Genomic DNA, 57,671 nt, shown 5'->3' on the forward strand with positions numbered 1-57,671 from the left:
TTTGGGCTCTTGCGAGCGCGTTTTCTGGAAAATTCAACTTCAGGTTGAAATCGCGCTGCGCAAAACCGCGCAAAACAGACGCATTTGTGCAAAAAACATGCGGTTTTCGACAAAAAACACGCGATTTTCGCGCTTGCAGCTCGCGGGTTGTGGAAGCGGCGCCCTTGTGGGAACCGGGATCGCCGCGGTTCCGTTTGGCGGGCGGGGACGTATTGTCTACTTAAATCAAAGGGTTACGTTGAATGCAGGTTCGCCTCGATGTTTCACGTGAAAACAAAACGTGAACATCGTTTCGACACATTGACGAATTCAGCGCTTTTTGCCGTTTTCACTTTTCGAAACAAAAGGTTTATTCCGTCTCGACCGTCGCCTCGATCGGCGCGCGAAGAGTCCAGCACAGGCCGGTCTCGCGATAGTCGATCGCCACCGCGCCGCGCACCGCGCGTTCGACCATCTCGACCATCACCTTTTGCCCAAACCCCCTTCGAGACGGCGGCTCCACCCTGGGGCCGCCGGATTCCAGCCATTGCATGTGGAAGAACGCCCCGTCGTCGGCCGTCCTGGCGCTCCAGTCGATGTGAACACATCCGTCCTCGTTGCTGAGCGCGCCATATTTGGCCGCGTTGGTGGCGAGTTCGTGCAGCGCCATGCCGATGGCCTGCGCGGCGGCGGCGCCCAGCCGAAGTTTTGGGCCCGAAAACAGGATGCGGACGTCGAGCAGATCGCGAAACGGGTTGAGCTGGGCGCGGATCAGCCCCGCAATGTCCACGCCCTTCCATTCGCTGGTGATCAGCAGGTCCTGGCTGGCGGCGAGCCCGGCGATGCGGTGCGACAGGTTCGCGGCGAAATTTTTGGGGTCCGCGCCCTTGGCCGACATGACCGCGATCGATTGCACCACGCTGAGCAGGTTTTTCGAACGGTGGTTGACCTCGCCCATCAGGAAGCGGATGTGCTCCTCGGCCAGCTTCCGCGTGGTGATGTCGTTGCGGATGGCGATGTACTGGCGGGGTTTTCCGCGATCGTCGAGGAACGGGACGATGGTGGTGTCGACCCAATAAATCTCGCCGTCCTTGGCGCGGTTTCTGATCTCGCCGCGCCACGTCCTTCCGCTGGCGATGGTCGCCCAGAGGTCGTGGAAAAAGTCCGGCGGATGAAACCCGGAATTGATCAGCGCATGGGTGCGGCCCAAAAGTTCCTCGCGGGCATATTGGGAGACCGCGCAAAACCTGTCGTTGACATAGGTGATCACGCCGCGCGGATCCGTGGTGGCGACGATGGCGTGATGGTCGAGCGCGGCCTTGAGATCGGAAATTTCCTTCAAGGCGGCCCGCTCCGCGTCCAGCGCCGTGGAAAGATGGGCGGTCTTGGCGGCGACCTCGCGGTCGAGATGGGCGTTCGACACGGCCAGACGCCGATGCATGTCGCGCAATTCGGAGAAGCGGCGGCGCGCGTCCAGGAACAGGAAAGCGGCCAGCGCCGTCACGACGGCGATGGTGAGCAAGGTGGTGAACTGGAGCTGCGTCCCGCGCCGGTCGACGGCCGCGCGGCTCGCCTCGATGCGGGTGTCCTCCAGGTTTTGCAGGGCTGAGATGGCCTGGCGCAATTTTTCCATCGTGGACTTAACGCTGTTGGCGCGCACGACCGCCGTCGCGTTCTGGCCGCCTTGCTGCATCTCCATGTCCTGGCGCAGTTCGTCGAGCTTTTCGCCGGTGAAGGCCTGCACGCGGCGCACGTGTTCCGCGACCTCCGCATCGCCCGCGGTCCAGGCGTCCAGCCGCTCCGCGGCCTCGCGCAGGTCGCGCGCGGCGGCGCCATAGGGGTCGAGATAGGCGCGATCGCCGGTCAGCAGGAAGCGGCGCGATTGCGCGGTGACGTCCTCGAGCGAACTCAGCAGCCGCGCGAGGCCTCCCACCATGTTGGTGGCCCGGCGGCCGTCGTCGAGGTCGCGCTTCTGGGCCTCGACCGCGACCAGCGAGGCCGCGACCAGCGCCGCGAGCGCGACGACGCTGACGATCGGCGCGGCGATCGTCAGCACCCCGTTGGTTTCGGACCGCTTCGCGTCCGCCAGCATGATGCCGATCGACAGCAACAGCAGGGACAGGGCGGTGCTGAGCGCCAGACCGAACAGGGCGGTCCGCGCCGAGGCGTCGACCGGCGTGAGCAGAAAAAAACCGAGCGTGGCGGTCAGCGCCAGCGCGACGCCGCCCACCGCCAGCGTCACGCGCAGGGCCACGGCGAAGCGTTCCCGCGCGCCCATCAGCGCCAGCGCGACGGCGATGGCGACGAAGCTCAGGCTGGTCGCCGCCGAGGGACGTCCGGGGAAGAGGGACGCGGGATCGTGCAGCAGCAGGGTGTCGACGCCGAGATCGCGTCCCGTGGCGTATTCGAACAGGAACAGCGCGCCGAGCAGTCCCATGGCGACGCCGGGCGCCGCCTGCACGGGGCGAGGCGTGCCCTTGAAGGTCGCCAGCAGCAGCGACAGCGCGCCAAGCGACAGGCCGACGGCGGTGAAGGGTTTCATCTGCGCGCCGGGCGGCAGCGCCGACTTCAGCGGGTCCAGGCCGAACACCCAGCCGAGCAGCGCGGCGGCGGCGATGCCGAAGGCAAGGAGCGCGCAGGCGCGCGCGGCGAGACATTGCGGGCGCGCCGAGTCCGCGCGCGCCGCCGCCGGACGGGGCAGACCGTATTCATCTGGTCCAGCTTCCGTCGCCATCCCTCAGCTCTCTTTTACGAGGAGTCGCTCGCGCCAGAGCGCGAGCCTCTCAAGTTTGGCAAGACTCGCCAAGTTTTTCCAGAGAGTTATGTGTATGGCGGACATGAGCGCCCGACAGGGGCGGCGTCAAGCCGCCCAGCCGGCGATGCGGACCCCGGCTCCGCCTCACTCCCCCTTCAGCTTCTTGTTGCACTGGCTGTAATAGCCGCCGCCCTTTTGGATCCACTTCAGTTCGCCATTGCCGCCGGTCGCCTTGTTGGCGTTGTACTGGTCGAGGCAGGTTTTCTGGATGGCCTTACCGGGTTTTTCGTTGGCGTAGGCCGGGTTGACCGCCGCGGGAAACACCGCGCCGCCGGGCGCGGGCGCGGCGGGTTTGGGCGCGGCGGCGGGTTTGGGCGCGACCGGGGCGGCCGCCGGAGGCGGGGGCGGCGGCGGCGCGGCGGCGGCTGGGGCCGGAGCCGCGGCGGGCGGCGCGTTCTGCGCCTTGATCTGCGCCGCGCATTTTGAATAATATTGCAAATAGGTGTCGCCGCCGAGCTGGTTGGCGGCCTTGGCGGCCTGGTATCGGGCGGCGCATTCCTTGGTCACGTTCTCGGCGCTCGCGGGAACGGTGAGGGCGGCGAGGGCGACGGCGCCGGCAACAAGCGGATATCCAAAAGTTTTGCGGATGGACATGAAGGCGTCTCCGAAAACCGGGCCGCGCCACGCGACGCCGGGCGTTGCGCAGCTTTGCCATTTTTTCGCTTGCGTCAATTGCGGTAGGTCACAAGGCGCGGGGCTGAGCCGGCGGAGTTTCGGACGGGGACGCTGAACCGGGGCTGAACGCGGCTGCAAAAGGAAACCGGGGCGAAACGCCCCGGTAAAAATCTTCAGGAAATCTTGGCCGAAATGATCTTGTCGGGGTCGCGCACGGGCTCGCCGCGCTTGATCTTGTCGACATTCTCCATGCCTTCGATCACCTCGCCCCAGACGGTATATTGCTTGTCCAGGAAGCGGGCGTTGTCAAAGCAGATGAAAAACTGAGAGTTCGCCGAATCGGGATTTTGCGCGCGCGCCATCGAGCAGGTGCCGCGCACATGCGGCGCCGCGTTGAACTCCTGCTTCAGGTCGGGATATTTCGAGCCGCCCGTGCCCGTGCCCTTGGGGCAGCCGGTCTGCGCCATGAAACCGTCGATCACGCGATGGAAGACGATGCCGTCATAAAAACCCTCGCTCACCAGCTTTTTAATGTGAGCGACGTGATTGGGCGCCAGTTCGGGCTTCAGGCGGATCACCACCGTTCCCTTGGTGGTTTCCAGCGTCATCAGATTGCCTTCGTCGGACATATGCTTTCCTTTTCTACCCGAGGGGAATTCACTTAACGTCGGCCGCCACCTTCATGCTGACGATCTTGTCCGGGTTCGCCGGCGGCTCGCCGCGCTTGATCTTGTCGACGAACTCCATGCCGGAGATCACCTCGCCCCACACGGTGTACTGGCCATTGAGGAAGGGCGCCGCGGCGAAGCAGATGAAAAATTGGGAGTTCGCCGAGTTCGGCGAACTCGAACGGGCCATGCCCAGCGTGCCGCGCTTGAACGGCTCCTGGCTGAATTCGGCGGGGATGTTCGGCAGGTCGGAGCCGCCCGTGCCCGTGCCGGTGGGGTCGCCGGTCTGCGCCATGAAGCCGTCGATGACGCGATGGAACACGATGCCGTCGTAAAAACCTTTTCGCGCCAGCGCCTTGATCTGCGCGACGTGTTTCGGCGCGAGGTCCGGGCGCAGGCGGATCACCACGCGGCCGTCCTTGAGTTGCAGGTAAAGCAAGTTTTCCGGATCATCCGCCGCCCGCGCCGCGCCGGCGCCCGCCAGCGCGCCCGCAAAACCCAGGGCGATGCCGGAAAAACGGCGGCGGTCGAGTTTGTTGCTGAAATCCGTCATTTTTTCAGTCCTTTCGAGCGAAACAAGCGGCCTTGCGGCGCAGGGCCTCCACGACCGGCGGCGGCGCGAAGGCGGTGACGTCCCCGCCCATCAGCGCCACCTGACGCACCAAGGTGGCGGTGATGTGGCGCACGTTCAACCCGGCCGGAAGGAACACGGTCTGCACCTCCGGCGCCATCACGCCGTTCATGCCGGCCATGGACATTTCGTAATCGAGGTCCGTGCCGTCGCGCAGGCCGCGCACGATGACGCGCGCGCCATTTTTCCGCGCGGCGTCCACCGCGAGGCCGTCAAAACTCGTCACCGCCAGTTCGCATTTTTGTGCGCGCGCGTCCTTCGCGCAGACCTCTTCCAGCAACGCGGCGCGCTCCTCGACGGAAAACAGAGGTGTCTTGCCGGGATGCGCGCCAATGGCGACCACAAGCCGGTCGCACAGGCCCATGGCCGCGCGAATCACATCGATATGGCCGTTGGTGACGGGGTCGAACGAACCCGTGTAGAGGGCGACGCGGATCATGGCGCATCGTTAGCGGAGGCGGCGCGTCCGCGCAATGCCGCGATGCGCGCCGCCAGCCCCAAGTCTTGCGGAATTTACTGAAGCCTTCGCGCCGCCGCGCTCCCGGGGCGGCAGGAATCGGCTAAGAATCTGATGTGAAAAAATAATTGTCAGAAAAACCCAGAAATCGCGTGGGTTTTGCTTGTTACGAATCCATTTCGTTGCGCGAAGACTTGCGAGGTCGAACCGCGCGCACGTTTCACGCAAGTTTAGGCGTCCACGAAATTGAACCAGACCAAAATTTTCGCAATTCGCCGGCGTGGTGGAGATGTCGGCGCTGCCCTCGAAAAATTCTCCACGGACTGTATTGGAGATCGAACATGGCGTTGGCCAAGAAGCAGAACATGTCGGCGTCCCCCCGAACGGACGCCGCCGAGACGGGGGGCCACAACCTCGCCGCCGAAGCCCAGAAACGTCGCGCGCGCACCTTCGCCCGCCACCAGAAGGCGGCGGAGCGCATCGCCTCCGCGACCGGCGAACTTTCCGCCGGCATAGCCGAGGCGACCTCGGCGGTCGAGGAGCTGCGCAAGGCGGCTGAGCAGATCGCGCAGGGCGCGGAAGAAGCCGCCGGCGGCGCCCAAGAATCGCTCAAGGCGGTGGGCCACGGCCGCTCGCTCATCCAGGGCGCCAAGGACGCCTCGGAGGCCTCGATGAGGAAGACCGAGTCCCTGCAGGCGCTGGTCGCCGATGTCGGCGCGCAGATCAAGGGCTCGATCGAGGCTGTCTCCAGGGCTGCCGATCGGCAGACCGCCTCGGTCAAGCTGATCGAGGAGCTTGACCGCCAGGCCGCCACGGTGGGCGAGGTGGTCAAGGCCGTCGCGCGGATCGCGGACCAGACCAACCTGCTGGCGCTCAACGCCGCCATCGAGGCCGCCCGCGCCGGGCAGCACGGCAAGGGGTTCGCCGTTGTCGCCGACGAGGTGCGCACCCTGGCCGAGACCAGCGAGAAATCGGCGCGCGACATTCAGGATTTGATCGCGCAGATCCAGAACGACGTGAAGGTGATCGCTGACGGCATCAACGGCGCCGCCGGCGCGGCGCGCGGCGAGGCTGAAAAGGGCCGGCAGATCGTCGAGCGCCTGGGCCAGGTGCAGAGCGACATGCAAAGCATCGTCAAGGGCAGCAGGGAGATCACCACCGCCTGCGATCAGGCCTATGTCGCCGCCAACGAGGCGCAGAAGGGCTCGGAAGTCATCGCCGCCGCGGCGGAAGAGCAGGGCGCGGCCTCCGAGGAGGCGAACAAGACCATCGCCCAGCAGTCGGCCGCGCTGAACCAGAGCGAGCAGGCGGCGCAGGAGCTGGCCGAGCTGTCGGAGGAGCTGAAGAACAGCTCGAACATCTCCAAGAGCGCCGAGGAGGTCGCCGCTGCGGCGGAAGAGCTGTCGAGCGCCATCGAGGAGATCAACCGCGCCTCCTCGCAGATCATGACGGCGCTGGAGCAGATCAGCAAGGGTGCGCAGCAGCAGGGCGCGGCGACGCAGCAATCGGCGGCGGCCATCACCCAGATCGAGAAAAGCTCCCTGGACACGCAGACCCGCGCGCAGGACGCCCTGGGCCGGGCCGAGGCCACCGCCAAGCTGATCACCGAAACCATCGGCGGCGTCAACAATATGGTGCAGGGCGTGTTGAGCTCGGTCGAGGCGGGACGCGCCAACCGCGATCAGGTGGCGGCGCTGGAGCAGGTCAGCCGGCGCATCGACAAGATCGTGGACGCCATCAACAATGTGTCGATCCAGACCAACATGCTCGCCGTCAACGGCTCGGTCGAAGCCGCGCGCGCCGGCGAATTCGGCAAGGGGTTCGCTGTCGTCTCCACCGACATCCGCAACCTCGCCCGCGATTCCGCCGAGAACGCCGAGCGCATCAAGGACACGGTCAAGTCGATTCAGGACATGATCGGCACCGTGCGCGGCGATCTCACCGAAATCAGCGACTCCGCCGCGCTCGAGGTCGAGAAAAACCGCGCCATTTCCGCCAATCTGGAGACGATCGCGCGCGATGTCGAGGAGGTGCTGGCGGGCAACAGGGACGTGCTCGAAGGCTCCAGCGAAATCCTGCGCGTGGTGCGCGAGGTTCAGTCCGGCGTGGAGCGCATCGCCTCGGCGGCGCAACAGGCGACGAGGGCTTCCGGCGAGGCGTCCAACGCCGCGCGCGAACAGTCCAAGGGCGCCGAGCAACTCGCGGCGGCCGTGGAGGAAATCGCTTCGCTGGCCGACGAGCTTCAGGCGGCCTGACCTCCGTCCCAACCAAGGAGGTTATCATGTCCGCTGTCGCAGAGGCGCTCGAAACGCTCAAGGCGGAATTCGCCCCGGAGCAAGCCGCGCGCGAAAAGAATATGGAGAGCGGCGCCGACGCCCGGCAGTTCGTGATCTTTCACGTCCAGGGCGAGCGCTTCGGCGTCTCGCTCTCGGAGGTGCAGGAGATCATCCGTGTTCCCGACGTGGTGCGCATGCCGCTCAGTCCCGCTTCGCTGGAGGGGCTGGCCAACCTGCGCGGAAACGTCCTGCCGGTGCTCAGTCTCCGCCAGGTGTTCGGCTTCCCCGCCGCCATCAACGACGATTCCACCCGCGTCGTCGTTCTCAACCACGAACGTCCGGTCGGCCTGATCGTTGACCGCATGGCCAATGTCGTCACCGTCGAGCCCGAGCGGATAGAACAGGCGTCGACCATCCGTTCCTCGATCGACGTGGATTTTGTCTCCGGGATGATCAAGGAAATCGACGGGCGGTCGATGGTGATCATCCTGAATTCGCGAAAGATCGTCGGCAACGAGTTTTCCCGGCGGCTCGACCGCGCGGTCAACGCCGGCCAGGACGCCGCCCACCAAGCAGAACAGGGGGAGACCGCCGCCGCCGACGACGCGGAGGAGGACCAGCTCGTCAGTTTCGAGGTGGCGGGCCAGGAATACGCCTTCCCCATCGAAACGGTGAAGGAGATCGTGCAATTGCCCGATCACATCACCGAGGTTCCCAACACGGCGGGGCACATCCTCGGCGTGATCACGCTGCGCAACAAGCTGCTGCCGCTTGTGTCGCTGCGCGCCTTCTTCGGCATGCGCCAGGGCGAAATGACGGAGGCCAACAAGGTCGTCGTCATCGCCCTGGACGAGGCGGGCGACGCCTCGGTGGGCGTGGTGATGGACTCGATCCGCGCCGTTCTGCGCGTCAAGCGCGACGAGGTCGAGGAGGTGCCGGAGCTGTTGCGCGGACGGGGCGACAACATCTCCGGCATCTGCCGCCTCGACCAGGGGCGCCGGCTGGTGTCGGTGCTTTCCGCCGAGACCATGTTCGATCGCGCCGAAATCGAAAAGCTGCGCCATGCGGGAGACGCTGACATGAACGAGGCGGGTCAAAGCGCGACGGTCGCCTCGATCGACGCGGTGGATGAGGAGCAGTTCGTCGTGTTCCGGCTCAAGGGCGAGGAATATGGCGTGCGCATCGACGCGGTGCAGGAGATCGTGCGGGTGCCGTCGGAGCTGACGCGTATCCCCAGCACCCCCGATTTCATCGAGGGCGTGATCAACCTACGCGGCGCGGTGCTGCCGGTGGTCGACCAGCGCCGACGCTTCCGCATGGAAAGCGTCGAACGCAACGACCGCCAGCGGATCATGGTGTTCACGCTCAACGGCGTGAAGACCGGATTCATCGTCGACTTCGTCTCCGAGGTGCGGCGCATCCCCCTGAGCGCCATCGCCCCGGCGCCGCAGCTGTCGGAAGAACAGCGGCGCATCATCCGCAAGGTCGCCAATCTCGAAAATGAGAAACGGATGATCCTGCTGCTCGACGTGGTGCAATTGCTCAACGCCGAGGAAATCAGCGACATGCGCGCCAGCATGCACTGACAAAAAGGCCGGCCGTTCATTCAAGCGCGGCCGGCATCCCTCTTTTCGCCGGATGCTCCATGATCAAGGTTCTTGTCGTCGACGACTCCGCGCTGATGCGCAAACATCTGACGCAATTGCTGGAATCCGCCGGCGGTTTCACCACGAGGGCGGCGCGCAACGGCGCCGAGGCGCTGGCCGCGCTGGAGGAAGCCGAGTTCGACGTCGTGACCCTCGACATCAACATGCCCGTGATGGACGGCATCACCTGCCTGTCGCGCATCATGACCGCCAATCCCAAGCCGGTGGTGATGGTGTCGTCTCTGACGCAGGAAGGCGCGGCGGCGACCCTCGAAGCCCTCAGCCTTGGCGCGGTCGACTATGTGCAAAAGCCCGACGGCACCATCTCCCTTTCCATCGAGGTGATCGAGCGCGAACTGATTTCGAAGATCAGAGCGGCCGCGCGCGCAAGACCTCGTCGCGCGCTGGGTCTGCGCGACCGGATCGTCCAGGCGCGGGACCGGGAAGCGCCCACGCGCGCCGCCTCGCCGTCCGTCGCCTCGGGGCTTGGCGCGGGCGCTCGGGGCCTCGTGCTGGTCGGCGTCTCCACCGGCGGCCCCGGCGCGCTGGAAGACATTCTTCCGCGCCTTCCAAAAAACTTTCCGTGGCCGATCATCGTCGCCCAGCACATGCCCGCCTCGTTCACCGGCGTGTTCGCCCGGCGGATGAACGACATTTGCGATCTCGAGGTCATCGAGGTGGCGCGGCAAACTCCGGTCGAGCCGGGCGTGGTCTATCTCGCCAAGGGCGACGCCGACCTGCTCGTCACCCGGCGCGGCGCCGGCTATTCGGCGACGCCCGTGCCGGCGAGCCGCGACCACATCTGGCATCCGAGCGTGGAGCGCCTGGTCGAAAGCGCGCTCGACGTCGCGCCCGCCAACCGCCTGATCGGGGTGCAGCTCACGGGCATGGGCCACGACGGCGCCGCCGCCATGGCGAACGTGAAGAAGCGCGGCGGCCTCACCATCGCCCAGGACGAGGCCAGCTGTGTTGTGTTCGGCATGCCCGCCGAACTCATCGCGCGCGGCGGCGCCTCGGTCATTCTGCCATGCGACGCCATCGCCGGACAACTCAATTCATGGCTCGGCGTCGCCCGAGATCAGGGAGGACGCGTCAATGCTCGTTAAAGCTGGCAACAGAAGAGAAGCCGGGCCGGACGAGTCCGCGTCGGAAGAGTCCGTGTCGGACCCTGTGCGCGACCTCGTCGCCGGCGCCGATGCGGCGACCCGCCGCCGCGCGGCCCAGAACCTGCGCGAAACGCCAGAGCGCATCGACCTGCTGTGCGAAAGGCTCGGCGAGGAGCCGGACGCCAGCGTGCGCGCGGCCATTCTCATCTCATTGCTGCGCATGAAGTCCTTGGCGGTCGCCGCCGGGCTCGTCGGTCATCTTCGCAGCGAGAACGCGGCGCTGCGCAGCGAGGTGATGGAAGCGCTCCAGGACATGCCGGACGACGTTGAGCCGGTGCTGGAGCGGCTGCTCGAGGACCCCGACAGCGACGTGCGCATCTTCGTCGCCAACATCCTCAACGGCCTCGCCCACCCGCGCGCGCCAAAACTGCTGGCGCGCCTGATCGCCCGCGACCCCCACGTCAATGTCTGCATGGCGGCGCTCGACGGCCTGATGGAGATCGGCGACCCCTCGATGACCGCGGCGATCGCCGACCTGCCGCGCCGCTTCCCCGAACCCTTCGTCGCCTTCGCCGCGACGGCGGCCCTCAAGCGGCTGAAGGGCTGATCAGATGAACATGCCCCAGCGCAAGGTCAGCGAAATCGCGCGCATCACGCAGCAGGATTTCGAAAAATTCTACGAGTTCTTCTACCGCAAGACCGGCATCGTCTTCACCGACAAGAAGGCCTATTTCGTTGAACGCCGCCTGCTGGAGCGGATGCAGGCGACCGGCAGCGAAACGTTTCGGGACTATTTTTCCACCGTGCGCTTCCAGGCCTCGGGCGAGGAATGGCAGCAGCTCGTCAACACCATGACCGTCAACGAGACCTATTTTCTGCGCGAGGAATATCAATTCGATGCAATGGTCGAGGGCATGCTGCCGGAGATCACCCGCAATCGCCCGACCGGGAGCGCGGTGAGAATCTGGTCGACGCCGTGCTCAACCGGCGAGGAGCCCTATTCCATCGCCATTCATCTCCTCGAAAACTGGAAGCGGGCTGACGATTTCGCCATCGAGATTCACGCCTCCGACATCGACACGCGCGTGGTCGCGCAGGCGCGGCGCGGGGTTTATGGCCCGCGCTCGCTGCAACGGCTCTCGACCGCCTTGCGCTCGAAATATTTCACCGCGCTGGACGACGACCAGTTCCGCATCCGCGAGGAGTTGCGCGACTCCATCGACTTCGACGTCGCCAATATCGTCGACCCCGCCAATATGACGCGCTTCAGGGGCATGGACGTCATCTTCTGCCGCAACCTGCTCATCTATTTCGACGACGTCTCGCGGCGCGAATCCGTGGAGCTGCTCTACGAGTGCCTGAACCCCGGCGGCTTCATCTGCCTCGGCCACTCCGAGAGCATGACACGGATTTCCTCCTTGTTCAGGCCGCGCAAGTTCGCGGAAACGATCGTCTACCAGAAGGCTGGGAGCGGAGCATGAAAAAGGTATTGGTGGTCGAGGACAGCGCCACCGCGCGCGCCTTTTACCGCAGCACGCTGGAGAGCGCCGGCTTTTGCGTGGATGAGGCGGCCAACGGTCTCGAAGGTCTGGAGCGGGCGATGCTCGATCGTTACGACCTCGCCATCGTTGACATCAACATGCCGAAAATGGACGGCTATGCGATGACGCGCGAGCTTCGCGAAAATCCCGATCTTCTCAGCCTGCCCGTGGTGATGGTGACCACGGAAGCGGGCGAGCAGGACGAGGCCAAGGCGTTCGATTGTGGAGCCAATTATTACATCGTCAAGCCCGCCGACCCCGGCGACCTCACGCTGACGGCGCGGCTGCTGACGGGATCGCGTCCATGAAAACCCTGCTCGAACGCTTCATCCCCGAAGCCCGGGATCTGATCGAATCCTCCTCGACGGGTCTGCTCAAGCTTGAACGCGCCCCCGGCGACCACGACGTGGTCAACGAGGTTTTTCGCGCGGTTCATACACTGAAAGGGTCGTCTGGACTGTTTCCGGTGCCCGCGCTCACCCGCCTCGTTCATGTCGCCGAAGACCTTCTTGGCGCCGTGCGCTCGGACGAACTCGCCATAGACTCCGAACTGATCGACGCGCTGCTTTCCGCCCTCGACCAGGTCGACAGATGGGTCGATTCCCTTGAAGCGCAAGCGGGCCTTCCCGCCAACGCAGACGGGGTGTCCAACGCCCTGGTCGACAGCCTGCGCCGTTTCGGCGGCCGGGAGAGCAAGGCGACGCCGGCGGCGGTTGCTGCGGCGGCGGCGCGCGTCAGCGGCGCGGCGCTCGACGTTTTTTCCGAAGCCGAGCGCATCGACGTTTTTCGCGCGGCGGCGTCGGGCGCGGCGGTCCTGCTGGTCGATTACACGCCTGCCGACAATTGCTTCTTCTGCGGCACGGATCCGCTGGCTTTGGCGCTGGAGACGCCCGAGGTCCTTGCGACCGCAATCACGCCGGCGGCGCCGTTCCCAGCCGCCGACTACGACCCCTACGTCTGCAATCTGCGCTTCCAGAGTCTTTCGGTCGCGCCCGAGGCCGAGATCGAGCATCATTTTCGCTACGAGAGGACGCAGGTCGCGCTCGCGGAGGTCGATCCCCGCGACCTCGTGGCGATCACGGGCGAAGGCGCGGCGCCGCCGGTGTGCGCCGATTTCGCCGAAGACGCGCGGCGGCTGCTCGACGACGGCAATCTGACCCTGCTCGCGGCGCGCGCGAAGACCCTGAGGGCCATTGTCGGCGCGGGCCTCGCCTCGGCTTGCGCGCTGCGCTGGCTGGACGTCATCGCCAGCGCGCGCGAGCCCGATCTTGCGCTCGCGCGCGCGCTGATCGCCGCGGTCGGCAAGGGGATTTATGTTCCGCCATCCGGCGCGGAGGCGCCCGCCGCTTCCGCCGCATCCGATCCGGCGTTCGTCTGCGCATTGCAGATCATCGAGGCGCAGAAGCGCAACCTTTCGCGCCGCGCCTTTTCCGCGTCCGCGCTGGCCGGCGCCAGGGGCGTGGTTGACAATGTCCTGGCGGCCGTGGCGCGCGACGATCTGCGCGAAAAATTCGTCGCCGCCTGCGACCATTGCGCCGCCGAACAAAACTTCGCCCCGGCGCTCGCCTTCCTCGAACATGCGTTCGAACCGGAGCAGGGATTTAGTTGCGCCAGCAACTCTCCGTCCCCGGAAACGCCCGCGCCGCCGCCGGTCCACGAATCGCAGCCGCCGGAGCGCATCGCCGACCCGCAAGCCGAGACGAAAAAAGCCGCCGCGCGCGTGCTGCGCGTCGATCAGGCCAAGGTCGATACGCTGATGAATCTGATCGGCGAACTGATCGTGTCGAAGAACAGCCTGCCCTTCCTCGCGACGCGCGCGGAGGAGGTTTTTGGCTCGCGCGAAATGTCGCGTGAGATCAAAGACCAATATGCGGTGATCGACCGTCTGTCGCAGGAGATGCAGGCGGCGATCATGCAGGTGCGCATGCTGCCGATCTCAGACGTGTTCGACCGCTTTCCCCGTCTTGTGCGCGACCTCTCGCGAAAGCTCGCCAAGGACATCGACCTCGTCATCGAGGGCGGCGACACCTCCGCCGACAAGAACATCATCGAGGCGCTCAACGACCCGCTGCTGCATATCGTGCGCAACGCGCTCGACCATGGCGTCGAGCCGCCGCAGGACCGCGCCAAAGCCGGCAAGGCGCCGCGCGGAAAAATCACGCTGAAGGCGTGGCAGGACTCGGAAAGCGTGGTGATCGAGGTCTCAGACGACGGGCGCGGCATCGATCCGAAGAAGATCGCGGCCTCGGCGGTCAGCAAGGGTGTGATCTCCCAAGCCGACGCCGACCGGCTGAGCGAGCAGGAGGCGATCAACCTGATCTTTCGTCCAGGCTTCTCCACGGCGGCGCAAGTCTCCGATCTTTCGGGGCGCGGCGTCGGCATGGACGTGGTGCGCACGGCGGTCGAAAAGCTTGGCGGACGCGTCAGCGTGTCCTCGCGGGTTGGCGAGGGCTCCAGCACCCGTCTCGTGCTGCCGCTCAGCATGGTGGTGACGCGAATCATGATCATCGAGGCGGCGTCCGGCCTCTATGGCGTGCCGATGGAGTTGATCGTCGAGACGGTGCGGGTCGAGCGCGAGCACATCCACAGGATTCAGCAGGCCGAGGCGTTTATCTTGCGCGACCGCCTCATCCCGGTGGTGCGGCTCGCCGACCTGCTGCGCGAACCGGCGCGTCCGCTCAAGCACGACGCCGAAGCCGTGCTGGTCTGCCGCATCAACGGCCAGACGGTGGGAGTCGTCATCGACGATTTTCGCGTTGGCATGGATGTGATCGTCAAGCCTTTCGAGGGCATTGTCGCGGGCGCGCGTGGCTTTTCCGGCACGACATTGCTCGGAGACGGGCGCGTGCTGCTCATCCTCGACCTGAAGGAGTTGATCTGATGGGCCTGAGGTTCGATAACAAGGTCGTGCGATTCGAAGGACATTGCACGGTGGAGGAGGCGCTGCCGCTCGTCCAGTTCCTCAGCGAGACGGAAGACGCGCGCGTGGCGCTCGACTCCTGCGAGTCGATGCACGCCGCCCTGTTCCAGACCCTGATGGCGCTCCAGCCCCGGATCGTCGCCTTGCCGAAGGACGGGCCGCTGGCCGCCGCGTTGACGCGCCGCTTCGGACCGGTTTCGGGAGTTGGCGATGACACGCGTGCTGGCGATCTGCAATCGCAAGGGCGGCTGCGGAAAGACGACGACGGCGGTCAATCTGGCGGCGGAGTTCGGCCGTCGCAAGATTCCGACGCTGCTGATCGATCTCGACAGCCAGGGCCACGGGGGCCTCGGCCTGGGGGTGGTGGCGCATGACCGCGCCAGCACCGTCCATGCCCTGTTTGGCGGCGGAACCGTCGATCTCGACCGGGCGGTGGTCGCCTCGGCCGCCGACCATGTCCACGTGCTGCCGGCCGACCGCGCCTTCGAGGGGGCGTCGCCGCAAAGCGACGTCCATGCGCTCGACCGGCTCATCCGCTCGCCGGGGATCGCGGAGCGATTTCGGGTCGTCGTGCTCGACACGCCGCCCGCCTATGATCCGCTGCTCGTCAACGCGCTGGCCGCGGCCGACGCGGTGCTGGCGCCCATCGTCCCCCACGCGCTCTCTGCGGAAGGGGTCAGGCAATTGCTGCGGGTTTTTTATCGCATCGCCACGACGGTCAAGCCCGAGATCGACATGATTGGCGTCTTGCCCGTCATGTACAACGAGCGCATCCGCCATCATCGCGCGGTCATCGAAGAAATCGCGCGAGAACTCGGTCCTCAAAAACTCTTGCCGGCGATCCGAATGGATATACATCTTGCGGAAAGCTTTTCCGCGCGCATTCCCGCCAGTTATTACGCTCCGTCAAGCAGGGGTGCGCGGGATTATAAAGTATTGGCCGCTCATTTAATTGAAAATTTAGCGGTGCGGGGCCATGAATGACCATTCCTTGTCGGCGGAGAGTGCAATGGCCGAGACCATATTGATCGTGGACGATTCGCCGACGATGTTGATGAGCATCGAGTCAATCCTGAAGAAAATCGGCGTCCAAGTCGAGAAGGCCGACAGCGGCGAGCAGGCGCTGAGCCGGCTCTCCCAGGGCCTCAAGGCGCGTATGATGATCACCGACCTCAACATGGGCAAGATGAATGGCATCGAGCTGATCCGCGAGGCGCGTAAGCTCGCCCACATGAAATTCGCGCCGATCCTGATGCTGACCACGGAATCGCAGCAGGACAAGCGCAACGAGGCCAAGGCCGCCGGCGCCACCGGATGGATCGTCAAGCCGGTCGATCCCGAAAACCTGGTGAAGGTCGTGCGACAGCTCGTTCCGGGGCTCTGAGCCATGATCGCCGCCGTCCTCGACGCCGCCCACCTCTGGAAGCCCCTTCCGCCGCTGGCGGCGGGGCTGCCGGTCGCGGCCGTGGGCGCGCTCGCCGGTTTGCCCGCGGGGCTTTCGCTGACGCTCGGGCTGACCTCCGCGATTGCGTCTGCGCTGGCCGCCATTCCTTTCCGCCGAGCCGCGCCGCCCAACGCGCCGCCCAACGCGCCGCCCAACGCGCCGCCCAACGCGCCGCCCAAGGAGAGCGTCGAACCGATCCGGCAAGAACCGCAAGCCGCGCCGCCGCCTGTTCCCGTCCGGGACGACGATCGTTGCGAAAACGTTCGGCAGCATCTGGACGCCTATGACCAGACGTTCCAGCGCGCCGCGCTCTACACGTCCTCGGTGGTCGACGACGCGAGCGACGCGGCGGGGCGGATCATCGCCGGCTTGAAGACCATGGAGACGTCGATCGGCGACGTCCTCAGCTTTCTGGAGACCTCCTCCACCAACGAAAAGGTGATGGCGATCGTCGACAACACCGACCGGCAGCTCATGGAAAACCGCCGGCTCATCGGAGATTTCATCGCGCGCCGCGACCGGGACATCGACTCCTGGCGGGCGCGGATCGTGTCGATCGAAAAGATGACCGACGAACTCAGCCACGAGATCGACGGCATCAGGGGCATCGCCAGCCAGACCCGGCTTCTCGCCCTCAACGCCGCCATCGAGGCGTCGCACGCCGGCGAGCACGGCGCCGGATTCGCGGTTGTCGCCAGCGAGGTCAAGCACCTGTCGGACGCCTCGAACCGCACGGCGCACCAGGTGGGCCAGGGCTTGGGAAAATTGCGCGAGTCCATTCGCGACCAGCTGTCCGTTCTGGTCAGCGAGCGTCTCGGCGACGAGCAGCGCGAACTCGAACATATCGCCGCTTCGATCTGCGATCTGACCGCGCAGATGGAGCGTCTGGTGGCGCATCAACGGGACACTCTGGGCAAAGTGCAGGTCGAAAGCAACCGCATGGTGTCGCCGGTGCTGCAACTCCTTGGATCGATCCAGTTCCAGGATGTCGCGCAGCAGCGGATTCGGCATGTCGAAATGTTCTTTTCCAAGGCGCGGGAAGACATCGCCGCCGTGAGCGACGCTCTGGCGTCGCGGCGCGACATGCCGGGCGCCAACGAATTGCGCGCCGCCATTGCGGAAGACGGCCCCGCGGCGCCTCGCGTATCCGGCAGTTTTGCAGAAATTGAACTGTTTTGACGTGCGTAAACACATGAAATATATAAATGTTTTGCTTACGATGGTTGGCCGAAAAGCTTTGAAGAGGCGAAGGGTTGATCTAGAAAAGCCGTCGTTTTGGGATGATGGGAGGGGACCGTGTCGGCCGTGCTGGTAGTCGATGATATCGACGTCGTCCGCCTGACCCTGCGGAAATTTCTGGAGCGCGGCGGCCACAAGGTGACCGAATGCGCCTCCGCGGATGAAGCCGAAGATTTGATGCGGCGCTGGACGCCCGACGTCCTCGTGACCGACCTCTGGATGCCCGGTCGCGACGGGCTCAGCCTGATCCGCGCCGTACGATTGCGCAACGCGCGCCTGCCGGTCGTCGCCATCACCGGCGGGGCGCCGGGCATGACACAGGCCTCGTCGCTCGACGAAGCCAGGCAAGCAGGCGCCAATCGCGTGGTCATGAAGCCGGTGGGCGTCCAGGAGCTTCTGGCGAACGTGCAGGACGCGCTGGATCAGGCGACGACCGCGGCGCCCTAGAGCGTTTTCGAGCGAAGTGGACGCCGGTTCGCGTGAAGAAAACGCGTAGAAATAAAAGGCTAGAGCCCGTTCGGTGAATGGGAGTTCACCGAACGGGCTCTAAGCAGGATTTCCGAAAAGTGGCCACCGGTTTTCGGATGAAAATCCTGCGAAAACGAAGGAACCTCTCGTTTTTGTTTTGACGCATTGTCTTCACGCGAACCGGCATCCGCTTCGCGCGAAAATGCTCCAAGGAACTTTTCCATGAACGCCGATGCGCCGATCGTCGAAACCGCTGTACGAATCGTGCGGCGCGAGGACATTCTCACCGCGCGAAAGACCGTGCGCGCGGCGGCGCGCGCGCTCGGCCTAGCCACGGTGGACGAGGCCCGCATCGTCACCATCATGTCGGAGCTTGCGAAAAATGCCTGCATTCACGCCGGGGCGGGCGAAGCCCGGGTCGGGGTGCGCAGCCTGCCGGACCGCGACCAGATCCTTGTCGAAGTGGAGGACGCCGGCCCGGGAATTCCCGACGTGTCCGCCGCTCTTTCCGTGGGGTTTTCCACCAACGGCGGACACGGGCTGGGCCTGCCGGCCGTCAACCGGCTGGCCAAGTCGCTGATCATCGACACGCGGCCCGGGAAAACCGTCGTCGCCGCTTTGTTTGAAAGCGCGCGCGCATGAAGCCGCTGCGCACGCAATATGTCAGTTGCGTCGGCGCCTATGTCGCCACCGGCGAGGAGCTGTTCCTCGCCGAAATCGAAGATCTTGCGCGCGACGCGATCGACGAGGGCAAGCGACTGGAGGAGATGGCCGACCTGCACGAGGCCGCCTTGCTCGCCCTGGTCGAAAACGGCGCCGCCTGCAACGCGGAGACGATCCGCCGCGCCTCCGCCTGCCATGCGGCCTTCATGGTGTCCTCGACCGTTTTCCACCAGGCGCGCGTCGATCTCATTCATTACGACAGCTCGCGCGCCTATGGCGAACGGGCGCGGCAGCGTCTGGAAACGCTCGGACAGCTCATTGGCGGCATGGCCCACGAGGTCAGCAATCTGTTGCAGCCCGTGGTCGGGCTGTGCGAGCTGTCGCTGCTGGACATGCCCGACGGGGCGCCCGAGCGCGAAAACCTGGAAATCGTCTCCGGCTGTGCGGCGCGCGCGTCGGGCGTGCTGCGCAACCTGCTCGCCTATGGCCGCTATGCGGAGCCGGAGATGAAATTGACCGCCTTCGGCGCAGCCGTCCGAAGGAGCCTCGCGTTCGTGACTTCCGTTTCCATGCTCTGGCCGGCGCTGACGGTCAGCATCGAGGACGAGCGCTCCCGCGTGGTGATGGTCGAGGAAGAGCTGACGCAGATCCTGCTCAACCTCATGCAGAACGCGCAGCAGGCGAATGCGAAGCGCATCGACATTTCGGTGATGCGCACGCCCTGGCGTTTTTGGGTGGACGGGGCGGACGGGGTGGACGCGCCCGCGCCGCCCATCCAGCCGGCGCTTCGGCTCGCGGTCGCCGACAACGGCGACGGCATGGACGGGGACACGCTGATCCGCGCCTCCATCCCGTTCTTTTCTGGAAAGCCGCCCGGCGAAGGTTCGGGCATGGGGCTGGCTGTGGTGGGCGGGATCGTCAAGAGTTTTTGCGGACAACTGACCATCATCTCACAGCCCGGCGAAGGGACGACGGTTTCGATCTATCTGCCGATCGACCAGGTCGACTGCGCCGCCGAAACCGTGTGATACGGTTTCCGCAAGATCGCTTCGCGATCCGCGAAAACGAAATCGCACGGAAATCCTCCAGGCGAAGGGCGGATTTCCGCGCGAGTGGAATACGATTTCCGAACTGATCGCTCGGAAATCGTATGAGCCGCCGCGTGGGCGGGACGGTTGCGCGCTGGCGCAACCGCCTTCCGCCTCAGGGCGTCGCCGTCTCCGCCGTCGTCGCCTCTTCGGCGACGCGATGCTTGCGTCGCACGAAGAAGGACATCACCGCGACGAAGAACACCGGCACGAAAAACACCGTCAGGATCGTCGCCGAGACCATGCCGCCGAACACGCCGGTTCCCAGCGCCTGCTGGCTCTTGGCGCTCGCGCCCGTCGCGATCATCAGCGGCACGACGCCGAGGATGAAGGCGAGCGAGGTCATGATGATCGGCCGGAAGCGCAGCCGCGCCGCCTCGATGGTCGCCGCCACCAGCGTCAGCCCCTGCGCCCGCAAATCCCGGGCGAATTCGATGATCAGAATGGCGTTCTTCGCCGAAAGTCCGATGATCGTGATCAGCCCGACGGTGAAATAGACGTCGTTCGGCAGTCCCGCGAGATAGCCGGCGACAACGCATCCCAAGATGCCGAGCGGCGCGGCGAGCATCACCGAGAACGGGATCGCCCAGCTTTCATAGAGCGCGGCCAGGCACAGGAACACGAACAGCACCGACAGCCCGAGCAAAAAGGCCGCCTGCGAGCCCGCGAGCTTTTCCTGTAACGACTGGCCGGTCCAGTCATAGCCGAAGCCGCTGGGCAGCGTCGACATCAGCCGCTCCATTTCCACGATGGCGTCGCCGCTGGTGAAGCCGGGCCTGGGCTCGCCGGTCAGTCGAATGGAGGGGTAGCCGTTGAAGCCGACGATCTGCGTCGGCCCGACCCTCCACTCCACGCGGGCGAAGGCCGACAGCGGAACCATCTCGCCGGCCTTGTTGCGCACGCTGTAGGTCAAGATGTCCTCGGCGCGGACGCGCTTCTCCTCGTCGGCCTGCACCACCACGCGCTGCGTGCGTCCTCGGTTGATAAAATCGTTGACGTAGATCGAGCCGAGATGGGTGGAGATGACGTCGTTCACATCGGTGAAGGACACGCCGAGCGCGCCGGCCTTTTCGCGGTCGATGTCGACGCGCACCAGGGGCGCGCCCGGCAGGCCTTCTTCGACGATCCTTTCGATCACCGGCGATTTCGCCGCTTCCGCGATCAGCCTGTCCTTGGCCGCGATCAGCGCCTCGTAGCCGCGCTGTCCGCGATCCTGAAGGCGAAACGAGAAGCCGGAGGTGTTGCCGAGATTGGGGATCGGCGGCGGCGCCAGCAGGGAGGTCTGCGCGTCGGCGATGCGCTCAAGATAAGGATTTGCGCGCGCGATGATGGCGTCCGCCGAATCGTTCGGGCCGCGCTGCGACCAGTCCTTCAGCGTAATAAAGGCCTGCGCCGTCATCGAGCCCTGGCCGAAAAAGCTGTAGCCGGTGATGAAGGTCACCGATTCCACGGCCGGCTCCTTCAGCAGTCGCGCCTCGACCTGCTTGACGACATCGAGCGCGCGCGTGGCGCTGGCGTCGGAAGGCAGGAGAACGTCGGCCATGACATAGCCCTGGTCGTCAACCGGCACGAAGCCGGACGGCGCCTTCCACAGGCCGTAGCCCATGGCCGCGACAATGACGAGATAAAGCGCGAGAAAGGCGGAGCGTCGCCCCACCGCCCAGCGGGTGACGCCCGCATAGCGGTCGGTCAGCCAATCGAAGGCCCGGTTGAAGAGGCCAAAGAACCCCTTCTTCTCGTGGTGGTCCGCATCGAGGGGCTTCAGCAGAGTGGCGCAGAGCGCCGGCGTCAGAGTCAGCGCCAGGAAGGCCGAAAAGCCGATCGACACCACCATGGCCGCCGAGAATTGCTGGTACATGATGCCGACGGAGCCGGGGAAGAAGGCCATGGGGATGAACACGGCCATCAACACCATGGTGACGCCGATCACCGCGCCGGTGATCTGCTCCATCGCCTTGACCGTGGCCTCGCGCGGCAAAAGCCCCTCCTTGGCCATGATGCGCTCGACGTTTTCGACCACCACAATCGCGTCGTCCACGAGAATGCCGATCGCCAGCACCATGCCGAACATGGTGAGCACGTTGATCGACAGGCCCAGCGCATAGAGCGCGCCGCAGGTTCCCAGCAGCGCGATGGGCACGACGATGGTCGGAATCAGCGTGTAGCGGAAATTCTGCAGGAACAGGAACATCACGAGGAACACGAGGACGACGGCCTCGGCCAGCGTCATCAAAACTTTCTTGACCGAGGCCTTGATCACCGGCGTCACGTCGTAGGACACTTCCGCCTTCACGCCGGGCGGGAAATATTGCTCCAGCTCGGCCATTTTTGCGCGCACGGCCGCGCTGGTGGCCAGCGCATTGCCCGAGGGCGCAAGTTGGACTGCGATCGCCGCCGCCGGCTTGCCGTTGAGTCGTGTCGAAAAAGCGTAGGTCAGGCCGCCGACTTCGATCCGCGCGACGTCGCGCAGCCGCACGGCGGCGCCGGTGACGTTGGCGCGCAGCACGATGGCGCCGAACTCTTCCGGCGATTCCAGCTGGCCCTTCACCAGAACCATGTTCTGCGTGCGCTCGGCGGAGGGGCTCGGCGGCTGCGCCAGCATGCCCGAGGACACCAGGGCGTTTTGCGCGCGAATGGCCGTGGTCACATCCTCCGCGGTCAACGAATAGCCGCGCATCTTGTCGGGATCGAGCCAGACGCGCATGGCGCGCTCGGTCGAGAACAGTCTGACGCGCCCCACGCCATTCACGCGGCGCAGTTCCGGCAGCACGTAGCGGGTGGCGACATCGCCGAGGCCGATCTCGTCGAGCGAGCCGTCGGGTGAGGTGAGCGTGACGAATTGCAGGATCGCCGTGGACGCCTCGAGAATGGAAATGCCCTGCTGCTGCACGGCCGGCGGCAGGCGCTGCTCGATGCGCTTGATGCGGTTCTGCACGTCGACGGCGGCGAGCGCCAGGTCGGTTCCGGGCTTGAAGTCGACGTTGATCTCGACCTCGCCGGTGGTGTCGCCGGTGGACTCGAAGTTCAGCAGATTGGCCGCGCCCGAAAGCTCCTCCTCGATCAGGCGCGTGACGGAATAGTAAAGGTCTTGCGTCGAGGCGCCGGGATAGGAGGTCGAAATCGAGATCGAAGGCGGCGCGACAATGGGATATTGCGACACCGGCAGGAAGGGCAGCGTGAGAATGCCGCCGAGGCAGATGAAGATCGCGATGACCCAGGCGAAGACGGGTCGCGCGATGAAAAAGGCGGGCATGGGGTCAGGACTCCGAAAAGGGGGCGGTCTTTCGAGGGGAGAGCGGCGAGCGCGGCCTCTAGAGCGTTTTCAAGCTTCATGGAAACATGAAAAAGCTCTAGAGTCTTGTTTTGACGCATTGTCTTCACGCGAACCGGCATCCACTTCGCTTGAAAATGCTCTAGCCGCGCTCGGCTTCCGTCCGGCCGCGCGAGGCCGGACGCGGATCGACGTGACCGCCGGACATGAATTTTTGAAATCCTTCGACGACAACCCGATTGCCGGGGTGAAGTCCTTCTTCCACGACGACCTGGTCGCCGAGCGTGCGCCCGAGCCGCACCGGTTGCAGCACGGCGCGGCCCTGATCGTTGACGACAAAAACCTCGGCGCCGCCGGCGTTGTTGCGCTGGATCGCCTGGCGCGGCACGGTGATGGTGTTGGCGCGCACGCCCTGCTCGATCTGGACGCGCACATAGGCGCCTGGCAGCAGGAGCGCCTCCGGATTCGGGAATTGCGCGCGCAGCGTCACCTGATTGGTGCCGGGATCGACGGTGACGTCGGAGAACAGAAGCTTGCCCTCCAGCGGATAGGTCTTGCCGTTTTCGAGGATCAGGCGGGTGCGGACGGCTCCCTCCTTTGGCTTGAAGCCGCCGCGCTCCATCTCTTCCTTCAGCGCGCTCATCTCGGCGACGGATTGGGTGAAGTCCGCATAGATTGGATCCATCTGCTGGATGGTCGCGAAAGGCAGGACCTGGTTCTCCGAAGCGAGCGCGCCTTCGGTGACCAGGGCGCGGCCGATGCGCCCGGTGATCGGGGCGCGAATGGTGGCGTATTCGAGATTGACTTCGGCCCGCCGCACCGCCGCCTTCTGCGCCATCACGTCAGCCTCGGCCTGACGCTCGGCGGCCAGGGCGAGGTCGTATTGGGCTTGCGTCGTCGTCTGGCCGTTGAGCAGCGCCTTGAGGCGATCCTCCTGGCGCGCGGCTTGAAACAGGTTCGCTTCGGCCTTGGCCTGCGCCGCGCGGGCGCTGTCGAGGTCGATCTGGAACTGGGTGGGGTCGATTCGGTAGAGCACCGCGCCCTTTTCGACCACGCCGCCCTGTTCGAACGCGCGCTCCAGCACGATGCCGGACACGCGCGGACGGACTTCGGCGATGCGCATCGGCGCGATGCGGCCGGGCGCGTCCTTGGTCATCAGGATTTCCTTGCGCTCGACCGTGACGACGCCGACCAGGGGCGGGGCGTCCCCATTGGCTTCGTTCGCCCGCGCAAGACCGGGCGACAGCGTCGCCGCCACCGCCAAAGCCATCCAAAGACTTCGACCGTTCGTTTCCGTCCGCATGTGATTCAACATCGCTCCTCTATATTTCCGTCGTCGCGCGTCGCCGACATGGGCGGAGACTCCGACTTTTGGATTAGGGTGCGTTGGAAAACCTGTCGTTTCCCTGTCAGTCATCCAGATTGGCGCCGGGCCTGGCCCTGGTCAAGCCGAACGGCCCGTCACGAGCGCTGCTGCGTAAAGGGCCGGTCTATGCGATGCTTCGGCCGCAACGGTCGCGCGCGACGATGAGGAGGTGAAGCTTTGGGGCGGTTAACAATCGGCAATTCCTTGCGCGGGCGGAGCGAGGTCTCGGCTTGAGCCAGCCGTCCCTCGTCGGTCTGGTGGTGCGGCGCATCGCGTTTTTCGCGGCGTTGGCCATGCTCGCGCAACTCGCCGGAATTTTTCTGGAATATTGGTCCGACAACGAGACGCTCGAACGCTACGCCATTGGAACGGAAACCGAGGCGCTGGCGAGGGGGGTATCCGACGAAAAGGGCCGCGCCGCCTTCCAATTGCCGCCGGATCTGCGCGCGCGCTATGGCGGCGAAAACAGCGGCTATGTCGTCCGGGTGCGCACGGCCGCCGGCGTCCAGCTCTATTCGAATTGCGACAGCGCCTGCGAGACGCTGTTTCCGCAGATCGACGTCGCGCCGCTGGTGTTCTGGATGCGGCAGGTCAAGCCCGGTGAACCGCTGCAAGTCGCCGGCGGGCGGGTCGTCGTCGAACAGCCCGAACCCGTGATGATCGAAATCGCGGTCATCGACGACCACGACGGCATGATGGCCCGCGCGTTCGCGCAGGAAGTCATCGACCACATGCTGCTGCCGATGAGCCTGATGCTGGTCTTCGTGCTCGGCGCGACGATTTTTTCGGTCGCGCAGAGCCTGCGTCCGGTCCAAGATGCGGCGCGAAAAGTCGCGCAGCTTGATCCGCGCGCGGAGAGCGCGTCGCTGCCGACCGCCGACATGCCGCGCGAAATCGCCGAGTTCACGCAGGCCGTCAACGCGGCTTTCGAACGCGCCGCCGAGCTGATGCGCTCGCAGAGGCTGCTGACCTCCGCGATCTCCCATGAAGTACGCACGCCGCTCGCCGTCGCCCGGCTCGAACTGGAGAAAATCGCCGATCCCCGGGCGCGAAAAGTGGAGGAGGACCTGGAGGCGCTCAACCATCTCGTCGAGCAATTGACCGATCTGGCGCGGGTCGAATCCGCGCGCCTCGCGACGTTTGAGGAGATCGATCCGGCGACGCTCGCGGGACAGGTGGTTGGCGATCTCGCCGATCTGGTCTATCGCGCCGGCAAGAGCATCGTCTTCGCCGAAAAGGGCGCCAAGCCCTTCAAGGGCCATCCCGCCCTGGTCGAGAACGCGCTGCGCAACCTGATCGAGAACGCCGTGCGCCATACGCCTGAAGGCGCAGAGATTCGCGTCGAGGTCGGGCCGGGCGCGGTCCTCGCCGTGATCGACGACGGAGGGCGCCGCGCGTCACCGGCCGCCGAGCTGGCCTCCGGCGCAGGACGGGGCCTGGGCCTCAAAATCGTGGCCCGGATCGCCGCGATCCACTGCGCCGCCTTCGACTGGAGGCGGGTTCCCGAGTCCGGCGTGGTGGCGAAACTCGATTTCGCGCCGAAACAGGCGACGAGCGGCCCGGCCGCCGTTCCCGCCCGCCAGTCAAGATGATGGCGCGAGGGAGCCGAACGGCGCCGGAGAGCGTCGATCCCTGATGTGAAAGGGCCGCGCCAAGGGCGACGACACCACGCCCTGCCGTGTCCGCCCCCTGATCCGGCTGGGCGAGACCCGGCCCGGCGCCGCGCCTTTGACGCATGACAAAGCGCCCCAGCGCCTCGAACTGTCAAACTGCCCCATAACAAAATATCGGCCTAACGTTAGGTCATGGGATGGGGCGCGCGTATGGACTTTGTGACGGAGAGGGTGGCGATCGGCGACGCGTCGGAGGTCGAAGACATCGATGGATTGCGGCGCCAGCAGATCGGCGCGGTCCTCAGTCTGGCGCGACTGAACCTGTCCCCGCTCCCCGTGCCTCATGCGGCGATCGAGGTCGTCGACCGGCAGGCCCTTTTGGACGATGACATCCGCGCCGCCACGCAGTTTATCAAGACCCATGCTGACGCCGGGCGGCGCGTGCTCGTTCACTGCTTTGCCGGCGTTTCGCGTTCGCCCGCGGTGACCCTGTGCTATTTGCATGAGCACATGGGATTTTCCATCGATGAGGCCTTGGCGCGGGTGAAAGCCGCGCGGCCCCTGGCCGATCCGCATCCGGCCCTGCTGGCGTCGATCCGCGCGCATTACGGCCAGACGGTTGCGCTGACCGTCGACGTCTCCGCGAATGAAAATCCCTATGGCCCCTCGCCGCGCATCGTCGAGGCCGTCGTCGCGGCGGCGACGGCGGCGCATCTCTATCCCGATGGCCCCGGCGACGCTCTTCGGGAGGCGCTGGCGCGCCATCTCGGGGTCGGGACGCAGAACATTGTTCTCGGCAACGGCTCCACGGAAATTTTGGAAATGACCGCGCGGGCGATGCTGGGGCCGGGCAAGGACGCGATCATAGGCTGGCCGTCGTTTCCGACCTATCGCGCCATGGTGCGCCGGGTCGGCGCCCGCGAAATTTTGGTCCCGCTGGTCGACCACGATTACGATCTCGACGCCATCGCCGAGCGGATTTCGCCCGACACGGGTCTGGTTGTGCTTGGAAATCCCAACAACCCCACGGGGCGCGCGTTTGGCGCGGCGGCGTTCGCCCGCTTGCTCGACCGCTTGCCGCCACACGCCGTCCTGTGCCTCGACGAAGCCTATTGCGATTACGCGTCCGCGAAAGACTTTCCGGATTCTCTGGAGGCCGTGCGGGCGGGGCGCTCCATGGTGGTGGTGCGGACGTTTTCGAAGGCCTATGGCATGGCGGGTCTGCGCATTGGCTATGCCGTGGCGCCGCCTGCGCTGGCGCGGCGCATCGACAGTTTCAGGCAGAGGTTCAACACCAGCAGCATTGCGCAGGGCGCGGCGCTCGCCGCGCTCGAGGACCGGGACCATGTCGCGCGTTCCGCCGCCTTGAACGTTTCCGCGCGCGAAAAACTTTGCACGAGACTTTCCGAGCTTGGGCTGGTTTTTGTCAGGAACTCCGACGCCAATTTCGTCATGATCGACGTCGCCGACGGCGTCGCCATCGCCGCCGAGCTGAAAAAGTCGGGCGTGCGCGTCAAATCGCTGGAGGCTATCGGGCTTCCGGCTTGCATCCGGGTGAGCGTGGGGACGCCGGAGCAAAATGCGCGCCTCGTCGACACCCTGGCCTGGTTGCAGCGCCACACCGACGCGGCCGGGGGCGTCGGGCTCAACCTGCAAGCACGCGAACTGACCCCCGCATGAATCTGCATCAACTCCGCATCTTCTGCGCCATCGCCCAATCCAAGACGCTGACGCAGGCGGCCAAGCAGATCGGGCTGACGCAACCCACGCTGTCGCAGCAATTGTCGAGCCTGGAGGAAAAGGTCGGCACAAAACTGTTCGAGCGCACGCTGAACCAGATGGAGCTGACCGTCGCGGGCGAATTTTTGCTGCGCCGCGCGCTGCACATTCTCAGCGAGGTCGAGGGCGCCGAGGAACAGTTGCGCGAATTCGCCTCGGGCAAGCGCGGCGTGATCCGCCTCGCCGGCATCAATTCCATCGTGCGCGCGGTGGCGCCGCAGGCCATTTTGATGCTGCGCGAGCGCCTGCCCGAGGTCGAGTTCGACATTCACGAACTGGCCCCGACCGAGGTCCTGGACTTGCTCTATGCGCGCCAGATCAACATCGGTCTGGTCGCGGTGGGGTCGCTGCCCAAAAGCAACGTGTCCTTCAAGGAAGTCCCGGTGGTGACCGATCCCTATGTGCTGGTGACGCCGGCCGGACTCGGCCTCGCGGACCTCGCCGACCCCGACGATCTCGCGCCGGAAAGGCGTGAAATCCTGAAGAACTGCATCAGTTTCGCCTTCGCCTCGCAATGGTCGCGGCGCCTCGAGAACTGGCGCCACCAGATGTTTCCGGGGCATCGGCAGGTCGCGCAATGCCGCAGCTACGATGTCGCCCTGAGTTTTGTGCGCGCGGGGATCGGCGTGTGCGTCGCGCCCGCGCTCGCCGTGCATGAGGACGGGCGCAGCCTGGAAGGGGTGGACCTCTACGCGACAAACCTTCCGGCGCGCCAGACCGTCGCGCTGGTCCCCGCGCAAAGCCTGCGCATCGACCCCTACAAGACGTTTGTCGACGCGCTCCGCGAGGCCGGGGCGGCGACGCCCCTGCCGCGCATCCTGCCCATGCCGCGCTTCATGACGCGCGCCGCGGAGCTGGCGGAGTTGAGCTGAGCTATTGGAAAGACCAATGGCGCCCATAGATTTACACCGGCGCGAACCGCCGCCTATCATCCGTTTATAAAGAAACCGAAACGCAGACGCCCCGCCAAACGAGGCAAGAACAAAAGCGTTCGGATCAGGGAGTGGACACAAAAATGGTCATGATGATGGCCCCGGGTGGCACCCGGGACATGTGCCGTCTCGTGCTCGACGAGGGCGCGGACGCGGTTTACGTTGGCGTGGTCGGCTGGAGCCGCCGGGGCGCCGAGCACGAACTTTCCGATGACGATATCCGCCATGTGATCGACGACGCTTCCGCGCGGGGTCGCGAGGTGCGCATCGTCGTCAACACGCTGCCCAGCTCCACCGAAATCCCCATGTTCGTCGAGCGCATCGCGCAATATGCGGGCTGGGGCGCCAAGGGGTTCATGATCAGCGATGTCGGCTGCATGCGGCTGGTGCGCGATCTGCTGCCCGAGGTCGCGGTTCACACCAGCGTCGGCTGCGGCGTCACCAATTTCGAGGACGTCCGCTTCCTGCGCGACAACGGCGCGACCCATGTCGTGCTGCCCTATCGCATGACCGTCAAGGAAATCGCCGAGATCAAGCAAAAGACCGGCGTCGGCATCGAGGTTTTTCTGTTCAAGACCCCGTCGGGCGGCAAGATTTGTCCCGGCAAATGCATGATGTCCAGCTATTTCAGTTACCGCCGCTGGCTGGACGAGACCGGCAAGGACCATTTTTATGGCAGCGCCAGCCGTGGCGGCGATTGCCTGCGCGTGTGCCAGACGGAATGGGATTTTGGTCCCGATGATTCCTTCATCCGTCACGGCATGACCATCAAGACCAATCCGGCTTTGTGGCTCGACGAACTCCCGGCCTATCTGGCGGCGGGGGTCGATTGTCTCAAAGTGCCGGGACGCGACCGCTCCGATCTTTTGGTGCGCGACATCGTGCGTTTCTATCGCCGCGTGCTCGATGTGATCCAGGAAAGCGACCGCCCGGATCTCTCGGGTTTCCGCGACGAACTGCTGGTCTTCCATCAGCGCTGGAAGGTCGAGCGCGGCATCCGCGACAACCGCCTGATTGGCGAGGCCGAGCGTGAGGCGCGGCGCGTCGAGCGCGCGCAAGTGTCCGCGAAAAATTTCGAAGTCGTGATCTGAGGTTTTACATGTTTGAGCTTTCGACCAATGTGGCGTCGCCGCAGCAGCTTCGCCGTGGGGATTTTTCCGCCTATGACGCCCTCTATCTCGGCGAATTCTCCTGCCTGAGCTATCCCAACAATTTTTGCGCCCACCCGGAATTTCTGGCGGACGCCGTGGCGCAGGTTCATGAGATGGGCAAAAAAGCCTATCTGCGTCTGTTCGCGGTGCCGAGCAACCACGACCTGCCCACGGTGCGCAACGTCATCAAAACGGCGCTTGGCCTGCCGTTTGATGGTTTTGAGGTCCACAATCTCGGCCTGCTGCAAATGCTCAAGGAGATGGGCAACACCAAGCCTATTCATCTCGGCGTGTTCGGCAATTTGTACACCGACGCCACCGCGCGCGTTGTAAAAGATTACGGCGTCACCCGCGTCTATCCCAATCCGGAACTGAGCCTCGACGAGGCCATTTATATCCGCGACAACACGCCGATCGACGTTCTGATTCCCGTGCATGGCAAGATTCCGCTGGTGGTGGCGGAGACCTGTTTTATTCACGAAAACTCCGGCGGACTGCCCGGCGAGGACTGCAAGTTCAAGTGCTCGCAGGAGCATTGGCTGACCCGCGCCTCCGGCGACTGGTCGCTGAAGGACACGGGTTGCATGACGCTGAGCGGCGCCGATCTGTGCATGCTCGAACATGTCGACAAACTCGCGGCGGCCAAGCTCAACGCTTTTTACGTGCAGAGCCACGGCGAGAGCCCCGACTATATCGCCACCGTCGGGCGCATCTACCGCGACGCGTTTTCGCGCGCCTTCGCCGGCGTGGCCGAGGGCGATGTGGGGCCGCAACTGGAGCAGCTCGCGGGGCTCGCCAAAATGGGCCTGTGCAACGGCTATTACTTTGGCGACGCCGGCCGCCGCTATGTGGGGCGCGCATGAGCGCGCCCGCCCTTCTCGCGCCGGGCGGCACGCTCGAAATGGCGAGGGTCGCCGTCGATGAGGGGGCGGACATCGTCTATGTGGGACCGCTGGGCTGGAGCCGGCGGCCCTACGAATCCGAAATGACGGACGAGGATATCCGCGCCGCCATCGCTTACGCCCGCGAAAACGGGCGGCAGGTTCGCGTCGTCCTCAACACCTTTCCAAGCCCGTTCGAAATGGACGATTTCGCGCGGAAGGTGGAGCTTTACGCGGCGTGGGGCGCCTCAGGCTTCATCGTCACCGATCCCGGCGCCATCAGGCTGATCCGGGGCCTCGTTCCCGACACGCTGATCCATGTCAGCATCGGCAGCGGCGTCACCAATTCCTGGGACGCGGAATTCTATCGCGAGATCGGCGCGGACGTGATCATCCTGCCCTATCGTTGGGGTGAGGAGGAAATTGCGGAGACCCGCTGCGTCTCCGGCATCGGCCTCGAAGTGTTTTTGTTTGAGACGGTGCAGACCGGAAAAATCTGCCCGGGCAAATGCATCATGTCGAGCTATCTGAAATTCCGCGAATGGCTCGACATCGAGGGCAAGGCGACCTCCGGCAGCGCCAACCGGGGCGCGAAGGAATGCTATCGCGTCTGCCAGACCAACTGGGAATTTTCATCCGAGGACGACGATCCCGTAAAACTGAAATTGCGGCGCGACGCGCGGTTGATGCTGGAACAATTGCCCGCGTTTATCGAACTGGGCGTGGAGTGCTTCAAGATTTCCGGGCGCGAGCGGCCGGTTCCCATGATTCGCGATCTCGTGCGGTTCTATCGCAAGGCGCTCGACGGAATCGCGGCCGGGCAGACCGACATGTCGGTTTACGTCGATGAACTCGCGACGCTGCGTGAACGCTGGACAGTGGAAAAGCGCAAGCGCGTCAATGTGCTCATGGATCGCGCCGACCATTACGCTGATGCAGCGCCGACTCTGGCGGTCGCCCAATGAATTTTCTGCGCGCTGCTTTCGAATCGAGTGGCAGTCCGTCGTGGGTGATGCGGGTGATCCGGTCGCAGGGCCTGGACCGCCTCCACGGTTTTGAGCTGGAGTTGGTGCTTGGCGGCGATCTTGGCGACCGCCGCGCGCAGGCCACGCAACATGTGCTGGCGCAAGGCCGCGCCGATCTGATCGACACCGACTGGCTGTCCATCGCCCGTAGCAAGGACACGGATGCGCCGCTGACCGCCGTCTTTCCCTATGGGAAAATCATGGGCGCCTTGGTGGTCGCCGCGGCATCGGGAATCGACAGCCTGAACGATTTGCGCGGCCGGCGCGTGGGCGTCATCCGGGCTTCAGACAAGAACTGGCTGGTTGCGCGCGCGGCCTGTCGCAAGCGCCATGGTTTTGATCCGCGGGACGTTGTGCGGCTCGCCGAGGCGCTGTCCAAGACCGAGTTGTTGCGCAGGCTCGAGGCCGGCGAAGTGGAGGTCGCCACGCTGCCCTGGCATCTGGCCCCGCGCGTCACCGCGAGCGGAAAATTTCGTCAGCTCTGCGACGTGCTCGACTTGCTGCCCGAGCTCGGCGCGCCGTCGATCCCCACCACCTTTTTTGCGGCGCGGCCTGAATTCGCCGAGACCCATCCAAGACTGATCGCGGGGTTCATCGCGGCCTATCGCGATGCGGTCGCCCTCATGCGCGCCGACGAACAGGTGTGGCGCGAGGCGGCGGCGCAGCCGGGCGATGACGCGGCCGTGCTCGCCGCTCTGCGCGCCGCGTGGTTGCGCCGGATTTGCGATGAGTGGCCGGACGACGCGCGCGAAACAAAAAAATTGGACGATTTCTTTGAACGGCTGTCGCGGGATTCGTTGGTCCCGGAGCACGCATAAAGCCGGCGAATGGGGGGAACAAATGGTTGCTTTGATGGGACCGGGCGGCACGTTCGACATGGCGGTGGCCGCCTTGCAGCGCGGCTGCGATTCCGTCTTCGTCGGACCCAAGGGCTGGAGCCGCCGGCCCGCCTCCGACGAGCTGGAGGAAGAGGAAATTCGCGATCTCATCCACTGGGCGAAGCCGCTCGGCAAGGATGTGCGCGTCGCCATCAATGTCATGCCCAACCCGGAGGAAATTCCCGCCTTCCTGCTGAAGGTCGAGCGCTACGCTCTGTGGGGCGCCGGCGGCGTGATGATCTGCGATCCCGGCTGCATCAAGCTGGTGCGCGAGCGCTGCCCCGACCTCGACATCCACGTCAGCGTCACGGCGGGCGTGTTCAATTCGCGCGACATCAGTTTTTATCGCGACCTCGGCGCCAACATCGTCGTCATACCCTATCGCTGGGGGACGAATGAGCTGGAGGAGGTCCGCGACGAGACCGGCGTCAGCCTGGAAGCCTTCATGTTCCAGACGGTGAAGCGCGGCCGCATCTGTCCGGGACGCTGCTATTCCTCCAGCTATTTTCTCATCGCGCACGAGCACGATTCGGCGGGCAAGGATCACCATGTCGGCAGCGCCAGCCGGGGCGGCTCCTGCCATCGCATCTGCCGGGCGAAATGGGACCTCGCCATCGACGAACAGGAGGTGTCCGGCAATCCCGATTTGAAGGCGTCGCCGGAACTGCTGCTTTGGGAATTGCCGGACTATGTCCGGCTCGGCGTCGACCGCTTCAAGATTCCCGGACGCGAGCGTTCGGTCAATCTGGTCGCCGACATCTGCGGCTTCTATCGTCGCGCACTCGACCATGTGCTCGCCGGCAACGACGATGTCTCCGGTTTCGCCGAGGAATGGGACGAAATTCGTGTGCGCTGGACGCGCGAGCGCTGCCGTCGCGACGATGGGCGCATCGCCCATGCGCAGGCCTCCTGAACCCTCTCGACGGATGCGAACGCATGACCGGCGTTTCTGTTTGCGTTTCCGAAATGACCTTAGTTCCGCCGCTTGAGGCGCCCGCACGGCGGGATTTTATTCTAGGCCTCGACGAGATTGGCCCGGACGACGCCGGCCTCGTCGGCGGCAAGGCGTTTCCGCTCGCAACGCTGCTTCAGAGCGGCTTTTGCGTGCCCAATGGGTTTTGCGTCACCTCAAATGCGTTCCACGCGCGCATCGGCGAGGACGCCGTTCTGCCTGACGACCTGCGCGAAGACCTTGCTGAGGCTTGGCGCCGCAGCGGCTTTCGCAACGCGGCGGTGCGCAGTTCCGCGACCGAGGAGGATGGCCGCGAAACCTCCTGGGCGGGCGTGTTTCCCACCGTGCTGCCGGTGCGCGACGCCGACGAGATGATCGCCGCGGTCCAAACCTGTTTTCGCGCGCTTCATGCGCCGGAAGCGGAATTTTTGCGGTCACACCGCCGGCGGAGCGCGCGTCCTGCCATGGCTGTCCTGGTTCAGGAGCTGGTTGAGGCGGAGGCGGCCGGAATCGTGTTTACCGCCAATCCCGTCACCGGCGCGCGCGGCGAGATCGTGATCAACGCCATTCGCGGCCTGGGCGAGCCGCTCGCTTCGGGCCGCGTCAACGGCGACATGGTCGTCGCCGGGCGCGATGGCGCGATCCGATCGCAGGTCGTCTCGGATCAGGCGTTCATGCTGACCTCCGAAGGCCCGGTGCCGCTGGCGGAGGCGAAGCCGGCCCTGACGCGGGCGCAAGCTGAAAAACTCGCGCATCTCGCCGTGGAGGTCGAAGATGTGTTCGGCTGTCCGCAGGACATCGAATTCGCGATTGCTGACGGCCGTGTTCATCTGCTTCAGGCGCGTCCGATCACCGGCGTCGATTCGGCGGCGGTCGGCGAGGCGGAAATCGCCGGATATCTCGACAAGGCGCGCGTGCGCCTGTCAAAACGGGTGGCGATCCTGCGGCGGCAGGGACGGCTCACGGGACGGCGGGCGATCTTCAGCAGCGGCAATATCGGCGAATTGCTGCCCACGCCGACGCCGATGAGTTTTGGCCTGTTTCGCGCGATTTTCGCCGGTCCCGGCGGCGCCATCGCGGCGGGACGCCAAAAGCTCGGCTATGCGCTGGACGCAGACGCCGCCGACCCGCTCTATGAGGAGATTTGCGGACAGCCCTATTTCAATGTCGAGATCGACGCCAAAACCTTTTGCATCGGCGCGCCGATCGACGTGGACGACATTCTCGACAGCATCGCGCGCGAGCCCGGCCGCGCCTCCTATCCCGAATTTGGCCTGTACAGCCAGGGGCTGAGCCTTGACGACGCGCAAGCGCGCCACGGCGAAGCCGAGGGGTTTTTGCGACATGCCGCTTTCTGGCGGTTTCACGCGAGAATGCGCGCGGCGGCCCGCGCCCTGCTGCGCCGCGGCGCACAAGACGAAGCCGACTGGTTCCAGGCGTTGAAGCCCCCCCGTCCCGATGAAATCGAAGGCTCGGCCGCGGACCTGCTTGCGGCGTTCCAGCGGCGCCTCGAACGGCTTCGAAAACTCTGCGTCGATTTCGTCATGGCCGCGCGCCTCGCCTTTTTCTTCGCCGATCTCGTGCGCTGGCGGCTGCGCCGCCATTTGGGGGATGACCGGCTGATCGGCGAATTGCTCAAGGGCCTCGACGGATCCATGGTGACGCAGCAGGCCTTCGACCTCGAAAAGCTCGCCCAGGGCCACGTTTCTAGCGAATCTTTCCTCGCCGCCTATGGCCATTGCGCCGCCAACGAACTCGAAATTTCGCTGCCGCGCTTCGCCGAGGAGCCCCAAATCCTCGATAGGCTGTTGCGCGACCTCTCCGCCTCCGGCCGACGTCCGGCCGCCGAATTCTGCGCGCAGCAGCGCCAGCGCCGCGAAGCGCAGCGGGAGGTTCGCCGCCAGCTGATGGACGCTGGCGTCGTGGAGCCGGAAATTCGCGCCTTCTTCGCCGACCTGCGCCTCGCCCAAAACTTCCTGCCGCGCCGCGAAACCGCAAAACATTTTTATACGGGCGAATATCGAGGGCTGCGCGGCCTTCTGCTCGAAATCAATGGGCGGCTGGGCTGGGCCGAGGGCGACATTTTCCACCTTGAGCCCGAGGAGATCGGAGGGGCGTTGGCGCGTCCCGACGCGTTCGCGCCATTGGTGTGCGCGCGGCGGCGTGAAAGAAAGATCGCGGCTCTGCTCGCCGCCGAGCGCCGCATCCCCGCCGTCATCTTCGCCGACGCGCTTGACAAAATTGGCGCCCGCGTCGAGGTTGCGACCTCGGGAGCCTTTGTCGGCGCACCCGTTGCCCCCGGCGCCGTGGTCGGCCGCGTGATGTTGCTCGACGAGGGCGCGACCGGCGCGCCGCCCGGCTGCCGCCATGATCGCATCCTCGTCGCCCATTCCGCCAATCTCGGTTTGGCGCCGTGGCTGCGGGTCGCCGCAGGTCTCATTGTCGAAGTCGGCGGCGTGCTCGCGCATGCCGCCTGCCAGGCGCGCGAGTCCGGCATTCCCGCCCTGGTGCTGGAGGGCGCGACCTCGCTATTGCGCGACGGCATGCTGGTCAGCCTCGACGGCGCGACCGGGCGTATCGAAATTCTGGAAATGTCATGAGCCTGTTCGATCTTGCGGGGCGTCGGGTCGTGGTGACCGGCGCCGGCGCCAATGGCGGCATCGGCCATGCCTTGGCCATCGGGTTTGCGCGCGCCGGCGCGCGGCTCGCCCTGTGCGACATCGACGAAGAGGGCCTCGCGCGGACGGTCGAGGAAACAGGCGCGGAAGTTTTCGCGCGCTGTGACATTTCCGTTGAGGCCGATGTAGAGGCGTTTTTCGCCAGCGTGCGCGAAAAACTCGGCGGTCTCGATGCGCTCGTCAACGTTCCCTTCGTTTTTTCGCGCCGTTGCCCGCCGCACGAATTGCCGCTGGCCGACTGGGAGCGCATGTTCGCCGTCAATGTCACCGGCTATTTCCTCTGCATCCGCGCGGCGCTGCCGCTCATGCTGGCGCAGGGGAAGGGCTGCGTCATCAACATCGGCTCCAACGCCGGCGAGACGGCGCTGGGGCGCGGCGCCTTCGCCTACAGCGCCACCAAGAGCGCGGTCCACCAGATGACCCGGGAGCTCGCCGTCGAATATGGCGCGCGCGGCGTGCGCGTGAACGCGCTGGCGCCGGCGCAGGTGCTGACGCCCGGGCTCGCGGCCCACATGGACAATCCGCATTTCCGCGACAATGTGTTGCCGCGCATTTTGATGGGGCTGCCGATGGGGCGGTTGCTGACCCCCGAGGATATGGTGGGACCGGCTCTGTTTCTGGCCTCGGACGCGGCGGCTTGCGTCAATGGCGTTATCCTGCCGGTGGATGGCGGCAATCTCGCCATGAACGCCGGCGGCGGCGCGCCGCGATGAAACTGTTGCGCTACGGACCGGCCGGAGGCGAACAACCGGGCCTTCTCGACCGCGACGGAAACATCCGCAGCCTCGCCGGCCATGTCGCGGACATTGGCGGAGCAACCCTGGCGCCGGAGCGCCTCGACCTCTTGCGCCAACTCGACGCGGAAAAACTGCCGCTGGTGGAGGGCGCGCCGCGCCTTGGGCCGCCGGTCGCGGGCATCGGCAATGTCATCGCCATCGGCCTCAATTATCCCGGGCACGGCGCGCAATATGAAATCCCCTCCGAGCCCATCGTTTTTTCAAAGCATACGGGGTCGATCTGCGGTCCAAACGACCCCATCAAAATTCCGCCCGGCGCGACCAAGGTGGACTGGGAGGTTGAACTGGCGGTGGTGATTGGACGGCGCGCCAAACGGGTTCCGGTCGAGGCGGCCCTCGATTTTGTTGCCGGCTACATGCTCGCCAACGATGTGTCCGAACGCGATTTCCAGTCCGCGCGCGGCGGTCAGTTCATCAAGGGCAAGTCGTGCGAAAATTTCTGTCCGCTCGGTCCGTGGCTGGTCTCCACCGACGAGATTTTCGATCCGCAGGGCATAAGGCTGTGGCTCGACGTCAACGGTCGCCGCGTTCAGGACGACAGCACGGCCAACATGATTTTTCCGGTCAAGGAATTGGTGAGCTATGTCAGCCAATTCATGGTGTTGCTGCCGGGCGATGTGATCATCACCGGGACGCCTCCGGGCGTGGGCATGACGCGCGGCTGGTATTTGAGCGCGGGAGACGAGCTGGAAACGGGCGCCACGCGCCTTGGAGCGCAACGCCAGCGCGTGATTGCAGCGGCGCTCTGATCAAAATCCGAGGGCTGCTCCGCCATGGCGGCCGATGTCGGCGGTCTTCGACTCGGTTGTAGTGCATTCTTCTGCGTTTCGTGTCATTTCTTCCGGACTCCCCGTCGATCCGAGACCAGAATGTCCGAGTTTTATACGACCCGCGAATTGGCCGCCCTGTTGCGCGTAAAGGAGCGGAAGGTTTACGACCTCGCCGCTTCGGGCGAGATTCCGGTGCGGCGGGTCACCGGAAAACTTCTGTTCCCGCGCGACGCGATCGGGCAGTGGCTTGATGCAAACACCCCCGCCGTTACGCCTTCTCCCTCCCAGACGGAGCGTCCGCTGATCGCGGCCGGCGGCCACGATCCCTTGCTCGAATGGGCGCTGCGCGAATCGGGGTCGGGGATCGCCGGTTTCCTCGACGGCGCCGTCGACGGGCTGAAGCGGGCGGAAGCGGATCAATGCATCCTCGCCGGTTTGCACATCCCGGAAGAGGGGGGCTGGAACGTCGCGACGGTCGAAGCGAGATTTGCTCAAAAACCCTGGGTTCTGATCGAATGGGCGCGGCGCCGGCGCGGGCTGATCCTGCGGCCGGGCCTGGTGCGCCGGCCAGAAAATCTCAAGGGCGTCCGGGGCTTGAGGTTTCAGGCGCGGCAGGCGGAGTCGGGAAGTGAATTGGTGCTGGACCGGCTGCTCGCCGCCGAAAGCATGACGCGCGCCGATTTGCACACAGTCGCGGCCGTCGAGCGGTCCGAAATGGATCTGGCGATGAGTCTGGCGCAGGGAAACGCCGACGTCGGTCTTGGCATTGAGGCGGCGGCGCGCCAGTTCCAGCTCGATTTTGTTCCGCTGATCGAAGAACGGTTCGACCTGCTGGTCTGGCGAAAGGCCTATTTCGACCCGCCGTTCCAAAAACTGATCGCCCTGACCCGTTCGGACCGTTTCTTCGCCAGGGCCAACGCGCTCGGCGGTTATGACGTCTCGGCGCTGGGCGCCGTTCACATGAATGGCGCGTAACTTTTGCTGACGGGCGCGTCAGTAAACCGAATCGAGCAGGTCGTAATAGGAGAGGTCGAGATAACCAGCCTCCTCGCCGCGATGTCTAAAATTCCATTCGTTGAACCAATCGAGCGCGGGCCAGAAACGCTCGCTGTTGCGCAGAACGCCATAGCGGTTCCGCAACGCCTTCCAGTCGTCGAGCATCTGGACCGAACGCAATTCGTTCAGGAAGGCGGGGGCCTGGGCGAGATCCAGTTCAATGAAGAGGTTGGGGAAACCGCCGACAAGGGTTGGGTAGACACTCATGGTGTCCTCGTCCGGCAGCGCCTCGCCATTCTGGAAGAACAGGTCGAATTGCGTCTTGTAGACGCGATTGGCGATCAGGGAATAGACTCTTGATTCATGGCCGTGGTTGAGACGCAGCAGCACGACGCTCGGGAGAAAGCGCGGGAATTTGTACGCCGTGGTTTCCGTCAGCAACGAAACCGCTTCCTCCCAGCGCGGAAAACTGTGAATGGGCGCATCCAGCGAGATTTTTGGTTTGACCCTGGGATTCAGCCTGTCGACTGGCCCGCTGACCTCCGGGCCCATGTGTGTTTGAAGCCGGTCGACGAGGTCCAGCACCGGACGGTCTCCCAAAACTCCGCCGGGAAGGTTGCGGTCGGCAAAGGGCACGACAGAGCGTCCGATCGCTCCAAAAACGCCCTGTGACCAGCGCTGGCGGATGGGTTCGCGCTCTTGCGGGGGCAGCAGCAGCAAAAAATTGTCTTCCATCTCCTGTCGAAGGAAATTGAAGAAGACCACAGTCTCGATCTTGCCGAGGTCGCCCTGCCAGTATTTGTAGCTCGCGACCGTGTCATAGTAGAGCCGCTCGAAGCCGCTGTAGTTGATCAGCCATTGGCTTCGGGGAACGCCGCCCTGCCGGCCTTTCATGACCGAAACGTTGGTTTCGTGCCGGAGAACGGTGAGCCAGGCGTTCGGATTCTTTTTCCCGCCGTTCCAGACGGAGTCGATCGTCAGACCCTCGGGAGTCAGTTTTTTCTGGGCCTGCGCATAAGCGTTCGCGTATTCGGCATTGCCGAGCGGAGAGCGGTCCATCATGGTGGACCAGGTCTCCAGTCCCAATTTTGGATCCTGCACCGAGGGATCGTAGCGCGGGTCGAGGAAATGGACCCAAAAATGATCCTTGACGGCATAGGTCGCGGTCTGGCCCAGGCACACCGGCCCATAGGTGATCCCGCCGACGATCACCTCGGAATTCTCCAGCAGGAACAGGGCGCGCGCCTCCGCCGGAATGGCCCGGTAAATCAGGAACGGATTTCCGACGCCCCAGGGCGGGTTCATGTCCTGGGTCGTATCCCAGTCGCGTTCGAGAAACAGTATTTTGAGATGCGCGAGCGAACTTTCGTTCAGACGCCAAACAAAATGATTTTTCTGCACCCTGGGCGCCGTGACCTTTTGAAGGCGATACCAGAATTTTTCGACTCCGGCGTAGGCGTAGGGGTTGTCGTAGGGGAGCGGCGTATCGATGACCTTGATCTGCTGATCGACAGTGGCGCCCGCCGCGCGGGGCGGCGGGGTCTCGGATCGGACGAGGTGAAAGAATTCCCCGGGGTTTTCGTCCAGGACGACGCTGGCCTGGTAAACGTGATCGAAGATGTAACGGGCGACCAGCCGGTTGCGTGGATCGGGATCGTTGAAAAAATTTTCCCATTGGGCGACGGCCGCTTCACCTTTGACCGTTTCGGCCTTACGAAGCTCGTCCTGCGTGGGGCCGGGCGAACCGTTCGCCACCCAGGCCTCGAGTTTTTCCAGGTCGGCGCTGGAGATGGCCGGCAAACCAAACGGCATTCCCGCCGCGGGATTGGCTTCCAGGAACGTGTCGAGGGACTTTGGGTCCGCTGGGCACACGTGGTCATAGCGCTTGGCATAGAGCGACATCACCGCCTCGCGCGAAAAGCCGGGCTGGTTATGCCGATGGCCGGCAGCCACCATCTTGTAGAGCAAGGAGCTGTTCAGGCGGTCCGAGGGTGTCCCCTCGCGCGCGAGGATGGGATAGAAGCCGCGCTGCCGCCACTCCGCGGTGGTCTGGACCACATCCATGCCGACGCGCGGGCTGGAGTCGATGCGACTGCTATAGGGGTTGACGCCAAACCCGCCCCGGTCGACGCCGCGGTGGGAGTCGAGCTTGACATTGCAGGGCGAGCCAAGACAGCCATGACAGGCGATGCAGCGGCGATTGAAGATCGGCTGGATTTCGGTCAGGTAATTGGGCGATGCTGGAGCCGGCCCGGTCTGGGCGACCGCATCGCCCTCCCATCCCGACAGGAACAATAGTCCTGCGACGACGGCCACGAAGGCCTTAAGACGACGGGAGCGTCTCGCCTTTGGGGCGGCAGGGCAAGGGTCGCGCATGCAATCCGCCTTTCTGAAGCCAACATCTTCGCAATGGCCGCGGGGGAGAGCGCCACCGCAGAATGATAAAGCCGGGAACCGCCGAGGACCGATTAAAAAGTGTTCCCGCGATTTGCTTCGGTCAATCGAAAGGGCGCCCAAATTGGGGTGATCGATTTGATGCGCGTGATTGACGCCGTCAACGCCCCCGCCAGATCGACAGGATGACCCACACCCCGCCCAGCACCGCGAAGACAAAACCGAACATGGCGAAATAGGACACGTCCACCGGCAGCCGGCCGCCGGAGGCGGTCATGGCGATCGACGAGCCCAGGATCAGCGCGGCGGTGACGAGGGCAAGCGCAAGCCGCGCCGCGCCGCGCTCGATCTTGTCGCCGACCTCGTCGAGTTTTTCGACATCGAGGCGCAGTTTCAGATTGCTGGTTTGCGCCTGCTTCACCAGTTTTCGCAAATCGGCGGGCAGGCCGCTCATCACCTCGATCATGTCGCCAAGACCCTGGCGGCCGCGCCGCGCCAGCACTTTTGGCGAGTAGCGGGCCAAAACCAGGTTTCGCAGGAACGGCTCCGCGGTCGCCATCACGTCGAAATCCGGGTCGAGCTGGCGGCCCATGCCTTCGAGCGAAACGAACGCCTTGGTGAGAAGGGTGAGATCGGCGGGCAGGGCCAGATTGTGCTCGCGCAAGAGGTCGACGAGATCGTTGATCAATTGCGGCAGGTTGACCGATTTCAGCGGGACGGAGTGGACGCTGTCGATCAGCGCATCGACATCGATGCTTAGCGCCTCCTCGTCCAGAACGTCATGCTTGGTCCATTGCATCAGGATGTCGACGACGCGATCCGGGTTGCGCTCGACAAAACCCTGGAGCAGGTCGACCAGTTCGCGCCGCCGCGCTTCCGAGAGACGGCCGACCATGCCGAAATCGATGAAGGCGACGCGGTTTTCGGGCAGGAAGAACACATTGCCCTGGTGCGGGTCGGCGTGAAAAAAACCGTCCTCGAACACCATTTTCAGCACAGCCGCGCCGCCGCGCCGGGCGAGCAGTTTTCGGTCGAGCCCGCAGGCCTCGACCGACGCAAGGTCGCGCCCCGGAATGCCGTCGATGAATTGCTGGACGTTGAGACGTTCCGAGGTCCAGCGCCAATAGACTTTGGGCACGATGATGTCGGGGTCGTCGGCAAAACTTTCGGCGACGCGCTCGGCGCTGCGGCATTCGGCGGCGAGGTCGAGTTCACGGCGCATGGAGCGGGAAAATTGCGCGGCGATTTCGACGGGACGGTAGCGCCGGAGCTCCTCGATGCGCGATTCCGCGATTTCGGCGAGGCGCTTCAGCAGGCGCAGGTCGGAGTCCACCACCTTTTTCACGCCCGGGCGCCTGATCTTCAGCACCACGCGCGCGCCGGTTTTCAGCCGCGCCAGATGCACCTGCGAAATCGACGCGGCGCCGATCGGCGTGGGATCGAATTCGGCGAACAGGTCTTCGACCGGGGCGCCCAGATCCTCTTCGAGCTGGATTTTGAGCGCGTCGAAGGCGATCGGCGGCGCCTGGTCCTGCAATTTGGCGAGTTCGTCGATATAGTCCTTCGGCAGCAGGTCGATGCGCGTCGCCAGGATCTGCCCGAGCTTGACGAAGCTCGGCCCCATGTCTTCCAGAAGGCGGCGAATGCGCTGCGGCGGCTCCAGCCGCGCCAGCTCCTCCGCCTCGCTCCAGTGCAGCAGGCGTCCCGCATTCTCCAGCGCGCGCCCCAGGCCGAGGCGCCGCGCGAGATCGCCGAACCCGTAGCGGATCAGCAGCGAGGTGAGGTTCTGCACCCGTCCGAGGTCTTGCGCCGCGCCGAGAACATCGAGGAGCATCAGGCCTCCTCAGCGCCGGCTTGACGGGCTGGAAAGAAAAGCCATGCGATCTCGCCAAGCACCGTGATCGCGGCGAGCGCGAGCAGGACGCCATGCGGGCGCGCGACCCGCCGCAGCGCGCCCGCCGAGTCTTTCCAGGCGAAGGCCTCGAATTTTCGGCGCCCCAAAGATTCTAGACCAAACACCATCGTCATGAACACGGCCCACAGCGCCGCCCTGGCCGCCATCCACCAGAAATGAGGGTCGATGAACCGTTCCCACAGGTCCGCGTGACATGTCATCCATAAACCCGCCGCGCCTGCGAGCGGGATGGAGAGCCGGATCTGCGCGGCGAAGCGGCGCTCGACCCATTCGAACCGTTTTCGGGCCTCGACGGGGGAGCGCGACGACGCGAGCGGCAGGACGACGCGCGTCACGAAGCCGACGCCGCCGATCCAATGTTCGATGGCGAGCACGTACAGAGCGCGTGATCAGGAGATCATCAGGCATGGCGCGTTTTAGTCGATGGGGGAACGCGTCGCAACCAAGGAGGGAGACGGCTATCTGGTCAGCCGGTTAGCACATCTGCGAGCATGCGGACTCCATCAGGATCAGGTCTCGCGGCGCCACGCCGGCCTGACACTGAAAGGCGCCGGCTCTCGCTCATCTCTCATGATCGAACCCTCATGGTCTGATGGAACCAAAACCGCTCAGCTTTCGTCTTGGTTCCGTCTCAGAGGAGATAACGTTGCGGATTGTCGACGAGGCGTGGGTGCAGCCTTCGCCTGTTCGCCATGAATTTGGAGAGCGCCATGCACAGAATTGCTTTGATCGCCGCCGTCGCCTTGACTCTGCCCGCCGTCGCGTCGCGCGCGGAGCCCTATTGGCCTGAGAAGGCGCGAGTCTATTTCATCGCGCCGGCGAATGGGGCCGTGGTCAGCGGCAAGGTGGAGGTGAAATTCGGATTGTCAGGCGTGGGCGTCGCGCCCGCCGGCACCGACAAGCCCAATGTCGGTCACCATCATCTTCTGATCGATGTCGAGACGCCCAGGGGGGACGAACTCATGGCACCGCTTCCGGCCGGCGCCCAGGTCAAACATTTTGGCGGCGGCCAGACCGAGACGCTGCTCGACCTGCCGCCCGGTCGCCACAAGCTGCAACTGATCCTCGGCGACGCCAATCATGTTCCGCACGATCCGCCGCTGGTCTCCGACGTCATCGAAATCGAGGTGAAGTAGGTTTTCGGCGCGGAAGGCCGACGGGAACGCGCGGAGGCGCGATCAAGGGGCGGGCGCCGGCAAAACCATCAAACGGCGTCCTTGAGCTCCAGCCAGCCGAACCCGACCGGATCGATGATGGCGATCGCGCCGATCCCTTCGCGTTCCGCGAGGGCCAAAGCCTGGTTGAAGGCGAATTTGATCGGCGGGTTGTCGTCGGAGGCGACGAATGCGACCCTGCCGCCCGAATCTGGCCGACTGACATAGGCGAGCGTTTGCGTCAGCGGATGGCGGCTGTGTTGATGGACTTGCACCACGATGCAGTCGCCGCCGTTGGGGAGGCGTTCGGGATTCCAGAGGATCGCCGGAGGCCGCGTCGTTTCGGGCGTGGTCGATGTCATCGCGCGGGGCGCATGTTCGGCGGGAAGCGTCCGCCGGGATCATCGATCCACACGCAGGCGATCCCGGCCTTCTCGGCATAGTCGAGCGCCGCCAGCAAGGCTTCCGCCGCCGGAAGCGGGTGGGGAAACGCGTCGGGGTCGAACGAGGCGCCGAATTTTGTGACGGAGAGCGTCGCGAGCGCCGGCGCGTCGTCGACGTCGTGGACGCGCATCTCCACGACCGCTCCGAAAGGCAGAGCGCTGCGATGTTCAACGATGCGCGTCATGGTCTCGCCTTCTAGGGTCGCGGCCATGGGCCCGACCTCGCCTGAGAGGAACATCAGGGCTCTATATCCGATTTCGCCGTCGGCGCCGAACGCGCAGTTCCCCGGGCGCGTGCGTCAGGGGATGTTCATGGCGGGGACCTCTCGGGTTCACGCGGCTTTCGACTGTTCCGGCTCCGAGGAGTCCATGGCCCGCAGATACAGGTCGAGCAGGGTCTCATGCTCGTCGCGTTCGTCCTTGTCCTGCTTGCGCAGGCGGATGATCTCCTTGATGACCTTGACGTCGTAGCCTTCGCCCTTGGCTTCCGCAAAAATTTCCTTCTTGCCCTCGTTCAGGGCCTTGATCTCTTCCTCGATGTGTTCGATGCGCTCGACAATGGTGCGAATGCGCTCACCTGTAACATCCAGACTGTCCGACACGGTTGGCCTCCCTCGATTCGTGCAAGGGAGGCTAGGGTCGCGAAGGTCACCAGTGTGTTAACGGGTCATTTTAAGATGTGGAGAACCTCAGAACGCGATCTTGATTCCGCCGGACCCGACAAAACCGTCGCCGCCCGGCTGCCCCAGCGTCTGCGACAGATTGATCGTCAGCGCGACGTCGCCGGTCACGCGCGCGCTCGCGCCGGTCGAGAGACGCGCGAACGCATGGTTGGGCGCGCCGGCCGCCGTCCAGGTGTTGACGATCAGCGGCGCGGAAACGGCGCTGTACTGGATCAAACGGTTGACACCGTTGAAATAATCCTCGGCGGTGGCGTTGAAATAGGCGTCGATGGCCGTGCGGTTCCAGGCGAAGGCGCCGCGCGCCTGGAGACCGGCGCTGCCGAGCAGGGCTTCGGCGTTCTGCGCCTTCACGTTGAGGGTCAGAACCGGGTCGCCGCTTTCCGTGTAGCCGTTGAAATCCGCCCGGGCGTAAGTCAGGCCGGCGATCGGGCCAAGGCGCATCGACGGCGCGACATCGAAGAGATAGCCGCTCTTGAAGGCGGCGGCGAAGGTGGTTCCGCTGGGGTGCGAGGTGATCGAGTCGATCACGCCGGGGCGGGTGTTGTCATAGTTCACCCAGCCATAGGACAACAGCCCTTGAAAGAACAGGTTGCGCAGGTCGTAGGCGCCGTAGACGCCCAGTTGGTTGGCGACGCCGTCGAATTTACCGCCGTTCTGGTTGAGCTGAACGCTGGGACTGGAGAAATGGTAGGCCGCGCCGATCATGGCGTCGGGCGCGAGGCGGTATTCGACGCCGAAGGAGCCGCCGACGCCATACCAGTTGTAGCCGAGCGAATCGCCAGCGTTTCCGCGCGTTGCCACGGCGCCGTCGACTTGCATGAAGGCGGACCAGGGGCTCGGCTCGACGCCGGGCGGCCCCTTGGTGGAGGCGAGCTCGCGGCTTGCCGACGGCGCCGCGCCGCCGTTGAACAGGTCGAGCCGGCCAAACAGGGTCGAGACGAAGGCGTTGGTGACGCCGACGCCCGAACTGGCGGTCGCGGCCAGGGTTTGGGGCGCGTTGAGGCGATTGGCGATATAGTCCGCGACAATGGCGAAGCCCGCCGAGGTCAGGTGCAACTGATCAAGATAGAACAGATATTGCGCTTGCAGGGCGGAATTGCCGAGACAGGTCGTGGGGCAGGCCCCTGCCGATTGCAGTCCGTACGCCGCGGGATTGGCCGTGATTTCGGCGAGGAGCCGCGTGCCGTCCAAATATTCGACCCGGACTCCCGAAGCGGCGACGGCGGCGAGGTTTTGCTGCATCGCCGCATTGAAGGTCTGGCTGTAGGCGGCGCCGACGGCGACGGCCGAAGGCGAATATTTGGCCGCTTCCGGTAACTGGGAGACATCGAGGGCGGCGAAAACGAGGGTCTTGGCGCCGACGGCGGTGAGCGCCTTCACACCCGCCATGGCCTGGGTGACCGAAGTGGCCGCAGCGGCGGGAACGCCAGCCATCGAGCCGCCGGACTGGTAATAGTCGCGCGCGTCATTGCCGCCAATGTCCAGCGTCACCAACTGGTTCGGGGCGATCTTGCCGCCGGCCCCGACAAAGCCCTGCCACTCCTGGGCGAAACCGGGCAGGCCAACGAAATCGTTGCCGGTTCCGGTCTGCGCCCCGCCGAGCGCGTAATTCGATTGCGGGATCCGGTAGATGCTCGAGAGCGAGTCGACGTAGTTTGTGCCGCCGCTGAAACGGCCTGTCGGATAGATGAAGTTGATCGCGGCGAGCGTGGGGCCGAAGCCAGGGGTCGTCGCCATAATTTTCTGGATATTGCCGATGTCGGCGTAGCTGTCGCCGAACGCGACGATCGATGAGTAATGCTGCGCGTGGGCTGCGGAGAGCGGCGCGACGCCGGCCACCAGCGCGGCGACCAGGGCGCGCGTGCGACGGCGCGGATTCAGGTTCGTGATTTTGGCGACCATGCTAGAACCGCGCCTCCCCAGGCAGAAGATATGACGACACCATGCGCGGCCCCGCCTTTTTCGCGTCGGACCACTTCACGAAGAGTTTACTTGAATTGCTGCCCTTGGGAAGCTTTTGGGCGCCAAAAGGCCTGCTTTTGATTACGGAGAGCGCGTGAAGGCAAAGGTCAAGACCGGGTTCATGACCCCGGATCGAGGTCGAGGGCGTTCAACAGTGGTTTGAGGCTGTTCTGGTAAACGCGCCAGCGCCCGACCGCGGAACGATAGACGGGCTTGCGCACCTGCGTCGCGCTGGCCGTGCGCACCGGGCGCGCGGTCAGGTGGAAGTCGAGGCAGGCCGGATCGAAAGGCAGGCCGCAGAAATCCAGAAGCTTTCGCGTTGCGCCTTCGGCATCCTCGACCACGTCTTTATAATCGAGATCGAGGAAGGCGCCCGGCGGCAGCGCCGCGCGCCAGTGCGCCATCAGTTTTTCGTAGCGGCGATGGTAGCGGCCGAGTTCGGCGAGGTCATAAGTGTGGTTCTGCTCGGCAGAGAAGAGTTTTGTGAAGCAGGACAGGCACGTGTCGATGGCGTCGCGCCGGCAGTGAATGATTTTCGCGTTGGGCAGCGCCAGATGGATCAGGCCGACGAAATAAAAATTCGAGGGCATCTTGTCGGTGACGCGCGCGCTCTCTGGCGCAATTTTTAGGAGCCGTTGCAAAAAAGCTTCGCCGATGCGGCGCAGGTCGCCCGGCTTCGCGGCGGCCAAAAAATCCGGAAACGCTCCGCCCGCCTCGGCGACGGCCTCGCTGAAACTCATGAGTTCGCCGGCGCCGTGGACGCCGGGGTGACTGGCGAGGATCTGCTCGACAAGCGTCGTGCCGGAGCGCGGCATGCCCAGGACGAAAATCGGGCGATCCGAGGGATGCCCGAGGCCCACGTGACGCGCCAGCGTTTCTTGGGTGAACGCCGCCTCGATGCGGTCGAACAGGCCGAGAATTTGAGTCTCGTCGTAATCGATGGCGGCGCGCTTGGCGGCATTGCCGCGCAGATAAAAGCCGAAGGATTTTTCGAAATTTTTCAGGTCCGCATAGGCCTTGCCCAGCGCGAAATCGAGTTGGAGGCGATCCGTCGCTGACAGGTCCGGACGGGCCGCCAGCGCCTCCATCTGGGCGATGCGCGGATCGTCGGCTGTGAATGTGCGGGAATCCGCGAGATTGAAATAGGCCCCGGCGAGATCGGGATTGATCTCGATCGCCTTGAGATAGGCGGCTTCGGCCTCCTTGAATTTCCCAATATCCTTCAGCGCGTTGCCCATGTTGTTCCAGGCTTCGGCGAGCTTCGGATTGAGGGCGAGGGCGCGGTGGAAGCACGCCAGCGCGCTTTCGAAATCCCCCTGCTCGAAGCGCGCGCGCCCCAGCAGGTTTATGGCGTCACCATTGTCGGGATCAAGCGCCAGCGCCGCGCGCGCCTCCCGCTCCGCTTCGCCGATCCGGTTGCAGTCGGCCAGCAGGGCGCCATAGTGGATATGGATTTTTTCGACGCGGTCTCCGATCGCCAGCGCGCGCCGAAACATGTCTTCGGCTTCGTCGAACTTTTCCAAATCCTTGAGCGCCAGCGCCAGACTGTCGAGGATGTCGGGATCGTGCGGTTTCAGCGCCAGCGCCTTTCGGTAGGCGGCAATGGCGTCTACAAAACGCTTCAATTCGCGCAGGCACGTGCCGAGATTGTTCCAGCCTTCCGCAAAATGCGCGTCCAATTCCAACGCGCGCCTGTAGGCGGGCTCGGCCTCGGCAAAACGCTTGAGCCGCTGCAGGGCGTTGCCGCGATTGCTGTGCGCGCGGGCAAAATTCGGGCTGAGCGCCACCGCCTTGTCGAGTGCAGTGAGGGCTTCTTCGTAGCGCGCGAGGTCAAACAGGGCGATGGCGAGATTGCTCAGCGCCTCGGGGTAATTCGGGTCGATGTCGAGCGTATTTCGCGCCTGCGACGCCGCCTCTTCGGGCTGGCCGCTCAGCCGCAGCATTTCCCCGAGGTTCGCATGATAGAGCGCGCGGTCCGGCGCAATGGCGGTCGCCCGCCGCAGATGGGCGATGGCGTCTGCGAGCTGGCCGGATTGATGCGCGGCGACGCCGAGGTTGTGCAGCGCCTCGGCTTGGTCGGGCTCGGACGGCCCCGCCTCGGGGGCTGGGGAGGCGGCGTTTGCGCGGCGGGTTTCGAGCGCGAGAATGGCGCGGGCGTGGGCTGCGCGCGTCTCCTGCGCCGCCTTGAACGGCATGAGCGCGGAGGCGTCGCCTGCCGCCGCCGCGCGCAAGGATTTGCAAACCTGCGCCATCACCGCTGGCCAATTTTCGTTCCGCTGACGGAACAGGCGGGCGTTCGGATACCAGGGACTGTCTTCGCGCTCCAGCAGCCACCGCCAGTCGGCGATCCACGAAAGCAATATCCACACGGGCTTGCCGAGCCCGCCGGCGAGATGGCAGCAGGAGGAATCGACGGAGATGACGAGATCGAGATGCGCCACCGCCCCCGCAGTACTGGCGAAATCGCCGAGGTCGCGGGAGAGGTCGAGCACCTTCCCCTTGGGGGCGAGCTTTTTCAACTCGGCGGCGCGGGCGCCGAATTGCAGACTGACGAGGGAGACGCCGGGAACGTCGAGCAGCGGCGCGAAATGCGTCACCTCGAGCGAGCGCCGGTGATCGTTGGCGTGTTCGGGATTGCCGCCCCAGTTGATCCCGACTTTCAGTCCCGGCAGGCCGGCGAGGCGCGCGCGCCATTTTTCGACGGCCGCCGGGGGCGCCCGCAAATACGGCAGATCGGCAGGGATGGTTTCGTGGCGCGTGTTGAACAGGTGCGGCAGGCTCATCAGCGCGAAATCGCAGTGATATGGCGGCGGGTCGCCGCTGTCGCCGTATACGTCGATCTCCGGCAGGCTCTCGCGCATCAGCCCCGCCAATTCCGGGTGCACGCGGAACGAAACCTTTTTGGCGCGCGGCGCCAGCAGTTTGACGTAACGCGCGAATTGCAGCGTGTCGCCAAAACCCTGTTCGGCCTGCACATGGACATGCTTTTCGAAAAAACTGTCGCCGCGCCAGGGTTTTTGGGGCAAGCCCTTGCGCGCGCTGGAGCGAAGCCGCCATTCATATTCGGCGAGCCCTTCGGCGAAATCGCCGCGCATCAGCAGCAGGATGCCAAGGCCCGCGCGCGCATTGGCGTGGTCGGGCGCGAGGGCGATGGCGCGGCGCAGGCAGACGAAAGCTTCCGCGTAATCGCCATTGTGGTGCAGCGCCGTGCCGAGATTGGCCCAGGCGTCGGCGTAATCGGGGGCGAGCGCGACCGCCGTCCGATAGGCGGCGATGGCGTTCGGGTAATCTTTCAGACCGTAAAAGGCGTTGCCGAGATTGCAATGCGCCGGCGCGAACTGAGGATTGGCCTCGATCGCCTTCTGCTGCGCCCGCGCCGCCGCCTCGAAATTTTTGAGGTCGTAATGGGCGGCGCCGAGATTGCTCCAGGCCGCGGGCATTGTGGGGTCGAGCCGGGTCGCGCTCACCCCCTCTTCGACCGCCTGTTTCGGCCGCCCGGACAGCCGGAACATTTCGCCGAGATTGGCGCGGAACAGGGCGACATCGGGGGCGAGGGCGGTGGCGCGCTGGACGTTCGCGATGGCGTCGGCGAGTCGTCCCGCCTGATGGGCGATGACTCCGGCGAGGTGATGGGCCGCGGCGAGATCGGGTTGCGTCGCGAGGATCTGCTTGCAGATCGCCTCGGCCTCCATCAGCCGCCCCTCGGCCCGGCATCTCTCCGCATAGTCGAGCGCCTCGCCGATTGGCATGAGGCCCGTGGTTCCCGTCACGCTGTTCGCCCTCCAAAATCCGCCCTAATCCGCGGCAATTCGCAGCAAAAGGCAAGGCGCCGCCCTGAGCCCTGAGAGAATGCAGGCCAAAGCCGGGCCGCCGAATTCCCCGAGGTCGCGCCAAATTCGCAACACTGTCGCTTAGGTCTTGATCGAACGCCATTTTTTCAAAGAATCGGCTGCAGTCGAAGCCATGCGAGCCTAGCGTCCGCAGGCGCAAACGCGGCGCTCCGTAGTTTTACGGATGCCCGGGCTCGACTTGGCCCAATATGTTGATTTGTGAGCAAATGCCGGGTTGCTCAACCACTAGGCGCGCGCGTCCGATCTTGCCCACAACGCATTGGCAGACCAACCAAATGAATACCTCCCGACCGCTCCTCGCTTGCTGCTCGCTTTCGGCGATTCTGATCGGCGGAGGCGCGCCGGCGGCGCTGGCGCAGTCCCTTCCGGGCGGGTGCTACGCCGGGCCGTTCCCGCACAGCAATGCCGCGGCCATCCACTGCATCCAGGCCTCGGGAATATCGGTCGCCGGCGATATCGCCAACGAAGCCACCGGCGCCGTCACGCCCGGCTCCCCCCTGGGCGTCGGAATACTCGTCAGGAACGCCGCCGTCTCAGGCTCGGTCGCCAATGCCGGCGTCATCGCCGCGCCCACGGGGGTCAGTCTGGTCAATGCTCGCGTCGCCGGCAGCCTGTCGAGCAGCGGAACGATCTCGGGCGGCGTCGGACTCAGGTTGGCCGGCGCCACGGTCGACGGCGGCGTCGTCAGCAGCGGGACGGTGAATGCGACCAGCGCCGGAATCCTGATCGACGCCGGAAGCGCGATCCGCACGGACCAGCCGGGCGTTCTGGTCAGCGGCCCGACCTTGCTCGGCGGCATCAGCAACGCCGGAACGATTTCCGCCCGGCAATGGGGTGTCGTCGCCGCCTACGCCTCGACCTTCAGCGGCGGCGTCAAAAATTCGGGCGCGATCACGGCGACCATGGACACAGTCAACGGATATCCGGCGGTCGGCGTGGCGGCGTTCAATTCCGGCGCCGTCAGCGGCGGACTCTCGAATGCGAAGACTGGCGTGATCGCTGTCACGGCGGCGGTGACGGCGTCGGGGATCAGCGTCTGGAACGTCTCGTCCTTCTCCGGGGGGATGAGCAACGCCGGCGTCATCTCCGTGACCGAGATCAACGCGGGCGGCAGGATCGCCGGGGCGGCGGGCCTGGATGTCGGCTCCTACAACACCGGCTCCGGCGCGCTCGGCGGATCGCTCTTTACCGGCGGCATCGCCAACAGCGGATGGATCGACGTCGTCGTCTTCAATTCCGGCGTCATCACCGGAGGCGCCGCCGGCGGCCTGTCGCTGCACGGGGTGAGCACATTCACCGGCGGGGTGGTCAACAGCCGGGATGGCGTCGTCATCGTGGACTTCACCAACGACGTTGGCGGAACGTCGGTCGGCGCCGCCGGCCTCGGGGTTCGCGGCACGCGCGCGACGGCCCTTTCCACCAACACCGCCCGTTTCGAGGGCGGCGTGCTCAACGCGGGAACGATCGGCGTCAATGTCGTCAATCGAGGAACGGTCGCCTTCGGCCTCGCCGGCGTCGCCGTGAAGAATTTCGTGAGCTCTTCCGGCGGCGTCAGCAACGAGGCGGGGGGGCGGATCGCGGTCGAGGTCGCCAACACCGGCGCGGGCGGCAATATTTACGGTGTCGGCGTGGGCGGCCCGGTGACCGGGTCGAGCGCCATTTCCATCGAGACCTATGCCGGCGGCGTGTCGAACGCGGGCGTGATCGCTGTCACCGCCAGCAATGCCGGAACGGTCAACAATGTTGCGGGCGTCTCGGTCAGCAATGTTTCGCGGTTCGACGGCGGTTTGACCAATTCCGGCGGGATCAGCGTGGCCGTCTCGGGTCCAGGCGCCTATAGCGGCGATGTCGCCGGCCTCAGGCTGGCCGGTGTCGCCAACTGGTCCGGCGCCGTCGTCAATTCCGGCGCCATTTCCGCTCCGGTCGGCATCGATATCGGCGCCAACGTCGGTTTCGCCGCCGGTTCTTCCATTGTGAACACCGGGACGATCATCGGCTCGGTGGCGGCGATCGACGCGAGCGCCGCCACCAGCCCGGTCACGATCAGCCAGGCCGGAGGCCTGCTGTCCGGCGCCGTCAAATTGTCGGCCCATGCCGACACGCTGACCGTTTCCGGAGGAACGCTCGCCGGCGATATCGTGGGACAGGGCGCTGCCGACACGGTGAATTTCGCCCCCGGCCCGGGACGGACGTTCACTTATGGCGCGCCCTACGGGTTTTCAGGCGTCAATCAGGTCAATGTCGCATCGGGAACGTTGACCCTCAATGGCGCCAACAGCGCGACAAACGTGACGGTGGCGCCCGGCGCGAAACTCGAAGTCGGCGACGCCGCCAAAGCGTCCGCGCGGCTGACCAGCGCTGGCGTCGATGTGTTCGGGGTGTTGGCGGGTCATGGCGCCGTTTCGGGTCCGGTCAAGCTGGAATCCGGCGCGACCCTGGCGCCGGGCGGCTCGGTCGGCGCGCTTACCGTCAATGGCGATGTCGCCTTCGCGTCGGGCGCCACCTACGCCATCGCGCTCTCTCCGACTGCGGCCTCGAAAACCCAGGTCAACGGCGCTGCGATCCTTGGCGGCGCGACGGTTTCGGTGACACCCGGCGTCCTGCTCGGCGCTCACGCGGCCCAAACCTTTACGATCCTCACCGCGACCGCGGGACTCCGTGACACCTTCAACCCGGCTGTCTCCGTCACGCAAAGCGGGCTGATGGCCGCTCCGAACCTCGGTTACGACGCCAAAAACGTTTTTCTCAACATCCCCGCCTATATCAGATGGCTCGACCTCGCGCCGGCGGCGCCGCGCAATGCGATCAGCGCCGCCAATGCGCTGAACGGTTATTTCCTCACGGGCGCGACACCGCCGGCGCCCATCCAGGGGCTGGGCGCTCTCTCCGGCGCCGCTTTGAACGCGGCGGTCAACCAGGTCGCCGGGCAGCAGCAGGGCGCGGCGGAGCCTCTTGCGATCAAGGCCGGCGATCTGTTCCTCAGCCTCATGCTCGATCCGCATGCCGACGGGCGCGGAGCGGCGGCGGGAAGCGCGATGCCCTCCGCCGAAGCCCCCATTCGTGACGGCGCCGCCTTTCAATCCATCGCACCCACGGCGAATTCCCCCGTGTTCTGGGCGGGCGGCTATGGCGGCGGCGCGAGCTATGCCGGCGACGCCGCCAGCGGCGCGGCGCGCAATGTCGGTTCGATCTACGGCTATGCGGCCGGCGCGGATTATCGCGTCGAGCCCAACGCCGTGGTGGGCGTGGCGATCGGCGGCGGCGGAACCGCGTTCGGCCTGGGGCAGGGCAGGGGCGGCGGCTCCGCGCAGATGGTCCAGGCGGGCGTCTATGGCGCGCTGCATTCGGGCCCGGCCTATGTCACCGGTGGTCTCGCCTTCACGGCCTTCGACTTCGCCACGAACAGGAGTCTTGCCGGCGTCGGGACGCAGCGCGGCGCGTTCAAGGCGGGCATGGTCTCGAACCGGCTCGAAGCCGGCTATGCCTTTCCGGTTTACGCCGCGCTGTCGGTCACGCCCTATGCGGCCAACCAGATCCAGGGCCTGTTCCTGCCAGGCTTCGGCGAAAGCTTCGGCGCGGACGCGGCCTTCTCGCTGAATTACGGCGGACGCGACGCCTATGACGACCGCGTCGAACTCGGCGCGCGGTTCGACCTGCTCCAGCCCGCTTTTTCCAGCGGGCTGAAAATCTACGGGCGCCTCGCCTGGGCCCACAATTTCTATAATCTGGGACTGTCGAGCGTGTCGTTCGCCTCGTTCTCCGCGCCCTCCTTCCTCGTCTGTTCGGCGGCGCCCGCGCGTGACAGCGCGTTGGTCACCGCAGGCGCCGAATATTCCGTCGGCGACGGCTGGACCGTCTCCGCCAAATTCGAGGGCGAATTTGCGCGCACGGCGAATTTTTATGGAGCGACCGGGCAGATCCGCAAGGCGTGGTGAGCGCGACTCCTCAGAGCGAAACAGCTTGACAACAATGCTGGCGCGCGCACAGACGAAAACAGCCTCATTCAAGCGGAGTGGATCGTGAGCGACGCTGGCGGCGGCCCAGATCTCGTCGCGCCGTCCGGGGGCGCAACCGAACGGCTCGACTTTCTCGACGCCATCCGGGGCATGGCCGCGCTCTGGGTCATGGTCTTCCATCTCAAAATCGTGCTGGAGGGGATCGGCGCTTCGCCCCTGCCGATCTGGCTCGAACCTGTCGGCTTCGGCGCACTGGGCGTCTCCCTGTTCTTCGTCGCCAGCGCCTTTTCTCTTTTTTTTGCTCTCGCGCGCCGAAAAGACCGTTCCTCGCGAAAATTCTACATTCGCCGATTTTTTCGCATCGCGCCGCTGTTCTACGTTTTCACGGTCCTGTCTTGCCTCGGCCCCGATTTCGGACCGCCCAGCGATTTTTTCGGGCGCGTTCTCACGGCGAGCTTTCTCTTCAACCTGTTGCCGGGATACCAGATCGGCGCTGTTTACGCGGGCTGGTCCGTCGGGGTCGAAATGGTTTTTTATGTGCTGTTTCCCGCGATTTTCCTGGTCGTGAATACGTTGGAGCGGTCCGTGGCGGCCTGGATCGCCGCCGCGCTTTTGTTGTGGCCCCTCGACGCGGGGCTGCGCTGGCTCATGGCGTCGTATTTTTCACATCTGACCAGATATCCGACGTTCGACCTGATCTTTTTCGCCCGTTTCCTGCCTGTCTTCATGATCGGCGTGATCGCGTTCCATGGCGGCTTCGCGCTGAAAAAACTGGAGCGATCCCGCGAAATCGGCGCCGGCCTGCTGCTGGCTGCGCTCCTCGGGCTGCTGGCCTTCTTTTATCTGTGGCGCGGCGACGGTCTGACGGAATTGGCGAGAACGCATCTGCCTTGGCCGCTGATCGAACAGTCGATCATTTTCGGCGCGTTCCTGGTCGGGCTGATGAACGCGCCCTCACGCCTGCTGGTCAATCGTTTCACCTGTTTTTTGGGAACGCTCAGCTATTCCATCTATCTGGTTCATCTCCCGCTGATCATGAATTTCAAGCCCCTGTACAAGAGCGTCCTTGCTCTGAGCGACGACGGCGGCGTTCAATATATCGCCTGCGCGATCCTGACCTTCCTCGTTCTGATTCCGGTCGCGGGTCTGACCTATGTTCTGATCGAGCGGCCTGGGATTCGTCTGGGCCGCCTGATGGCCGACGCCCTTCCCTGACGGCGCAGCGGGTTCGACCGAAGACGACAGCGCCGCCGTCCGGGTTTCAAAATAGGCCTTGGCCAGCGCGGCGCCGCGCCGGCGCAGCGGCGTTTCGAGGAAGCGAAAATTCAATTCGGCGAGGCCGACGCAAAGGACCAGGGCCGTCAGGATGAAGCGCAAGGTCAATGTTCCGTCGAGCGTCGCGCCGGCGGGCGCCAGCGCCGACCAGATATGGCGGGTGGCCAGATAGACCGGCAGATGGACGATGTAGAGGGCGTAGGAGCGCGACCCCATCCAGACCAGAACGTCTTTCGCGCGGCCGGGCGGGAACAGGTAATTCCGGTCGAACGAGGCGATGAACACCATGACGGCCGAGACCAGACCGACCGCGCCGATGGAGAAGGGGAGCACCCGCCCGGAGGCGAAGGCCGCGTTGAGGAACAGCAGAAAAAGAATCGCCGTCACCGACAGCCAGGGACGGTTCTTGAAGAACACGGGTTCGAGCAGCAGGCGATAATGGCGGCGCTCCGCGGCGAGCGCGATGAGCACGCCGAGGACCAGCGCGTCCGAGCGCAAGGCGAACCCAAGGCTCCACATCGGGCGCGGCAAGAAAATCTGGATGAGCGCGCAAAGCAGCAGGGCAGGCGCCAGCCAGCTCTTGCGCGACCGGAACAGCAACAGGACCAGCGGCAGGCAGAGATAGAACTGCTCTTCGAGCGACAGGCTCCAGTAATGCAGCAGCGGCGGAAAATGCAGCGCCGACAGGCCGGCGACATATTGCTCGATATTGGCCACGCCCGTCGCGGCGGCGACAATGGAGGGCAGGCCAGCCGCGAGCCCGCCCCACAGCGGCGACAGCAGGCACACCACGCCGATCCAGAACAGCGAGGTCGGCCAGATGCGCCAGACGCGGCGAATCCAGAAGGCGACGAAAGCGGCGACCAGTTCGGCGCGGCTTTTCGAAGCGCGCCAGCTCTTCAGCAGGCCGCGCGCGATGACGAAGCCCGACACGGCGAAAAACATGTCCACGCCGCCCCAGAAGGCGAGGACGCCGTCTTGCCCCGGGTTCCAGAACAGCAGAAAGCCTCGATGTTGGTAGAGCACGAACATCACCGCCGCCGCGCGCAACACCTCAATGTCCGAGATAATTCCTTTCCGGTCCCCAGCCTTCTCCTGCAAAACCCCTCTCCCGCGTCGCGGCGCTGACGCCATTTCGAGTTGGCGATGGTCGCAGGCGGCGCGTGCGCTGACAAGGTCGCGCCTGAGGGCTGCGCTGCGTCCGCCTGTCGCGATTGACTTAGTCCCGGGGAACCGCCGACAATGGCCCGCTGCAAGGGAAAAGCCATGAATTTCGTCTGCAATCTGTGCGGGACGCGCAATGCGTTCGATCCCGCCCTCGCTCATCGCGAACTCATCCCTTGCGCGGGCTGCGGCTCAAACGCGCGGCTGCGCGGCATTTTTCGCGCGGTGC

General features: G+C 65.0%; 45 protein-coding genes and 1 pseudogene (2 of these 46 only partly in view). 30 read left to right on the plus strand and 16 right to left on the minus strand.

The annotated features are described in order from the left end of the window. A protein-coding gene (locus tag GJ654_RS02115; RefSeq protein ID WP_155444431.1) for a hypothetical protein crosses the window boundary here: on the plus strand, nucleotides 1–224 show its final stretch. Its footprint begins 274 nt before the window's first position; the window shows 224 of its 498 coding nt (coding positions 275–498); the start codon falls outside the window, past its left edge; the stop codon is at nucleotides 222–224. A gap of 125 nt (nucleotides 225–349) precedes the next feature. Here GJ654_RS02115 and GJ654_RS02120 read toward each other — a convergent pair whose 3' ends face one another. The 5 genes from GJ654_RS02120 to coaD all read right to left on the minus strand — a co-directional run bounded on the left by GJ654_RS02120 (nucleotide 350) and on the right by coaD (nucleotide 5,147). After that, nucleotides 350–2,713: an HWE histidine kinase domain-containing protein gene (locus tag GJ654_RS02120; protein WP_155444432.1), complete on the minus strand. Its 2,364-nt coding sequence runs from the start codon at nucleotides 2,711–2,713 to the stop codon at nucleotides 350–352. A 165-nt stretch (nucleotides 2,714–2,878) separates the two neighbouring features. After that, nucleotides 2,879–3,388, minus strand: a complete 510-nt coding sequence (locus tag GJ654_RS02125) for a hypothetical protein (RefSeq protein ID WP_155444433.1) — start codon at nucleotides 3,386–3,388, stop codon at nucleotides 2,879–2,881. 194 nt (nucleotides 3,389–3,582) lie between these two features. Continuing rightward, the gene (locus tag GJ654_RS02130; protein ID WP_155444434.1) at nucleotides 3,583–4,038 is read right to left on the minus strand and encodes a peptidylprolyl isomerase; all 456 of its coding nucleotides are present in this window, start codon (nucleotides 4,036–4,038) and stop codon (nucleotides 3,583–3,585) included. A 28-nt stretch (nucleotides 4,039–4,066) separates the two neighbouring features. Further along, the gene (locus tag GJ654_RS02135) at nucleotides 4,067–4,630 is read right to left on the minus strand and encodes a peptidylprolyl isomerase (RefSeq protein ID WP_155444435.1); all 564 of its coding nucleotides are present in this window, start codon (nucleotides 4,628–4,630) and stop codon (nucleotides 4,067–4,069) included. Nucleotides 4,631–4,634: 4 nt separating this feature from the next. After that, nucleotides 4,635–5,147, minus strand: coding sequence for a pantetheine-phosphate adenylyltransferase (gene coaD, locus GJ654_RS02140; protein ID WP_155444436.1), 513 nt, complete (start codon nucleotides 5,145–5,147; stop codon nucleotides 4,635–4,637). A gap of 359 nt (nucleotides 5,148–5,506) precedes the next feature. On the opposite strand from coaD, the gene GJ654_RS02145 reads away from it, so the two are divergent. The 13 genes from GJ654_RS02145 to GJ654_RS02205 all read left to right on the plus strand — a co-directional run bounded on the left by GJ654_RS02145 (nucleotide 5,507) and on the right by GJ654_RS02205 (nucleotide 19,496). Then, a complete protein-coding gene (locus tag GJ654_RS02145; RefSeq protein WP_155444437.1) occupies nucleotides 5,507–7,420 on the plus strand; it encodes a methyl-accepting chemotaxis protein in 1,914 nt (637 codons plus the stop codon). A 26-nt stretch (nucleotides 7,421–7,446) separates the two neighbouring features. After that, the gene (locus tag GJ654_RS02150) at nucleotides 7,447–9,027 is read left to right on the plus strand and encodes a chemotaxis protein CheW (protein ID WP_155444438.1); all 1,581 of its coding nucleotides are present in this window, start codon (nucleotides 7,447–7,449) and stop codon (nucleotides 9,025–9,027) included. A 59-nt stretch (nucleotides 9,028–9,086) separates the two neighbouring features. Further along, nucleotides 9,087–10,193 carry a chemotaxis-specific protein-glutamate methyltransferase CheB gene (gene cheB / locus GJ654_RS02155; protein ID WP_155444439.1) on the plus strand — a complete coding sequence of 369 codons (1,107 nt, stop codon included), beginning with the start codon at nucleotides 9,087–9,089 and terminating at the stop codon, nucleotides 10,191–10,193. A 52-nt stretch (nucleotides 10,194–10,245) separates the two neighbouring features. After that, nucleotides 10,246–10,800: a HEAT repeat domain-containing protein gene (locus GJ654_RS21535; protein ID WP_196305399.1), complete on the plus strand. Its 555-nt coding sequence runs from the start codon at nucleotides 10,246–10,248 to the stop codon at nucleotides 10,798–10,800. Nucleotides 10,801–10,804: 4 nt separating this feature from the next. Further along, complete coding sequence (locus tag GJ654_RS02165) at nucleotides 10,805–11,674, plus strand: CheR family methyltransferase (RefSeq protein WP_246664532.1); 870 nt, start codon at nucleotides 10,805–10,807, stop codon at nucleotides 11,672–11,674. Next, the gene (locus tag GJ654_RS02170; RefSeq protein ID WP_155444441.1) at nucleotides 11,671–12,042 is read left to right on the plus strand and encodes a response regulator; all 372 of its coding nucleotides are present in this window, start codon (nucleotides 11,671–11,673) and stop codon (nucleotides 12,040–12,042) included. The genes GJ654_RS02165 and GJ654_RS02170 overlap by 4 nt, the downstream gene beginning before the upstream one ends. Then, a complete protein-coding gene (locus GJ654_RS02175; RefSeq protein ID WP_155444442.1) occupies nucleotides 12,039–14,615 on the plus strand; it encodes a chemotaxis protein CheA in 2,577 nt (858 codons plus the stop codon). The genes GJ654_RS02170 and GJ654_RS02175 overlap by 4 nt, the downstream gene beginning before the upstream one ends. Nucleotides 14,616–14,864: 249 nt before the next feature. Further along, entirely contained in the window at nucleotides 14,865–15,638 is a 774-nt protein-coding gene (locus GJ654_RS02180) for a ParA family protein (protein ID WP_155444443.1), read from the plus strand. A gap of 25 nt (nucleotides 15,639–15,663) precedes the next feature. Continuing rightward, entirely contained in the window at nucleotides 15,664–16,038 is a 375-nt protein-coding gene (locus GJ654_RS02185) for a response regulator (RefSeq protein ID WP_155444444.1), read from the plus strand. A 3-nt stretch (nucleotides 16,039–16,041) separates the two neighbouring features. Further along, nucleotides 16,042–17,277: a methyl-accepting chemotaxis protein gene (locus GJ654_RS02190; RefSeq protein WP_155444445.1), complete on the plus strand. Its 1,236-nt coding sequence runs from the start codon at nucleotides 16,042–16,044 to the stop codon at nucleotides 17,275–17,277. Nucleotides 17,278–17,394: 117 nt separating this feature from the next. Then, the gene (locus GJ654_RS02195) at nucleotides 17,395–17,784 is read left to right on the plus strand and encodes a response regulator (RefSeq protein ID WP_264586087.1); all 390 of its coding nucleotides are present in this window, start codon (nucleotides 17,395–17,397) and stop codon (nucleotides 17,782–17,784) included. Nucleotides 17,785–18,027: 243 nt separating this feature from the next. Next, a complete protein-coding gene (locus tag GJ654_RS02200) occupies nucleotides 18,028–18,447 on the plus strand; it encodes an ATP-binding protein (RefSeq protein ID WP_155444446.1) in 420 nt (139 codons plus the stop codon). Then, the gene (locus tag GJ654_RS02205) at nucleotides 18,444–19,496 is read left to right on the plus strand and encodes an ATP-binding protein (RefSeq protein WP_155444447.1); all 1,053 of its coding nucleotides are present in this window, start codon (nucleotides 18,444–18,446) and stop codon (nucleotides 19,494–19,496) included. Before GJ654_RS02200 ends, GJ654_RS02205 begins: the two co-directional genes overlap by 4 nt. A 175-nt stretch (nucleotides 19,497–19,671) precedes the next feature. On the opposite strand, the gene GJ654_RS02210 is transcribed toward GJ654_RS02205, so the two are convergent. Both GJ654_RS02210 and GJ654_RS02215 read right to left on the minus strand, forming a co-directional pair. Further along, a complete protein-coding gene (locus tag GJ654_RS02210) occupies nucleotides 19,672–22,809 on the minus strand; it encodes a multidrug efflux RND transporter permease subunit (protein WP_155444448.1) in 3,138 nt (1,045 codons plus the stop codon). A gap of 160 nt (nucleotides 22,810–22,969) precedes the next feature. Then, nucleotides 22,970–24,097, minus strand: a complete 1,128-nt coding sequence (locus tag GJ654_RS02215; protein ID WP_246664533.1) for an efflux RND transporter periplasmic adaptor subunit — start codon at nucleotides 24,095–24,097, stop codon at nucleotides 22,970–22,972. 326 nt (nucleotides 24,098–24,423) lie between these two features. On the opposite strand from GJ654_RS02215, the gene GJ654_RS02220 reads away from it, so the two are divergent. From GJ654_RS02220 to GJ654_RS02275, 12 genes are all read left to right on the plus strand, one after another. After that, entirely contained in the window at nucleotides 24,424–25,785 is a 1,362-nt protein-coding gene (locus tag GJ654_RS02220; protein ID WP_155444450.1) for a sensor histidine kinase, read from the plus strand. 231 nt (nucleotides 25,786–26,016) lie between these two features. Continuing rightward, on the plus strand, nucleotides 26,017–27,486 hold the full coding sequence (locus tag GJ654_RS02225; protein WP_196305400.1) for an aminotransferase class I/II-fold pyridoxal phosphate-dependent enzyme: 1,470 nt from the start codon (nucleotides 26,017–26,019) through the stop codon (nucleotides 27,484–27,486). After that, the gene (locus GJ654_RS02230; protein WP_155444452.1) at nucleotides 27,483–28,457 is read left to right on the plus strand and encodes a LysR family transcriptional regulator; all 975 of its coding nucleotides are present in this window, start codon (nucleotides 27,483–27,485) and stop codon (nucleotides 28,455–28,457) included. The genes GJ654_RS02225 and GJ654_RS02230 overlap by 4 nt, the downstream gene beginning before the upstream one ends. 143 nt (nucleotides 28,458–28,600) lie before the next feature. Then, nucleotides 28,601–29,608, plus strand: a complete 1,008-nt coding sequence (locus GJ654_RS02235) for a peptidase U32 family protein (protein ID WP_155444453.1) — start codon at nucleotides 28,601–28,603, stop codon at nucleotides 29,606–29,608. An 8-nt stretch (nucleotides 29,609–29,616) separates the two neighbouring features. Next, on the plus strand, nucleotides 29,617–30,531 hold the full coding sequence (locus GJ654_RS02240; RefSeq protein ID WP_155444454.1) for a peptidase U32 family protein: 915 nt from the start codon (nucleotides 29,617–29,619) through the stop codon (nucleotides 30,529–30,531). After that, a complete protein-coding gene (locus tag GJ654_RS02245; RefSeq protein ID WP_155444455.1) occupies nucleotides 30,528–31,514 on the plus strand; it encodes a peptidase U32 family protein in 987 nt (328 codons plus the stop codon). The genes GJ654_RS02240 and GJ654_RS02245 overlap by 4 nt, the downstream gene beginning before the upstream one ends. Further along, nucleotides 31,511–32,392: an ABC transporter substrate-binding protein gene (locus GJ654_RS02250; protein WP_155444456.1), complete on the plus strand. Its 882-nt coding sequence runs from the start codon at nucleotides 31,511–31,513 to the stop codon at nucleotides 32,390–32,392. The genes GJ654_RS02245 and GJ654_RS02250 overlap by 4 nt, the downstream gene beginning before the upstream one ends. Nucleotides 32,393–32,414: 22 nt before the next feature. Continuing rightward, a complete protein-coding gene (locus tag GJ654_RS02255; protein WP_155444457.1) occupies nucleotides 32,415–33,365 on the plus strand; it encodes a peptidase U32 family protein in 951 nt (316 codons plus the stop codon). A gap of 53 nt (nucleotides 33,366–33,418) precedes the next feature. Beyond that, entirely contained in the window at nucleotides 33,419–36,004 is a 2,586-nt protein-coding gene (locus GJ654_RS02260) for a PEP/pyruvate-binding domain-containing protein (protein ID WP_196305401.1), read from the plus strand. Then, on the plus strand, nucleotides 36,001–36,795 hold the full coding sequence (locus GJ654_RS02265; RefSeq protein ID WP_155444459.1) for an SDR family NAD(P)-dependent oxidoreductase: 795 nt from the start codon (nucleotides 36,001–36,003) through the stop codon (nucleotides 36,793–36,795). Before GJ654_RS02260 ends, GJ654_RS02265 begins: the two co-directional genes overlap by 4 nt. Continuing rightward, entirely contained in the window at nucleotides 36,792–37,628 is an 837-nt protein-coding gene (locus GJ654_RS02270) for a fumarylacetoacetate hydrolase family protein (RefSeq protein WP_155444460.1), read from the plus strand. The genes GJ654_RS02265 and GJ654_RS02270 overlap by 4 nt, the downstream gene beginning before the upstream one ends. A 120-nt stretch (nucleotides 37,629–37,748) precedes the next feature. Continuing rightward, nucleotides 37,749–38,624, plus strand: a complete 876-nt coding sequence (locus GJ654_RS02275) for a helix-turn-helix transcriptional regulator (RefSeq protein ID WP_155444461.1) — start codon at nucleotides 37,749–37,751, stop codon at nucleotides 38,622–38,624. Between the two features lie 18 nt (nucleotides 38,625–38,642). Here the strand turns inward: GJ654_RS02275 and GJ654_RS02280 are convergent, their stop codons facing one another. The 3 genes from GJ654_RS02280 to GJ654_RS02290 all read right to left on the minus strand — a co-directional run bounded on the left by GJ654_RS02280 (nucleotide 38,643) and on the right by GJ654_RS02290 (nucleotide 43,328). Then, nucleotides 38,643–40,961, minus strand: a complete 2,319-nt coding sequence (locus GJ654_RS02280; protein WP_196305402.1) for a fatty acid cis/trans isomerase — start codon at nucleotides 40,959–40,961, stop codon at nucleotides 38,643–38,645. Nucleotides 40,962–41,199: 238 nt separating this feature from the next. Then, the gene (locus GJ654_RS02285; protein ID WP_155444463.1) at nucleotides 41,200–42,873 is read right to left on the minus strand and encodes an ABC1 kinase family protein; all 1,674 of its coding nucleotides are present in this window, start codon (nucleotides 42,871–42,873) and stop codon (nucleotides 41,200–41,202) included. Then, on the minus strand, nucleotides 42,873–43,328 hold the full coding sequence (locus GJ654_RS02290; protein WP_155444464.1) for a hypothetical protein: 456 nt from the start codon (nucleotides 43,326–43,328) through the stop codon (nucleotides 42,873–42,875). The genes GJ654_RS02285 and GJ654_RS02290 overlap by 1 nt, the downstream gene beginning before the upstream one ends. Before the next feature lie 336 nt (nucleotides 43,329–43,664). On the opposite strand from GJ654_RS02290, the gene GJ654_RS02295 reads away from it, so the two are divergent. Then, on the plus strand, nucleotides 43,665–44,090 hold the full coding sequence (locus GJ654_RS02295; protein ID WP_155444465.1) for a DUF4399 domain-containing protein: 426 nt from the start codon (nucleotides 43,665–43,667) through the stop codon (nucleotides 44,088–44,090). Between the two features lie 68 nt (nucleotides 44,091–44,158). Here the strand turns inward: GJ654_RS02295 and GJ654_RS02300 are convergent, their stop codons facing one another. The 5 genes from GJ654_RS02300 to GJ654_RS02320 all read right to left on the minus strand — a co-directional run bounded on the left by GJ654_RS02300 (nucleotide 44,159) and on the right by GJ654_RS02320 (nucleotide 50,966). Then, entirely contained in the window at nucleotides 44,159–44,470 is a 312-nt protein-coding gene (locus GJ654_RS02300; RefSeq protein ID WP_155444466.1) for a hypothetical protein, read from the minus strand. After that, nucleotides 44,467–44,736 (minus strand): hypothetical protein, encoded by a 270-nt coding sequence (locus GJ654_RS02305; RefSeq protein WP_155444467.1) that lies wholly within the window; start codon nucleotides 44,734–44,736, stop codon nucleotides 44,467–44,469. The genes GJ654_RS02300 and GJ654_RS02305 overlap by 4 nt, the downstream gene beginning before the upstream one ends. A gap of 147 nt (nucleotides 44,737–44,883) precedes the next feature. Then, nucleotides 44,884–45,153 (minus strand): DUF2312 domain-containing protein, encoded by a 270-nt coding sequence (locus GJ654_RS02310; protein ID WP_264586089.1) that lies wholly within the window; start codon nucleotides 45,151–45,153, stop codon nucleotides 44,884–44,886. A gap of 87 nt (nucleotides 45,154–45,240) precedes the next feature. Next, nucleotides 45,241–47,136: an autotransporter domain-containing protein gene (locus GJ654_RS02315; protein WP_155444468.1), complete on the minus strand. Its 1,896-nt coding sequence runs from the start codon at nucleotides 47,134–47,136 to the stop codon at nucleotides 45,241–45,243. A 179-nt stretch (nucleotides 47,137–47,315) separates the two neighbouring features. Continuing rightward, complete coding sequence (locus tag GJ654_RS02320) at nucleotides 47,316–50,966, minus strand: tetratricopeptide repeat-containing sulfotransferase family protein (RefSeq protein ID WP_155444469.1); 3,651 nt, start codon at nucleotides 50,964–50,966, stop codon at nucleotides 47,316–47,318. A gap of 356 nt (nucleotides 50,967–51,322) precedes the next feature. Between GJ654_RS02320 and GJ654_RS02325 the strand changes: the two genes are divergently transcribed. Together GJ654_RS02325 and GJ654_RS21060 are read left to right on the plus strand one after the other, a co-directional pair. Next, nucleotides 51,323–54,982, plus strand: coding sequence for an autotransporter domain-containing protein (locus GJ654_RS02325; RefSeq protein ID WP_196305403.1), 3,660 nt, complete (start codon nucleotides 51,323–51,325; stop codon nucleotides 54,980–54,982). An 84-nt stretch (nucleotides 54,983–55,066) separates the two neighbouring features. After that, nucleotides 55,067–56,218 (plus strand): acyltransferase family protein, encoded by a 1,152-nt coding sequence (locus GJ654_RS21060; RefSeq protein WP_155444471.1) that lies wholly within the window; start codon nucleotides 55,067–55,069, stop codon nucleotides 56,216–56,218. A 138-nt stretch (nucleotides 56,219–56,356) separates the two neighbouring features. Here the strand turns inward: GJ654_RS21060 and GJ654_RS21065 are convergent. Continuing rightward, nucleotides 56,357–57,604 (minus strand): annotated as a pseudogene (locus GJ654_RS21065) (acyltransferase family protein); the annotation flags it as partial. Between GJ654_RS21065 and GJ654_RS02340 the strand changes: the two are divergent. Continuing rightward, nucleotides 57,521–57,671 carry the start of a methyltransferase domain-containing protein gene (locus GJ654_RS02340; protein WP_155444473.1) on the plus strand. Its footprint extends 644 nt past the window's final position, so only the first 151 of its 795 coding nucleotides appear in the window; its start codon is at nucleotides 57,521–57,523; the stop codon falls past the right edge of the window. The pseudogene GJ654_RS21065 and the gene GJ654_RS02340 sit on opposite strands and share 84 nt — an antisense overlap.

It is taken from the genome of Rhodoblastus acidophilus (genome assembly GCF_009720655.1).
Lineage (GTDB): Bacteria > Pseudomonadota > Alphaproteobacteria > Rhizobiales > Beijerinckiaceae > Rhodoblastus > Rhodoblastus acidophilus_A.

Coding starts and splice junctions, on each gene's coding strand:
- GJ654_RS02185 (WP_155444444.1), top strand. CDS start 15,664: ATGGCCGAGACCATATTGATCGTGGACGATTCGCCGACGATGTTGATG.
- GJ654_RS02245 (WP_155444455.1), top strand. CDS start 30,528: ATGAGCGCGCCCGCCCTTCTCGCGCCGGGCGGCACGCTCGAAATGGCG.
- GJ654_RS02165 (WP_246664532.1), top strand. CDS start 10,805: ATGAACATGCCCCAGCGCAAGGTCAGCGAAATCGCGCGCATCACGCAG.
- GJ654_RS02190 (WP_155444445.1), top strand. CDS start 16,042: ATGATCGCCGCCGTCCTCGACGCCGCCCACCTCTGGAAGCCCCTTCCG.
- GJ654_RS02235 (WP_155444453.1), top strand. CDS start 28,601: ATGGTCATGATGATGGCCCCGGGTGGCACCCGGGACATGTGCCGTCTC.
- GJ654_RS02150 (WP_155444438.1), top strand. CDS start 7,447: ATGTCCGCTGTCGCAGAGGCGCTCGAAACGCTCAAGGCGGAATTCGCC.
- GJ654_RS02285 (WP_155444463.1), bottom strand. CDS start 42,873: ATGCTCCTCGATGTTCTCGGCGCGGCGCAAGACCTCGGACGGGTGCAG.
- GJ654_RS02250 (WP_155444456.1), top strand. CDS start 31,511: ATGAATTTTCTGCGCGCTGCTTTCGAATCGAGTGGCAGTCCGTCGTGG.
- GJ654_RS02145 (WP_155444437.1), top strand. CDS start 5,507: ATGGCGTTGGCCAAGAAGCAGAACATGTCGGCGTCCCCCCGAACGGAC.
- GJ654_RS02295 (WP_155444465.1), top strand. CDS start 43,665: ATGCACAGAATTGCTTTGATCGCCGCCGTCGCCTTGACTCTGCCCGCC.
- GJ654_RS02125 (WP_155444433.1), bottom strand. CDS start 3,388: ATGTCCATCCGCAAAACTTTTGGATATCCGCTTGTTGCCGGCGCCGTC.
- GJ654_RS02210 (WP_155444448.1), bottom strand. CDS start 22,809: ATGCCCGCCTTTTTCATCGCGCGACCCGTCTTCGCCTGGGTCATCGCG.
- GJ654_RS02130 (WP_155444434.1), bottom strand. CDS start 4,038: ATGTCCGACGAAGGCAATCTGATGACGCTGGAAACCACCAAGGGAACG.
- GJ654_RS02205 (WP_155444447.1), top strand. CDS start 18,444: ATGAAGCCGCTGCGCACGCAATATGTCAGTTGCGTCGGCGCCTATGTC.
- GJ654_RS02260 (WP_196305401.1), top strand. CDS start 33,419: ATGACCTTAGTTCCGCCGCTTGAGGCGCCCGCACGGCGGGATTTTATT.
- GJ654_RS02135 (WP_155444435.1), bottom strand. CDS start 4,630: ATGACGGATTTCAGCAACAAACTCGACCGCCGCCGTTTTTCCGGCATC.
- GJ654_RS02265 (WP_155444459.1), top strand. CDS start 36,001: ATGAGCCTGTTCGATCTTGCGGGGCGTCGGGTCGTGGTGACCGGCGCC.
- GJ654_RS02200 (WP_155444446.1), top strand. CDS start 18,028: ATGAACGCCGATGCGCCGATCGTCGAAACCGCTGTACGAATCGTGCGG.
- coaD (WP_155444436.1), bottom strand. CDS start 5,147: ATGATCCGCGTCGCCCTCTACACGGGTTCGTTCGACCCCGTCACCAAC.
- GJ654_RS02120 (WP_155444432.1), bottom strand. CDS start 2,713: ATGGCGACGGAAGCTGGACCAGATGAATACGGTCTGCCCCGTCCGGCG.
- GJ654_RS02225 (WP_196305400.1), top strand. CDS start 26,017: ATGGACTTTGTGACGGAGAGGGTGGCGATCGGCGACGCGTCGGAGGTC.
- GJ654_RS02300 (WP_155444466.1), bottom strand. CDS start 44,470: ATGACATCGACCACGCCCGAAACGACGCGGCCTCCGGCGATCCTCTGG.
- GJ654_RS02215 (WP_246664533.1), bottom strand. CDS start 24,097: ATGGCTTTGGCGGTGGCGGCGACGCTGTCGCCCGGTCTTGCGCGGGCG.
- GJ654_RS02305 (WP_155444467.1), bottom strand. CDS start 44,736: ATGACGCGCATCGTTGAACATCGCAGCGCTCTGCCTTTCGGAGCGGTC.
- GJ654_RS02275 (WP_155444461.1), top strand. CDS start 37,749: ATGTCCGAGTTTTATACGACCCGCGAATTGGCCGCCCTGTTGCGCGTA.
- GJ654_RS02170 (WP_155444441.1), top strand. CDS start 11,671: ATGAAAAAGGTATTGGTGGTCGAGGACAGCGCCACCGCGCGCGCCTTT.
- GJ654_RS02270 (WP_155444460.1), top strand. CDS start 36,792: ATGAAACTGTTGCGCTACGGACCGGCCGGAGGCGAACAACCGGGCCTT.
- GJ654_RS02240 (WP_155444454.1), top strand. CDS start 29,617: ATGTTTGAGCTTTCGACCAATGTGGCGTCGCCGCAGCAGCTTCGCCGT.
- cheB (WP_155444439.1), top strand. CDS start 9,087: ATGATCAAGGTTCTTGTCGTCGACGACTCCGCGCTGATGCGCAAACAT.
- GJ654_RS02315 (WP_155444468.1), bottom strand. CDS start 47,136: ATGGTCGCCAAAATCACGAACCTGAATCCGCGCCGTCGCACGCGCGCC.
- GJ654_RS02175 (WP_155444442.1), top strand. CDS start 12,039: ATGAAAACCCTGCTCGAACGCTTCATCCCCGAAGCCCGGGATCTGATC.
- GJ654_RS02230 (WP_155444452.1), top strand. CDS start 27,483: ATGAATCTGCATCAACTCCGCATCTTCTGCGCCATCGCCCAATCCAAG.
- GJ654_RS02180 (WP_155444443.1), top strand. CDS start 14,865: ATGACACGCGTGCTGGCGATCTGCAATCGCAAGGGCGGCTGCGGAAAG.
- GJ654_RS02255 (WP_155444457.1), top strand. CDS start 32,415: ATGGTTGCTTTGATGGGACCGGGCGGCACGTTCGACATGGCGGTGGCC.
- GJ654_RS02325 (WP_196305403.1), top strand. CDS start 51,323: ATGAATACCTCCCGACCGCTCCTCGCTTGCTGCTCGCTTTCGGCGATT.